The 55,553-nt window shown below is 32.9% G+C and carries 67 protein-coding genes and 2 tRNA genes (2 of these 69 cut by a window edge); 32 read left to right on the top strand and 37 right to left on the bottom strand.

Annotated features, from left to right (window positions below):
* The 4 genes in view from AC3OCB_RS08195 to glyA are tightly spaced (at most 26 nt apart) and all read left to right on the top strand, a layout consistent with a single transcriptional unit that may run on beyond the window.
* Positions 1-755 carry the 3' portion of a thiolase family protein gene (locus AC3OCB_RS08195; protein ID WP_498341879.1) on the top strand. It extends 337 nt beyond the left edge of the window, so the window shows 755 of its 1,092 coding nt (coding positions 338-1,092); its start codon lies beyond the left edge, outside the window; it ends in the stop codon at positions 753-755.
* Positions 756-760: 5 nt separating this feature from the next.
* Positions 761-1,180, top strand: a complete 420-nt coding sequence (locus AC3OCB_RS08190; protein WP_498341877.1) for a Zn-ribbon domain-containing OB-fold protein — start codon at positions 761-763, stop codon at positions 1,178-1,180.
* Positions 1,152-2,387, top strand: coding sequence for a hydroxymethylglutaryl-CoA reductase (NADPH) (gene hmgA / locus AC3OCB_RS08185; protein WP_498341876.1), 1,236 nt, complete (start codon positions 1,152-1,154; stop codon positions 2,385-2,387). The genes AC3OCB_RS08190 and hmgA overlap by 29 nt, the downstream gene beginning before the upstream one ends.
* Before the next feature lie 26 nt (positions 2,388-2,413).
* Entirely contained in the window at positions 2,414-3,718 is a 1,305-nt protein-coding gene (glyA, locus tag AC3OCB_RS08180; RefSeq protein WP_498341875.1) for a serine hydroxymethyltransferase, read from the top strand.
* Here the strand turns inward: glyA and AC3OCB_RS08175 are convergent.
* Genes AC3OCB_RS08175 through AC3OCB_RS08160 form a run of 4 tightly spaced genes read right to left on the bottom strand, consistent with a single transcriptional unit; the run spans position 3,711 to position 7,187 of the window.
* Positions 3,711-4,118: a universal stress protein gene (locus AC3OCB_RS08175; RefSeq protein ID WP_498341874.1), complete on the bottom strand. Its 408-nt coding sequence runs from the start codon at positions 4,116-4,118 to the stop codon at positions 3,711-3,713. The genes glyA and AC3OCB_RS08175 overlap by 8 nt on opposite strands.
* Positions 4,115-5,146 carry a phosphorylating glyceraldehyde-3-phosphate dehydrogenase gene (locus tag AC3OCB_RS08170; protein ID WP_498341873.1) on the bottom strand — a complete coding sequence of 344 codons (1,032 nt, stop codon included), beginning with the start codon at positions 5,144-5,146 and terminating at the stop codon, positions 4,115-4,117. Before AC3OCB_RS08170 ends, AC3OCB_RS08175 begins: the two co-directional genes overlap by 4 nt.
* Entirely contained in the window at positions 5,133-6,380 is a 1,248-nt protein-coding gene (locus tag AC3OCB_RS08165) for a phosphoglycerate kinase (protein ID WP_498341872.1), read from the bottom strand. The genes AC3OCB_RS08170 and AC3OCB_RS08165 overlap by 14 nt, the downstream gene beginning before the upstream one ends.
* A 51-nt stretch (positions 6,381-6,431) precedes the next feature.
* Entirely contained in the window at positions 6,432-7,187 is a 756-nt protein-coding gene (locus tag AC3OCB_RS08160; RefSeq protein ID WP_498341871.1) for a hypothetical protein, read from the bottom strand.
* A gap of 67 nt (positions 7,188-7,254) precedes the next feature.
* On the opposite strand from AC3OCB_RS08160, the gene AC3OCB_RS08155 reads away from it, so the two are divergent.
* Positions 7,255-7,327 (top strand) — tRNA-Gln (locus AC3OCB_RS08155).
* A gap of 71 nt (positions 7,328-7,398) precedes the next feature.
* Here the strand turns inward: AC3OCB_RS08155 and AC3OCB_RS08150 are convergent.
* From AC3OCB_RS08150 to AC3OCB_RS08065, 18 genes are all read right to left on the bottom strand, one after another.
* Complete coding sequence (locus AC3OCB_RS08150; protein ID WP_498341870.1) at positions 7,399-7,752, bottom strand: hypothetical protein; 354 nt, start codon at positions 7,750-7,752, stop codon at positions 7,399-7,401.
* Between the two features lie 34 nt (positions 7,753-7,786).
* Positions 7,787-7,876 (bottom strand) — tRNA-Arg (locus tag AC3OCB_RS08145).
* Between the two features lie 36 nt (positions 7,877-7,912).
* Positions 7,913-8,551: a DUF434 domain-containing protein gene (locus AC3OCB_RS08140; protein ID WP_498341869.1), complete on the bottom strand. Its 639-nt coding sequence runs from the start codon at positions 8,549-8,551 to the stop codon at positions 7,913-7,915.
* Positions 8,499-11,213, bottom strand: coding sequence for an alanine--tRNA ligase (alaS, locus tag AC3OCB_RS08135; protein WP_498341867.1), 2,715 nt, complete (start codon positions 11,211-11,213; stop codon positions 8,499-8,501). Before alaS ends, AC3OCB_RS08140 begins: the two co-directional genes overlap by 53 nt.
* Positions 11,214-11,263: 50 nt before the next feature.
* Positions 11,264-11,581 carry a 50S ribosomal protein P1 gene (gene rpl12p / locus AC3OCB_RS08130; protein ID WP_498341865.1) on the bottom strand — a complete coding sequence of 106 codons (318 nt, stop codon included), beginning with the start codon at positions 11,579-11,581 and terminating at the stop codon, positions 11,264-11,266.
* Positions 11,582-11,619: 38 nt separating this feature from the next.
* A complete protein-coding gene (locus AC3OCB_RS08125; protein ID WP_498341864.1) occupies positions 11,620-12,636 on the bottom strand; it encodes a 50S ribosomal protein L10 in 1,017 nt (338 codons plus the stop codon).
* A complete protein-coding gene (locus tag AC3OCB_RS08120) occupies positions 12,633-13,301 on the bottom strand; it encodes a 50S ribosomal protein L1 (RefSeq protein WP_498341863.1) in 669 nt (222 codons plus the stop codon). Before AC3OCB_RS08120 ends, AC3OCB_RS08125 begins: the two co-directional genes overlap by 4 nt.
* Positions 13,298-13,810, bottom strand: a complete 513-nt coding sequence (locus AC3OCB_RS08115) for a 50S ribosomal protein L11 (RefSeq protein ID WP_498341862.1) — start codon at positions 13,808-13,810, stop codon at positions 13,298-13,300. The genes AC3OCB_RS08120 and AC3OCB_RS08115 overlap by 4 nt, the downstream gene beginning before the upstream one ends.
* 11 nt (positions 13,811-13,821) lie before the next feature.
* Positions 13,822-14,280 (bottom strand): transcription elongation factor Spt5, encoded by a 459-nt coding sequence (locus AC3OCB_RS08110; protein WP_498341860.1) that lies wholly within the window; start codon positions 14,278-14,280, stop codon positions 13,822-13,824.
* Between the two features lie 10 nt (positions 14,281-14,290).
* Positions 14,291-14,470, bottom strand: coding sequence for a SecE/sec61-gamma family protein translocase subunit (locus AC3OCB_RS08105; RefSeq protein ID WP_498341859.1), 180 nt, complete (start codon positions 14,468-14,470; stop codon positions 14,291-14,293).
* Positions 14,471-14,758: 288 nt separating this feature from the next.
* The gene (ftsY, locus tag AC3OCB_RS08100; RefSeq protein WP_498341979.1) at positions 14,759-15,907 is read right to left on the bottom strand and encodes a signal recognition particle-docking protein FtsY; all 1,149 of its coding nucleotides are present in this window, start codon (positions 15,905-15,907) and stop codon (positions 14,759-14,761) included.
* Complete coding sequence (gene pfdA, locus AC3OCB_RS08095; RefSeq protein ID WP_498341858.1) at positions 15,904-16,359, bottom strand: prefoldin subunit alpha; 456 nt, start codon at positions 16,357-16,359, stop codon at positions 15,904-15,906. The genes ftsY and pfdA overlap by 4 nt, the downstream gene beginning before the upstream one ends.
* Before the next feature lie 6 nt (positions 16,360-16,365).
* On the bottom strand, positions 16,366-16,626 hold the full coding sequence (rpl18a, locus tag AC3OCB_RS08090) for a 50S ribosomal protein L18Ae (RefSeq protein WP_498341857.1): 261 nt from the start codon (positions 16,624-16,626) through the stop codon (positions 16,366-16,368).
* A gap of 1 nt (position 16,627) precedes the next feature.
* Positions 16,628-17,299 carry a translation initiation factor IF-6 gene (locus AC3OCB_RS08085; RefSeq protein ID WP_498341856.1) on the bottom strand — a complete coding sequence of 224 codons (672 nt, stop codon included), beginning with the start codon at positions 17,297-17,299 and terminating at the stop codon, positions 16,628-16,630.
* Complete coding sequence (locus AC3OCB_RS08080) at positions 17,296-17,562, bottom strand: 50S ribosomal protein L31e (RefSeq protein WP_498341855.1); 267 nt, start codon at positions 17,560-17,562, stop codon at positions 17,296-17,298. The genes AC3OCB_RS08085 and AC3OCB_RS08080 overlap by 4 nt, the downstream gene beginning before the upstream one ends.
* Positions 17,563-17,566: 4 nt before the next feature.
* Positions 17,567-17,722, bottom strand: a complete 156-nt coding sequence (locus tag AC3OCB_RS08075) for a 50S ribosomal protein L39e (RefSeq protein WP_498341854.1) — start codon at positions 17,720-17,722, stop codon at positions 17,567-17,569.
* The gene (locus AC3OCB_RS08070; protein ID WP_498341852.1) at positions 17,719-18,066 is read right to left on the bottom strand and encodes a DNA-binding protein; all 348 of its coding nucleotides are present in this window, start codon (positions 18,064-18,066) and stop codon (positions 17,719-17,721) included. The genes AC3OCB_RS08075 and AC3OCB_RS08070 overlap by 4 nt, the downstream gene beginning before the upstream one ends.
* Before the next feature lie 5 nt (positions 18,067-18,071).
* Positions 18,072-18,533: a 30S ribosomal protein S19e gene (locus AC3OCB_RS08065; RefSeq protein WP_498341851.1), complete on the bottom strand. Its 462-nt coding sequence runs from the start codon at positions 18,531-18,533 to the stop codon at positions 18,072-18,074.
* Between the two features lie 71 nt (positions 18,534-18,604).
* Between AC3OCB_RS08065 and AC3OCB_RS08060 the strand changes: the two genes are divergently transcribed.
* Positions 18,605-19,774 (top strand): nicotinate phosphoribosyltransferase, encoded by a 1,170-nt coding sequence (locus tag AC3OCB_RS08060; RefSeq protein WP_498341850.1) that lies wholly within the window; start codon positions 18,605-18,607, stop codon positions 19,772-19,774.
* Here the strand turns inward: AC3OCB_RS08060 and AC3OCB_RS08055 are convergent.
* Both AC3OCB_RS08055 and AC3OCB_RS08050 read right to left on the bottom strand, forming a co-directional pair.
* The gene (locus AC3OCB_RS08055; protein WP_498341849.1) at positions 19,761-20,798 is read right to left on the bottom strand and encodes an AbrB/MazE/SpoVT family DNA-binding domain-containing protein; all 1,038 of its coding nucleotides are present in this window, start codon (positions 20,796-20,798) and stop codon (positions 19,761-19,763) included. The two genes, AC3OCB_RS08060 and AC3OCB_RS08055, sit on opposite strands and share 14 nt — an antisense overlap.
* A 62-nt stretch (positions 20,799-20,860) precedes the next feature.
* Entirely contained in the window at positions 20,861-21,862 is a 1,002-nt protein-coding gene (locus AC3OCB_RS08050) for a DUF711 family protein (RefSeq protein ID WP_498341848.1), read from the bottom strand.
* 55 nt (positions 21,863-21,917) lie between these two features.
* Here AC3OCB_RS08050 and AC3OCB_RS08045 point away from each other — a divergent pair, with 55 nt between their 5' ends.
* The 5 genes from AC3OCB_RS08045 (at position 21,918) to AC3OCB_RS08025 (ending at position 24,336) form a co-directional block, all read left to right on the top strand.
* Positions 21,918-22,313 carry a DsrE family protein gene (locus AC3OCB_RS08045; RefSeq protein ID WP_498341847.1) on the top strand — a complete coding sequence of 132 codons (396 nt, stop codon included), beginning with the start codon at positions 21,918-21,920 and terminating at the stop codon, positions 22,311-22,313.
* Positions 22,310-22,531, top strand: a complete 222-nt coding sequence (locus AC3OCB_RS08040; protein ID WP_498341846.1) for a sulfurtransferase TusA family protein — start codon at positions 22,310-22,312, stop codon at positions 22,529-22,531. Before AC3OCB_RS08045 ends, AC3OCB_RS08040 begins: the two co-directional genes overlap by 4 nt.
* A 100-nt stretch (positions 22,532-22,631) precedes the next feature.
* Entirely contained in the window at positions 22,632-23,474 is an 843-nt protein-coding gene (locus tag AC3OCB_RS08035; protein ID WP_498341977.1) for a cysteine synthase family protein, read from the top strand.
* Positions 23,475-23,512: 38 nt separating this feature from the next.
* Positions 23,513-23,671: a hypothetical protein gene (locus AC3OCB_RS08030; protein ID WP_498341845.1), complete on the top strand. Its 159-nt coding sequence runs from the start codon at positions 23,513-23,515 to the stop codon at positions 23,669-23,671.
* Positions 23,668-24,336 carry a hypothetical protein gene (locus tag AC3OCB_RS08025; RefSeq protein WP_498341844.1) on the top strand — a complete coding sequence of 223 codons (669 nt, stop codon included), beginning with the start codon at positions 23,668-23,670 and terminating at the stop codon, positions 24,334-24,336. Before AC3OCB_RS08030 ends, AC3OCB_RS08025 begins: the two co-directional genes overlap by 4 nt.
* On the opposite strand, the gene AC3OCB_RS08020 is transcribed toward AC3OCB_RS08025, so the two are convergent.
* Positions 24,308-24,508, bottom strand: coding sequence for a hypothetical protein (locus AC3OCB_RS08020; RefSeq protein WP_498341985.1), 201 nt, complete (start codon positions 24,506-24,508; stop codon positions 24,308-24,310). The genes AC3OCB_RS08025 and AC3OCB_RS08020 overlap by 29 nt on opposite strands.
* Before the next feature lie 37 nt (positions 24,509-24,545).
* Here AC3OCB_RS08020 and moaA point away from each other — a divergent pair, with 37 nt between their 5' ends.
* The 4 genes from moaA to AC3OCB_RS08000 all read left to right on the top strand — a co-directional run bounded on the left by moaA (position 24,546) and on the right by AC3OCB_RS08000 (position 28,341).
* The gene (moaA, locus tag AC3OCB_RS08015; RefSeq protein ID WP_498341843.1) at positions 24,546-25,487 is read left to right on the top strand and encodes a GTP 3',8-cyclase MoaA; all 942 of its coding nucleotides are present in this window, start codon (positions 24,546-24,548) and stop codon (positions 25,485-25,487) included.
* Positions 25,474-26,556 (top strand): M24 family metallopeptidase, encoded by a 1,083-nt coding sequence (locus tag AC3OCB_RS08010; protein WP_498341842.1) that lies wholly within the window; start codon positions 25,474-25,476, stop codon positions 26,554-26,556. The genes moaA and AC3OCB_RS08010 overlap by 14 nt, the downstream gene beginning before the upstream one ends.
* 235 nt (positions 26,557-26,791) lie before the next feature.
* Positions 26,792-27,415 (top strand): GTP cyclohydrolase I, encoded by a 624-nt coding sequence (gene folE / locus AC3OCB_RS08005; RefSeq protein WP_498341841.1) that lies wholly within the window; start codon positions 26,792-26,794, stop codon positions 27,413-27,415.
* A gap of 23 nt (positions 27,416-27,438) precedes the next feature.
* Positions 27,439-28,341: a MarR family transcriptional regulator gene (locus AC3OCB_RS08000; RefSeq protein WP_498341840.1), complete on the top strand. Its 903-nt coding sequence runs from the start codon at positions 27,439-27,441 to the stop codon at positions 28,339-28,341.
* On the opposite strand, the gene glnA is transcribed toward AC3OCB_RS08000, so the two are convergent.
* The 3 genes from glnA to AC3OCB_RS07985 form a co-directional block, all read right to left on the bottom strand.
* Positions 28,330-29,751, bottom strand: coding sequence for a type I glutamate--ammonia ligase (gene glnA / locus AC3OCB_RS07995; RefSeq protein WP_498341839.1), 1,422 nt, complete (start codon positions 29,749-29,751; stop codon positions 28,330-28,332). The genes AC3OCB_RS08000 and glnA overlap by 12 nt on opposite strands.
* Before the next feature lie 171 nt (positions 29,752-29,922).
* Positions 29,923-30,324: a thioredoxin gene (trxA, locus tag AC3OCB_RS07990; RefSeq protein ID WP_498341838.1), complete on the bottom strand. Its 402-nt coding sequence runs from the start codon at positions 30,322-30,324 to the stop codon at positions 29,923-29,925.
* A complete protein-coding gene (locus tag AC3OCB_RS07985; RefSeq protein WP_498341836.1) occupies positions 30,317-31,681 on the bottom strand; it encodes a class I adenylate-forming enzyme family protein in 1,365 nt (454 codons plus the stop codon). The genes trxA and AC3OCB_RS07985 overlap by 8 nt, the downstream gene beginning before the upstream one ends.
* Before the next feature lie 28 nt (positions 31,682-31,709).
* Here AC3OCB_RS07985 and AC3OCB_RS07980 point away from each other — a divergent pair, with 28 nt between their 5' ends.
* From AC3OCB_RS07980 to AC3OCB_RS07965, 4 genes are read left to right on the top strand one after another with little or no spacing between them, the layout of a single operon-like run.
* The gene (locus AC3OCB_RS07980; protein ID WP_498341835.1) at positions 31,710-32,582 is read left to right on the top strand and encodes a beta-ribofuranosylaminobenzene 5'-phosphate synthase family protein; all 873 of its coding nucleotides are present in this window, start codon (positions 31,710-31,712) and stop codon (positions 32,580-32,582) included.
* Positions 32,567-33,616, top strand: coding sequence for a methyltransferase domain-containing protein (locus tag AC3OCB_RS07975; RefSeq protein ID WP_498341834.1), 1,050 nt, complete (start codon positions 32,567-32,569; stop codon positions 33,614-33,616). The genes AC3OCB_RS07980 and AC3OCB_RS07975 overlap by 16 nt, the downstream gene beginning before the upstream one ends.
* Positions 33,616-34,128, top strand: a complete 513-nt coding sequence (locus AC3OCB_RS07970; protein WP_498341833.1) for a gamma carbonic anhydrase family protein — start codon at positions 33,616-33,618, stop codon at positions 34,126-34,128. The genes AC3OCB_RS07975 and AC3OCB_RS07970 overlap by 1 nt, the downstream gene beginning before the upstream one ends.
* Positions 34,121-35,092, top strand: a complete 972-nt coding sequence (locus tag AC3OCB_RS07965; protein ID WP_498341832.1) for a radical SAM/SPASM domain-containing protein — start codon at positions 34,121-34,123, stop codon at positions 35,090-35,092. Before AC3OCB_RS07970 ends, AC3OCB_RS07965 begins: the two co-directional genes overlap by 8 nt.
* Here AC3OCB_RS07965 and xerA read toward each other — a convergent pair.
* Together xerA and AC3OCB_RS07955 are read right to left on the bottom strand one after the other, a co-directional pair.
* On the bottom strand, positions 35,089-35,943 hold the full coding sequence (gene xerA / locus AC3OCB_RS07960; RefSeq protein ID WP_498341831.1) for a site-specific tyrosine recombinase/integron integrase: 855 nt from the start codon (positions 35,941-35,943) through the stop codon (positions 35,089-35,091). The genes AC3OCB_RS07965 and xerA overlap by 4 nt on opposite strands.
* Before the next feature lie 193 nt (positions 35,944-36,136).
* The gene (locus AC3OCB_RS07955; RefSeq protein ID WP_498341830.1) at positions 36,137-37,006 is read right to left on the bottom strand and encodes a hypothetical protein; all 870 of its coding nucleotides are present in this window, start codon (positions 37,004-37,006) and stop codon (positions 36,137-36,139) included.
* A gap of 41 nt (positions 37,007-37,047) precedes the next feature.
* Here AC3OCB_RS07955 and AC3OCB_RS07950 point away from each other — a divergent pair, with 41 nt between their 5' ends.
* On the top strand, positions 37,048-37,695 hold the full coding sequence (locus AC3OCB_RS07950; protein ID WP_498341828.1) for a hypothetical protein: 648 nt from the start codon (positions 37,048-37,050) through the stop codon (positions 37,693-37,695).
* Here the strand turns inward: AC3OCB_RS07950 and AC3OCB_RS07945 are convergent.
* Positions 37,676-37,828 (bottom strand): hypothetical protein, encoded by a 153-nt coding sequence (locus tag AC3OCB_RS07945; protein ID WP_498341827.1) that lies wholly within the window; start codon positions 37,826-37,828, stop codon positions 37,676-37,678. The genes AC3OCB_RS07950 and AC3OCB_RS07945 overlap by 20 nt on opposite strands.
* Before the next feature lie 119 nt (positions 37,829-37,947).
* On the opposite strand from AC3OCB_RS07945, the gene AC3OCB_RS07940 reads away from it, so the two are divergent.
* The 5 genes from AC3OCB_RS07940 to upsB all read left to right on the top strand — a co-directional run bounded on the left by AC3OCB_RS07940 (position 37,948) and on the right by upsB (position 43,808).
* Complete coding sequence (locus AC3OCB_RS07940) at positions 37,948-39,954, top strand: hypothetical protein (protein WP_498341826.1); 2,007 nt, start codon at positions 37,948-37,950, stop codon at positions 39,952-39,954.
* A 93-nt stretch (positions 39,955-40,047) separates the two neighbouring features.
* Positions 40,048-41,469, top strand: coding sequence for a type II/IV secretion system ATPase subunit (locus AC3OCB_RS07935; RefSeq protein WP_498341825.1), 1,422 nt, complete (start codon positions 40,048-40,050; stop codon positions 41,467-41,469).
* The gene (upsF, locus tag AC3OCB_RS07930; protein ID WP_498341824.1) at positions 41,453-42,934 is read left to right on the top strand and encodes a membrane pilin protein UpsF; all 1,482 of its coding nucleotides are present in this window, start codon (positions 41,453-41,455) and stop codon (positions 42,932-42,934) included. The genes AC3OCB_RS07935 and upsF overlap by 17 nt, the downstream gene beginning before the upstream one ends.
* A gap of 20 nt (positions 42,935-42,954) precedes the next feature.
* Entirely contained in the window at positions 42,955-43,407 is a 453-nt protein-coding gene (gene upsA, locus AC3OCB_RS07925) for a pilin subunit UpsA (protein WP_498341823.1), read from the top strand.
* A 5-nt stretch (positions 43,408-43,412) separates the two neighbouring features.
* A complete protein-coding gene (gene upsB / locus AC3OCB_RS07920; RefSeq protein ID WP_498341822.1) occupies positions 43,413-43,808 on the top strand; it encodes a pilin subunit UpsB in 396 nt (131 codons plus the stop codon).
* An 11-nt stretch (positions 43,809-43,819) separates the two neighbouring features.
* On the opposite strand, the gene AC3OCB_RS07915 is transcribed toward upsB, so the two are convergent.
* Positions 43,820-44,083, bottom strand: a complete 264-nt coding sequence (locus AC3OCB_RS07915) for an SSO5209 family protein (protein ID WP_498341821.1) — start codon at positions 44,081-44,083, stop codon at positions 43,820-43,822.
* A gap of 55 nt (positions 44,084-44,138) precedes the next feature.
* Between AC3OCB_RS07915 and AC3OCB_RS07910 the strand changes: the two genes are divergently transcribed.
* Genes AC3OCB_RS07910 through AC3OCB_RS07895 form a run of 4 tightly spaced genes read left to right on the top strand, consistent with a single transcriptional unit; the run spans position 44,139 to position 49,388 of the window.
* Complete coding sequence (locus AC3OCB_RS07910) at positions 44,139-44,831, top strand: endonuclease III domain-containing protein (protein WP_498341820.1); 693 nt, start codon at positions 44,139-44,141, stop codon at positions 44,829-44,831.
* Positions 44,782-45,351: a ParB N-terminal domain-containing protein gene (locus tag AC3OCB_RS07905; protein ID WP_498341818.1), complete on the top strand. Its 570-nt coding sequence runs from the start codon at positions 44,782-44,784 to the stop codon at positions 45,349-45,351. The genes AC3OCB_RS07910 and AC3OCB_RS07905 overlap by 50 nt, the downstream gene beginning before the upstream one ends.
* Complete coding sequence (locus tag AC3OCB_RS07900; protein WP_498341817.1) at positions 45,341-46,726, top strand: glycosyltransferase family 2 protein; 1,386 nt, start codon at positions 45,341-45,343, stop codon at positions 46,724-46,726. Before AC3OCB_RS07905 ends, AC3OCB_RS07900 begins: the two co-directional genes overlap by 11 nt.
* Before the next feature lie 40 nt (positions 46,727-46,766).
* Positions 46,767-49,388, top strand: coding sequence for an ATP-dependent helicase (locus AC3OCB_RS07895; protein ID WP_498341816.1), 2,622 nt, complete (start codon positions 46,767-46,769; stop codon positions 49,386-49,388).
* Between the two features lie 245 nt (positions 49,389-49,633).
* On the opposite strand, the gene AC3OCB_RS07890 is transcribed toward AC3OCB_RS07895, so the two are convergent.
* Together AC3OCB_RS07890 and AC3OCB_RS07885 are read right to left on the bottom strand one after the other, a co-directional pair.
* On the bottom strand, positions 49,634-50,536 hold the full coding sequence (locus AC3OCB_RS07890) for a CBS domain-containing protein (RefSeq protein WP_498341815.1): 903 nt from the start codon (positions 50,534-50,536) through the stop codon (positions 49,634-49,636).
* A 38-nt stretch (positions 50,537-50,574) separates the two neighbouring features.
* On the bottom strand, positions 50,575-51,258 hold the full coding sequence (locus AC3OCB_RS07885) for a DUF2192 domain-containing protein (RefSeq protein ID WP_498341813.1): 684 nt from the start codon (positions 51,256-51,258) through the stop codon (positions 50,575-50,577).
* Positions 51,259-51,312: 54 nt separating this feature from the next.
* Between AC3OCB_RS07885 and AC3OCB_RS07880 the strand changes: the two genes are divergently transcribed.
* Positions 51,313-51,702 carry a hypothetical protein gene (locus tag AC3OCB_RS07880; RefSeq protein ID WP_498341812.1) on the top strand — a complete coding sequence of 130 codons (390 nt, stop codon included), beginning with the start codon at positions 51,313-51,315 and terminating at the stop codon, positions 51,700-51,702.
* Here the strand turns inward: AC3OCB_RS07880 and AC3OCB_RS07875 are convergent.
* Positions 51,689-52,009: a helix-turn-helix domain-containing protein gene (locus AC3OCB_RS07875; protein WP_498341811.1), complete on the bottom strand. Its 321-nt coding sequence runs from the start codon at positions 52,007-52,009 to the stop codon at positions 51,689-51,691. The two genes, AC3OCB_RS07880 and AC3OCB_RS07875, sit on opposite strands and share 14 nt — an antisense overlap.
* A gap of 52 nt (positions 52,010-52,061) precedes the next feature.
* On the opposite strand from AC3OCB_RS07875, the gene AC3OCB_RS07870 reads away from it, so the two are divergent.
* Positions 52,062-52,934, top strand: a complete 873-nt coding sequence (locus AC3OCB_RS07870; protein ID WP_498341810.1) for an MDR/zinc-dependent alcohol dehydrogenase-like family protein — start codon at positions 52,062-52,064, stop codon at positions 52,932-52,934.
* On the opposite strand, the gene AC3OCB_RS07865 is transcribed toward AC3OCB_RS07870, so the two are convergent.
* On the bottom strand, positions 52,917-54,119 hold the full coding sequence (locus AC3OCB_RS07865) for an aminotransferase-like domain-containing protein (RefSeq protein WP_498341809.1): 1,203 nt from the start codon (positions 54,117-54,119) through the stop codon (positions 52,917-52,919). The two genes, AC3OCB_RS07870 and AC3OCB_RS07865, sit on opposite strands and share 18 nt — an antisense overlap.
* 44 nt (positions 54,120-54,163) lie before the next feature.
* On the opposite strand from AC3OCB_RS07865, the gene AC3OCB_RS07860 reads away from it, so the two are divergent.
* Positions 54,164-54,958, top strand: coding sequence for a nicotinamide mononucleotide deamidase-related protein (locus AC3OCB_RS07860; RefSeq protein ID WP_498341808.1), 795 nt, complete (start codon positions 54,164-54,166; stop codon positions 54,956-54,958).
* On the opposite strand, the gene AC3OCB_RS07855 is transcribed toward AC3OCB_RS07860, so the two are convergent.
* On the bottom strand, positions 54,939-55,553 hold the 3' portion of the coding sequence (locus AC3OCB_RS07855; protein WP_498341807.1) for an alpha/beta fold hydrolase. The gene runs 144 nt beyond the window's last position; only the last 615 of its 759 coding nucleotides appear in the window; its start codon lies beyond the right edge, outside the window; the stop codon is at positions 54,939-54,941. The two genes, AC3OCB_RS07860 and AC3OCB_RS07855, sit on opposite strands and share 20 nt — an antisense overlap.

Below are 55,553 nucleotides of genomic sequence, written 5' to 3'. Positions count from 1 at the left end.
ATCTTAACTCTAAACAAATTAATGACTTCACTGCATCTAATTTGCTTCATGACTATGAGTACCATTTGGGTTTAACATTACATTCACATGCCGCAATACTTGCAAAGATGTATATGAAGCAGTATAACGTTCCTTACGAATATTTTGCCAATTGGCCTATTAAAATGCACGAATATGCAGTAGAAAATCCAAATGCATATTTAAGGTTTAAAGCTGATTTAAAAACAGTTGTTTCTTCTCAATTAGTAGCGGAACCATTAAGATTATTTGATGTTGCAGCAAGAGGGGATGGTGCATCTATTGTTCTACTTACTGAAGATAGCTTGGCAAAGAAATACACAGATACCCCAGTTACCTTAGATAAAATATCTGGATCTTCTTTTGGCTACTCCTATGAATTGTCTTTACCATCAATAAGATTGGCAATGAAGGAGTTGGATCACAAAATTGATGAGAAAAATATAGTGGAGATACATGATTCCTATAGCATAATTGCGGCTTTAGAATTAGAAGAATTAGGCTTGGGAGAGAGAGGAAAATCGTTAGAACAACTAGATTCTTTTCAAATAAACTATAGTGGTGGTTTAAAAGCGAGAGGATATGTAGGCGGTGCAACTGCAATATATCAGCTTTCTGAAATTGTAATGCAATTAAGAGGAGAATTCAAAGGTAAAAGGGCTGTAGGTGAAAAAGGTATAGTTGTTTCCACAGATGATTTAGCAAATTCATCTTATGTGATTAGTTTAATGAGGTGAATGAAATGAGAATAAGTCCTCCTAGGAATTGGAGATTGAAAGAAGAGCTATATAATATAACTTTGGGCAAATGCCAAGAATGTGGTAATATAATCTATCCCTATCAGTCAATATGTAGCTCTTGTGGCTCAAGTAGAGTTGAGAAGATAGTTTCGAGGGGACACGGTAAACTACTAGCGTATACAATATCATATCAAGCCAGGGAAGGATATGAAAAAGCTATGCCAATGCCTATAGGATTAATTGAACTTGACGAGGGTATAAAGATTTTAGCACCATTAACTGATGCTGAAAATATTAAAGAAGGTGATGAGGTAGAAGCTGTACTAAGAAGAATTACTGCAGATTCCACTAATGGTTTAATACAATACGGTATTAAGTTTAGAGTGATAGATAATGCAAAATACGATAGACGAGATAGTTGAGAAGGTTATTAAAGGTGAAATAGATCTCCATGAAATAGATAATTTTTTAGAAGCTAATGCTGCTATGGTGGCTAGAAGACTAGCCTTAGAAAAGATTACTAACTCTAAACTTCCTTCTATAGGTTCTACAATTATAGATTATGAAGAGATAAAAAACAAGAATGCTGAGAACGTTATTGGAGGAATTCAAGTTCCACTAGGTATTATTGGTCCTCTTAAAATAAATGGGGATTATGCTAAAGGCGATTTTTACGTACCATTAGCTACTACTGAAGGAGCCCTAATAGCTAGTGTAAACAGAGGCGCAAAAGCTATAACTAAGAGTGGAGGCGCAAAAGTAAAGATTATTTTTGATGGGATGGCTAGAGCTCCGGTATTCAAATTAAGTAGTATTGAAGATGTAGCAGAGTTCCTTCAATGGATTAAAAATAATTTTCAACGCATTAAAGAGGTAACTGAATCAACAACTTCTCATGGTAGGTTGATGAATGTCGAGCCATATGTTTTAGGCAATAATGTATGGTTGAGGTTTGTGTATGAAACTGGAGACGCCATGGGTATGAATATGGCTACAATAGCTACTGAAAAGGCATGTGAGCTCATTGAAAAAGAATTCGGAAAAGCTGAGTGTGTAGCAGTGAGCGGGAATATGTGTAGTGATAAAAAACAGTCTCAAGTAAACTCTTTACATGGAAGAGGTAAAACTGTTGTAGCAGAAGTACTTATACCACAAGATATAGTTAAGTCCGTATTAAAGTCAGATGTAAATTTAATTCATGAGGTTAACTTGAGGAAGAACTGGCTAGGTGGAGCTAGAGCAGGTACAATATTTCAGTTTAATGCACATTTTGCAAATGTTGTTGCTGCAATATTTATTGCTACTGGGCAAGATGTAGCTCAAGTCGTAGAAAGTAGCTCTGGGTACACATGGACGGAAGTGAGGGACAATAGCTTATACCTTTCGGTTACGTTAACATCGCTTGAAGTAGGAACAGTAGGTGGAGGAACAAGACTTCCTACTCAAAAGGAAGCTCTTTCTATAATGGGGGTTGCTGGACCTGGAAATCCACCCGGAAGTAATGCGAAAAAGTTTGCAGAAATTATAGCAGCAACTGTGCTTTCAGGTGAGCTAAACCTACTGGCGGCTTTAGCGAATAAGGAACTTGGCAAAGCCCATATGAGATTAGGAAGAGGAGTCAAAGTTTAAAAGCTATGGGGTTTTATCTTAATCACATGGCTCAGATTCCTAAAGAGCTTGAACAAATAATAGAGCTTACAAGGCAACAAAATAAGTGGAGAAGAACAGAAGTAATTAATTTAATTGCATCTGAAAATGTAATGAGCCCATTAGCAGAATCAGTTTATATGAGCGACTTTATGTCTAGATACGCGGAAGGTAAACCATTCAAAAGATTTTATCAAGGTACAAAATATGTAGATGAAGTAGAGACATTGGCTATGAAGTTAATGAATGAGATTACAAACACAAAGTTCTGTGATTTAAGGCCTATAGCTGGGACTATTGCAAATGCAGCTGTCTTTAGAGTTTTAGCAAACCCGGGGGAAAAAGCTCTCATCGCGCCAGTGCAAGCTGGAGCACATGTAAGTCATACGAAATTTGGTACTTTAGGTGCACTTGGCATTGAGCATATAGAGTTACCATACGACGCTGATAAAATGAATGTAGATGTTGATAAGGCAATAAAAATGATAGAGGAAATAAAACCTAAATTTATTGTGCTTGGTGGAAGTTTATATTTATTCCCTCATCCCGTAAAAGAATTAGCCCCTCATGCTCATGCTGTTGGGGCTAAGGTAGTTTATGATGCAGCCCACGTTTATGGTTTGATAGCTGGTAAGGCTTGGCATAATCCATTAGAAGAAGGAGCGGACATAATGACTTCCTCTACTCATAAAACTTTCCCAGGACCACAGGGTGGTGCCGTATTTTCGAACGAAGATGAAGTATTTAAAAAAGTCTGGGATACTATATTTCCGTGGTTTGTAAGCAATCATCATTTACATAGACTGCCTGCTACTGGAGTTACTGCTTTAGAGATGAAATATTTTGGTGAAGACTATGCCAAACAGATAACTAAAAATGCTAAGGCTTTAGCTGAAGCATTAGTAAGTGAAGGATTCAAAGTTATTGGAGAACATTTAGGTTATACTCAAAGTCATCAAGTAGTTCTTGATGTAAGAAACTTAGGTGGTGGTGCCAAGATTGCCAAGTTATTTGAAGATGCTAATATAATAACTAATAAGAATTTATTACCTTATGATCCTCCAGAGGCGGTAAAAGACCCAAGTGGAATAAGACTAGGCGTACAAGAAATGACAAGATTTGGCATGAAAGAAGGAGAGATGAAAGAAGTTGCTAAGCTTATGAGAGAAGTAGCAATAGATAATAAAGATCCCGCAGAAGTTAAGAAAAAAGTCATAGAATTTAGAAAGAACTTCCTAGAGGTTAAGTATACTTTTGAAGGAGTAGACCTCTCTAAATACTCTAATGGAAAAGTACTACCATTACTTATCTAACAAGTATTACTGTTGTTGGAGCATTAGCAGATACTGAAAGTGCCACTGATCCAATGTTTATATCGCTTGTAATTGATAAACCTCTAGCGCCTAAAATTACTGCGTCATAAGCATTTTCTGAAAGGAACTTTAATATTTCATTACTAACACTGCTTTCTTTATTTGAATATCTAAGGATCTTCAGCTCATAATCAACTCTTCCTTTGACTCTTTTTTCTACGAGATTTTTAATTTCATTTTCATTACAATCTTCACAAACATGAAGTATTGATATTTGTGATCCATATCTCATTGCAAAATCTATTGCTAATTCTAATGCTCTAAAACTATTTTCCGATCCATCAATTGGTACTAGTATTTTTCTCAACCAATAGCTTACAGTATACGTTGGCTCTGTCAAATCAAATACCCCCTCATTATTCCAAGTGTTTCATTTGTAATTTTTATTGAGTCTTCCTTACTCATAAGTTGTAATGATGCTCTTATCGCGTCAATATTTTCTGGTACGACTATAGACTCTTGATGTACACCATACATTAGAAACACCTCATTACCATTTGTGTATATCGAATCTTCAAAAACTACTACTTCTGGTATATCATATCTATTTCTTCCCATATCTCTTGAGACTTCCACGATTTCTGCGGTCGACGTCACTGAGGTACGAGAAGAGTTAACTAGAACAATTCTAGGTGTATTTAGCAGAGTATCTATGATAACATCTTTTGTGATTTTATCTTTGACTGTTAACACCATAGTGTGTAAGTGCATTAATGTTGTTGGGGCTATTACTGCCATAGTTACTATATCAATTCCTTTTATTACAGTAAGAACATCTTTGGCATGATGACTGGGCACGCTTGCAGGATCTGGAACTATTGAGTTTATAGGGCCTTTCTTTACCTCTTTTGGATCTGCAGCCCTTCTTACTATTGTGGCTCTTACTTTTTCTACCTTACTAATTTTATTCATAGTACAAATCATTCTCAACATTCCGGTAGTGTTGCAAGATACTACTCTTATGTATTTTTTACCTTTTGCTTCATCATAGTTGCATAGAGCCGAAAATGATATTTCTCCTATATCCGCTTTTTCTCCTCCCTGAAATAATGCATTTTTGTTTAGACTTTGATATAATGGCTTATATGTAGCACCAATACCGTTTGGTGTAGTATCCACTACTATATCGGCTTCTTTTACCATATCTTCTACTGTTCCAGCGACTTTAATCCCTACTTTCTGAAACTTCTCAACACTGTCTTTCAAAGTGTAAACGTTAATCCCTCTTCTACTTGCAATTATAGCTTCATAATTTGGTGAAGTCTTTGCTACTCCTATCAGCTCCATATCTGGTTGTAATCTTATCGCATCTGCTACTCTTTTTCCTATCGTCCCATAACCATTTAATGCAACTTTAACTTTTTCCACTATTCATCACCCATGACATATGTAAAGCTTCCAACGCTGGTAATCTATCGCCAGCCAAAAATAAAAGTAATGCCCCACCACCTGTTGAAATATGAACCTTACTAGGATTGATTTCTATTTCTTTCTCCACCATGCTTATCATATGCCCTCCACCAATTATCACGAAGCCATTGCTTTCGAAGGCTGCTTTTAATAATGTTTTTGTCCCTTTTCTAAATCTCTCATCTTCAATTATACCCATAGGTCCTCTTAGGGTAATTACTTTAGCTTCTTTTATGAATGAAGAATATATCTCAGTGGTTGTATTTCCAATATCTTTTATTACCCCACTCACATTATTTTCGGGCTCATCTGCTAGTTCTCCATTTTGTTTTTCAACTGTAAAATCTACTGGTATTTCTACTGGTGCGCCAGATAGTAAGATTTTCCTAGCTCTAGGAACTAGGCTTAACAATCCTTTGCTTTCTAGCACCTGCATGTTAATTTTTCCAAGGTTAATCCCTTTAGCCACAGCAAACAATTCTGCTACTAATCCTCCAGTTAGTATTCTATCAGCAACTCTGTTTTTTGATAAATGTTCAATAATTTTTAGAGTATCGTTTACTTTACTTCCTCCAAGGACAAAAATTTTAGGGGATTCTTCTTTGTTAAAAATCTTTGATAAAGCTGAAACCTCTCTTTCCATTATTTTACCTGCTGCTGATGGCCTAGCTAGTGGAAAACCTACTAGACTTGGTTGACTTCTATGTGCTGTGGCAAAAGCATCATTGACATAAAAATCTACTAGCGGTGCTAGTTTTTTAACCAGAAATGTTCTTGTTTGTTGTTGTGGTGGAGCTTCGATAAGTTCTTCTGAAACTATTCTAACATTTTCTAGAAGAATTGCTTCTCCTTTTCCTAGAGTTTGTATTTTTTCCCTAGCATAGGGTCCTATAACATCATCTACAAATTGTATTTCTTTACCAACGTATTTAGAAAGGATTTTCGAATGTTCTTCCAATGATATGAAATCATCGTCACCCGGTCTTCCTTGATGAGAAATTATTACAACTGAGTTCCCTCGATCTAGCAATTCTCTTACAGTTTCTGCGTGAGCTTTAATCCTAGAATCATCTAATAACCTTCCAGTTTTTCTATCTACTGGAGAATTTATATCAATTCTTAATAAAACTCTTTTATTGTTAATGTCGAAATCTTCTATTACGGGAATATTAAGATCGGAGACTTTTATCATAATCTCGAAATAAAGATTTGAATAAGAGTATATAAATAAGTAAGCTCGAATTTAGCAAATAATATTTGAGGCTATGATATTTCCCCATAATAAAGGTATTAAATATTTGGTTCTAAATTTTGGAACGGTCACTTGAATTTCAACATTCCTTGGAGACGTAGTTCTCAAAGTTACGTTTGGTTCTTCAATAGAGAAATAAGAAAAGGTCTCTTTTAGTATATCTGTGTCTGTATTCTTGTTTACTCTACATTGATAGATTGATTCAAAGCTTCCGTTATTGAGACTTATAGAGGCAGAAGAACACGAGGTATTTAGTGTTCTTTCAGCCATTTTTACAAATAAATCTTTCATTGTATACGGGATCTCATATCCGTACACCCCTTTGGGTGGTAAAAGCATTTTAACTTGCTCTTCTTCGCTTTTTTGAGGCTTCTTTAAAAGTAAATCTGTTGAAAAGAAAAGAAATGTGACATTACAAACTCTTAATCTACTTAATCTTAGTTCACCTAGCGTAAGGTAATTTGAGATAGAACTTCTAAACGCATTTGAAAAATCTAATTCGGTAATATGATCCTGTAAGCTTATCATCCCCTTGGTAGAGAATAAACCTTTAATTTTTTCATCCTCTACGTAATAAAGAAGATTAAGATTCCAATTTTTTATTTTTAATTTTCTCATTGTCTTTTCTACCATTGATTTAATTAAAGAAGCATTAGGATTACGCCTAATGATCAACCATTCTCCGAAATCATCACTGACGCTGAAGGAATTATTATCATCTTTTCTCTTAAAAAACTTCATTATCAAAACAATCTAACCTCTTATATTTTTTTGATGAGTAAGATTTAAAGGTTCATAATAATAATTTATTGTTAGCCGGGTCGTCTAGCGGTCAAGGATCGAGGGCTTTGGCCCCTCGGACCAGGGTTCGAGTCCCTGCCCGGCTACCTTTTTCCCTCTAATAAAATGTATATAAAACCACGTTTCCTTGTCGAATAAATAGAACATTTATATATACTCATATATAAGTATGAAGTTTTACATCGCTTCTAGGTTTTAATGCTTCCACTATTAAAACGTTGTTATTACTTATTCTTCTTATTAGATCATGTATTAGAACTTTAATTTTACGTATTCGTGCTTCTTTGAGCTCTAATAATACATTTTTTAATTCATCTAATGTCTCCGCTCTTACGACGTAATAAATTTCATCATCTTCTCGTATAGCTCTTATTTCTTTTTCTATTTCCGAGCCTATTTTAATCAAGACTTCATCATCTTTATCTTTTATTAATTGTAAAATTTTATTTGCTGCATCTATTACTCTATCTTCATTTAAATCATGTATTATATCAAATATCTCGTTTAACACAATAAGATATCGATTTGAAATCTTAAATATATAGCGGACCCGCCGGGATTCGAACCCGGGACCACCGGCTGTCTCTCTACCGGCCTAGGAGGCCGGCGCTCTGTCCTGGCTGAGCTACGGGTCCATACTAGCATACAAATCTTATTTCTAGTTTTTATGTTTAACTAGGGGGCATTTTATTAATTTTTATGTTACTAATTTCAATTATATCTCTTAAGATATCATATATTTTTTCAGCTTTACTTAGGATAACAAAGTCATTGCTTGCTATCACTTCTCTTTCAGCTAGTAACATCTTATCTGTTTTGCTCACTAATTTTACTTTTATCCCCTTTTCTCTCAATTTTTTAGCTAGTTCTCCACTTTTGCTTATTTGAGAATCAAGGAAAATGACGAAATCTTTACCTACATAATTTAAATACTCGGCAATTAGAATTAGTGCATCAAAAATTTCTGGGTCATTTTTTCTTTTTCCCAGTCCTAAATCCCTATAGAATCCATCGTCACAAAGAAAAATTTCATCTTCATAAATTAAGGAAAGTAGTGTAATCCCTATGTTATATCCATCAACTAAAATTCTCTTGGAATTAGAATCTATTTTATTTTTTACTTGTCTTATTTCTTCATCAGAATGTGTACATCTATAAAGAAGCAATCTCTCTTTTTTGTTAAGGTTATATTTAGCTGTCACTAGATCTAATGAGGGCTTTCTGTTATAACCTCTGTTAAGTAGATATTTATAGTCCTCATAAGCCATTAACAACCGTTGATTTAATGATATCGACAATTTTATCCTCACTTATACCTATAGTCATGCTTCCAAATGTGCCTTTACCTCCTCCTTTACCTCCTTCTTTTCTGAGATTTTCTATTATCTTATTCACACTAAGATCCTTAGATGTTGCTATTTCTACTACATGCACATCCTTTTTCTTTATAATATTTATAACAATGGTTTTTTCTTTTAGTGTAAGTTTTTTCATTAGTTCCTTACTCAGTTCTTCATCAACAATACTTGTAGTAAATAGAGTTATTCCGTTTATGGTTTCTTTTTTACTTATTTCTTCTATTTTTTCTTCAATAAATTTCCTATAATAAGCTAATAGTTCATCCTTTTTCTTATCCTCTTCAATAAATCTTCTTAACCTTACCTCTATTTGCTCCGGAGAAGTAGATAATTGTGCTGAAATATCTTTAAGTTTCTCTTCTTCTTGTCTAGCATATTGAGCAACTACATCACCTGCTACATACTCAAGTCTTATTACACCATCTTGTATCTTCTCTACGTTAATTATTTTTAACGCTCCTATTTCTGAAGTATTTGTTAAGTGTGTTCCACCACACCCTTCAATATCCCAGTCTTTTATTTCGATTAATCTAACATCCGCTCCTTCTGGTACACCACCGGCATATATTGATACTCCAAACTTACTTTCTGCTTCTGTTCTGTTTATTATAAGTGGTCTAACAGGTCTTCTATCATTTATTACGTAATTAGCTAAGTCTTCTATTTTCTTAATCTCTTCGTCAGTTAGAGTTTTATAATGTGTTATATCTAATCTCCCTTTTTGCGGTGTTTTTTCTGCGCCTGCTTGCCATACATGGTCTCCCAAGACTTTCTTAGCTGCGGAAAGAATTACGTGAGTTACGGTATGATGTTTCATTATTCTATATCTTCTTTGCCAATCTATTTCTCCATTTACTTCGTCTCCTTCTTTTAACAATGGTTCTCTATCTAGAATATGCACAACAACTTCTTTTGTTTTTTGCGTGTCTAACACTTGATAAATATTTCCTTTAGAGTCTCTAATTGTTCCAGTATCCCCAATTTGTCCTCCTCCTTCTGGGTAAAATGTCGTTTGATCTAGTATTAGGTAGTTTTTGTATACAGCTATTACTTTTGCTATAAAACTGCGTCTATATTGATCTTCATAATATAGCTTTTTAGTAGGTGGCAGTTTAGAGGCCATTTCTATTATATCACTTGGCAACTTTTCTTTCTTATTTTCTTTTATTGGTGAACTTTGATGTCTTTTTGCTACTAGTGCATAAAAATTATAGGGCACGGAAGCCACTATATTAGGGTTTTTCTTTCTTATTTCTTCTATTAATAAATCAGGAGGAACTCCATTAGAATCATAAAGTTTAACTAGATCCTCTTCAGTTATTTCCTTCTTTTTAGCTAAAGATGTAGCTATGGATGATATTTTTGATAAGGTATCATTAAATCTTTCTTGTTCAACGTTTACTACATCAAGTATGTAATCTTTGTTCCTTAATAACTGTGGAAAATCTTCTTTCCAATAATTGATTTGGTCAAGTACTAATTCATATAATTTTATATCACTGCCTAATAGTTTAAGAACTCTAAGTGCTCTTCTGATAAGTAATCTACCTAGATATCCTTCACCAGAATTTGATGGTACTAGACCGTCAGCAAGCATTAATGCAATTGTTTTTGTGTGATCTAAGACTTGGAAAACTCTAGCTGCTCTAGTTAACTCTTGTTCTACATAGTTAAGGCTAAGTCTCATTTTTTTAGCAACTTCCTCCCTGTGTCTCCTTATAGTGTCAGGTTTATCCGGATCTATTCTACCTGCTAGTATAGCAGCAGTTTTAAGCATTTCATCATCTACTTGTGGTACTCCTATCTTGTTAAAGAATGTGTAAACTAAGTTTCCATAGATGGCGTGAAATGATGTAGGCGTTTTTTGGGTAAACCATGCTATTCTTTCAACACCATATCCAGTATCTACTATTTTTAGTTTTAAAGGCACATAGTTTCCATTTTTTATCTCATATTGCATAAATACTAGAGTAGCTAACTCTAATCCTCCTACCGTTACTTCAAAGGATGGTCCTGCATTTCCTCCTCCTTCCCACCAAGATTCCTTATAGTTTAATTGATCCTCAGGGATTCCTATTTCTTGTGTGAAGAATTCTTTTGATAATTCTACAGTTTCATCTTTCCAGTAAATGTATTTATCAGGGTAATTAAATGCATGATGAGCTGCCATTTCAAACGAAGTTAAATGTCTTCCGAACGTTATTCCTACATTATCTACATCTTCTAGTCTAATACAAGGTTGTGAGATTGCTAGAGGGTTAGCAGGTGGTGGTACTATACCATTCGTTACAAATGGTTGAAAATCCACTATGCTGGCGATTGTTAAGTATAAATCTTCTCTCCATCTTGCTAAAACTGGTTTGGGTGGAATTATCGTGTGGCCTTTTCTTTCAAAGAATTTAAGGAATTTTTGTCTGGCTTCTCTAACTGTAAGTGGTGGACTTTTTATGTTAAGATCAAAGAAGTAATAGTCTGTACAAGGTATATCAGCACAAACAGTCCTTTCTTTATCTTTGGTCCAAAATGGAGTTTTACATACCTCACATATTTTTCTATTATAATTATTATCCAAAAAGAATTTCAGTCTGTACTCATTTTCATTTAATTGAGTCATAATCTAAATAGATAAGAAGAAGATTAAAAGAGTTTATGTTAAAAAAGTTTTTATCCGAATAGTGAAGCGAGTCCTCCACCGATTTCTTCTTCGCTTGGTCCTTTCTTTTCTTCCTCTTCCTTCTTCTCTTCTTTCTTTTCTCCTTGTTGTGCTGGTGCTTGTGCTGGTGCCGCAGCTACTGCTACTGGCATTGCTGTCGCATTCTTTAATACTTCGTCGATGTTTACTTCTTTTAAGGCAGCAACTACAGCTTTCAGCCTAACCTCGTCTACTGATATTCCCGCTGCTGTTAGTACATTTTTTAGATTATCTTCATTTATTTCTTTTTTAGCGGAATGTAGTAATAAACTTGCGTAGATGTATTCCATATTTATCACACATTAACAGTTATAACTAATATATAAACTCATCCTCCAAATAATGAGGAGAGTCCTCCACCGATTTCTTCTTCGCTTGGTCCTTTCTTTTCTTCCTCTTCCTTCTTCTCTTCTTTCTTTTCTCCCGTTTTTTCTTGAGTTGTTGATTGAGCCTGTGGCATCTGAATTCCTAAATCTACTTTCCCGCTTAAGGCGGCAGCCAAAGCATATGCCTTGGATAATGCTCTTGAGAATACCGCTTGTGCTGTATCTGGTGTTATGAAGCCAATTTCTGATGCTAAAGCTAACGCGCTTCTTGCAGCCTTTTCTGCAGTTACCTTCAACACTTCTGGTTCTGGGTATGCAATTTCGACTGCTACTCCAAATGCTGATTGATATGCTCTTGCTATATCATTTTTGTAATCATCAAGATTAATCTGTAATTGTTCACCAGGTATCACTATTCCATTATCATACGCCATTTTTATATTAAGTTTAATATTAACTGGCATTATTCCGAGTTTTTGCAAAATTGGAATTGCATCATCTGGTATAGGATCACCTGGTTTTGCAATAGTGGTATCTTGTGCTACATAGATTTTGCCTTCTTGCACTCTAGTTTTTACCTTAAGTTTTCCAAAGACGCTTAACATTGGTCCAGCCGGTATCCCTGTATCGCCAGCTGGTATTACAACTTCCTCGTCAGCTTTATCTCCAGGTAAAGCATACCTCTTTAATTTAAATTTAGATAAGAATAATTGTATCTCAAACGGATTTTTATTGGTGAAAATATAAGCATTGGGTCCAGTGAGGTAAGGTTCAAATTTTGATATATCAAGCCCAGATTCTTTTACAGCTATTTCAAATAGTGTGTTTTTAGTTACTTTTATTTCTGCGGAACTTCTTAGTTTTTTTCTTATATCATGTAGCTTATCAGCTGGGAAACTTTCTATGTTAGCTATAATAATTGTGTGATATTCTCTTAATTTTTTCTTTAGATCCTCTACTTCTTCAATTTTCCATTTTGCTATTTTTCTTTCTTGGGTAACAACTGCCATTTTTATCACTTCTTTAAGTTTACTTTAACTACTTTACCCATAGTAGTTTTTACATATATAGCTCTTAAGTTTGCTTCAACTTTTGCTTTATTCTCGACTGTATTTAGTACTGCATTAGCGTTTTCTGCTAAGTCTTCTGGTTTCATGTTTTCGGTTCCTATGAATACTTGAATGTGAGGCTGGTCTTTTGTCTTTACAATGGTTGACCTCTTAAATCTCAATACATATTCTGTTATATCTGCTGCTGTAGGTAATGGTGTTGGAAATTTTCCTCTAGGACCTAGTGCAGGTCCTAATATTCTTCCAGCTAATGCCATTGAATCTTGAGATACCAAGAACCAATCGTTTTGTCTTGCTAATTTCTTGATCTGTCTTTTTTGTCCTTGAAGTTTTTGTAATTCTTCTTTAGTTATGACTACATTAGGTTCAGCTTTTTTAGCAGATTCTATCTGTTGAAATGCTGGTATAACTAAGACTTTTCGTGGTTTAGCAGGTTCTTTTGGTAATGGAACTATTTCTCTTAGTTTGAGTTCTCCTTTTTTCATATCAATTCCTTTAAAAGTAAGTATAATTTCTACGCTTTGTGTAAAGTTTCTTTTCGGGTTATTTTCTGGGCTAAGCGCTACCCTAATTGCTTCTGTTAAACTTTCTTTATCGGCTAACATAATTTTCACCCTTCTACTTCATTCCATTTTTGTTCATAATTAACTAATAAGCTATCATATTTTCCTTCGTCTACTTCTTTTACTAAATCTTTGGGACTCTTCTTTTCAATAGTTAGTCCAATTGAGTACGCAGTGCCTAAGATTGATTTTACTGCAGCTTTTAATGTTTTAGCTGTCATTTGTGGCTTTTTCATAATCGCAACTTGTATCACATCTTCAAATTTTATGTTTCCAACTTTCTTATGTGCTGGATCTCCAGAAGGTTCATTTGTGTTTGCGAATTTCAACAATAAAGAAGTTGTAGTGGGAATTCCGACTTTTATTTCATATTTCTTTGTATCGGTATCTACTTCGAGTGTCACTGGTACTGACATTCCTTTAAATTGAGAAGTAGCATCATTCATTTTCTTTACAACTTCTCCAACATTTAAGCCTAATTGAGATAAAGTAGGAGCTAATGGTGGCCCTGGCTTTACATTTCCTCCTTCTACAACTATTTTAATTGACTTTGTAGGCATTTATTTTTCACCTATTTTTTAACTGGTTTGACTTGATCTACTGGAACTGTAACTTGTAAAGGGAAAGAGGATTCCAAAATATTTAAAACTACTTCACTCTTTCCTAGATCAATTCTAACTACTTGAGCTTGCATTCCTCTGAATGGTCCAGAGGTAACTTCCACTATATCACCTGGTTTATAGCTAGGTGCAATTGTGGTTTTAGAGATGAACTTAATGACATCTTCTTTTTGAACTAATCCATGTGTAAAACCTCTAACATGCCTTATTCCAGTTGCAACAAGTTTTACTACGTGAGGTCCAGAAGCCTCCATTATAATATATCCTTTGACGTTGGGTGGAACTATAATAGAATATATCTCTTTTATATTGTTCAGTTTTATTCTTTCTTCTAACATAAGAGCTACATTTACTTCTTGGCCTCCAGTTACTTTAACAGCGTAGTAGTTACTGAATTTAGGCTTTTCCATTTTCATTACCCTAATGTAACAATAAAGCAACAGTTAATTGAATAATATAAGCTATTATCCCTATCACGCCCATAACAAGTAGTGTGAGCTTAATACTCTGATACAAAGTGCTTTTTTCCGGTTTTTTCGCAACTGAAATAATTCTTCTCCAATCTTCTCTTAAGTTTCTCAATCTTTGTGGAGTACTCATACAGTATAATAAAAATAGCGTAAAGTTATTAACTTTAACTACTAAAAAGCATTTCCCAGACACGTTATCCCTAGCTATTCTTAGGCATTTTGAATTCGGTTGTCTAGGTTAACCCCAGATATGGTATCGTTAGTTTCAACCTCATGGAGCTCAGTCGAGGCTAATGTCATGAGCCTCTTATTTGTGTGTTTTAGCTGTTAACCCCTTCCTAAGCACATTGTGAATCATTGGAGAATTCCACTTAACTTTAAGGATAATCATAACCTTGGAAGAATATATGGCTTTACGCTATGAAGGGAACAGCCTCTTCACAAACCATTCTGCATCAAACGGTACAAGATTATCGTATTCTTGGCCCATTCCTAAATATATTACTGGTTTATTAAGCTCATAAGCTAATGATAGAATTACGCCACCTTTAGCATCAGCATCTACCTTTGTTAAAATCACAGCGTCATATCCTACATTATCTTCAAAATATTTTGCTTGTTGCAACGCATCGTTACCTGCAAGAGAGTCTAAAACTAGGATTCGTAAATCCGGTTTAGCTATCTTTACTATTCTTTTTAATTCAGCAACTAAATCTTGGTCTACGTGCATTCTTCCAGCAGTATCTATAAGTACTACATCGATGTTTCTGTTTTTTGCTGCGTTAATCGCATCAAATGCTACAGCTGCTGGGTCTCCTCCATATTTTCCTCTTACCAGAGGGACTTCTAATTTGTTTGCATGATACGCTAGTTGTTCTTGTGCAGCAGCTCTAAAAGTATCAGAAGCTGAAATTATACAACTAAGGTTATTTTTCTTTAGCATATATGCTACTTTTGCTATAGTTGTTGTTTTTCCTACTCCATTAACTCCAAAAAATACTATTACATATGGTTTTTTATTTTTCCTTTTTATCTCTTCTATGAGATCTATTTTCTGATTTTTTGTAAGTATCTCTTCTATTGATTTTTTTATAGACTCTAACACTAGTTTCTCTAGGTCTTCGCTTCTCTCTACTTTCTTTCCTACTAGGTTATTTTTTAGGTCATCTAATATTTTTTCAGTAACTTCGTATGATACATCAGCTTCTAATAACTGATATCTCAATTCCTCGAGTATATCAGTAATGTCTTTTTCCTTTATTGTCTTGAATCTTATCGCATCAAAAAATGAAAACCTAGATTTTTTGCCTTCTTTTTGTTGTACTTCTTCCTTAAGTTCTAATTTTTCTTGGGGGTGCTGTTCTTCAGCTTTTTGATCCGTTATAGTTTGAGGAGAAGGCTGAGTAGATTGCTGTGATAATTCTTTTTCCCCCTCAGTTTTAACTTGTGTAGTGGTTTGAGGTGAAGAAGTTTGTTGCTCTTCAGAATTTTTCTGAGTCTCTTCTTTTCCACTTATTTTATCTAATAAATTAGAAAATGCTTTCTTTAGCTTATCAAAACAAATTATCCACCTTTAGGCTGAGAACCTTGTGCTTGTAATTGTTGTTGTGCTTGGTTTAAGAGCTCTGCAATCTCATTATATGCCTCTAGGGATTTAGTCAATTCTTTCTGAACATTATTAAGAATACTGCTAAATTCCGCTTTCTTATCATTAAGAACTTTTTCAGCAAATGAAGGATCCACTTCTGCGTAATATTCTAAGCCTAAGTGAACTAACACTTTTGCTTTTTCTATGCCTTGAAGTTTGAAAATAATATTGCCTTTTTTATCTCCTACCATGAGTAATTCTTGTGAATTCTGAAGTTCTTTAAGAGCTTGAATAGAGGAATCTACAGACATAACATTATCTTGAAGTTCTGTATATGTCTTCTGTAGGTAGTCAATATATTTTTTTAGCGCATCTGCTTGCGCTAAAAGATCTTCAATCGATACTACTACCTTTTGATTTTCATTACTCATAGTGTCTCACATTACTATTTTTTCGAGCTTTGCTAAATCTCTTACTGTCTTGTCTTGGGCTTGTTCTGGCGATATTTCCTTAATCTCCTCAATTTTTATATTATATCTTCTTATCTTATTTTTACTACCTAAATAAGAATAGAGATATTCTATTGCTTGTTTTTCATTGACTGCTCTTACATATTTTATTACCTTTTGCTTTATGGGATAGTGTGATGCATTGAATGTAGCTACTGCTCTTACAAGGTAAGTTTTTACTTCACTCATCTCAATCACTAAATGCTCTTTGTATTCTTAAAATCTCTGGTCCTGTTGTTGATGCACCTACTAGAACTCCATTGTCATTTGCCACTAGTCCGCTATGAACAAAAGCACTACCAAAATTTACTGTCCCAGCATCTATTTTCACTCTAAATAAATTACTTAGTCTTTGTATTTCTTCTTCTGTAGTATCTATATGTATTAAACCAGCTTTATTGGTTATAACGCCTACAGACCCAACAGTAATGATATTAGCTATTGTTCCTTTTTCTATATTATCTATTCCTAATGCTTCTTTAATTTTTTTGAACTCAACGTTAGTAAGTTCTGGATAGACTAGTGCTCCGTATGAGTTAGCCAATATTATGTTTCCTAAAGCCGTTGGTTTTATATCTAGTACTTCCATTCTTACATCTTTAGCTATTTCTTTTATTTTCTTTATTTCATCTTCTTCTGTATTTTTAGGCAGTAATATTACTTCGTTATTACCTGAAACCAGTATACCTATAAGGAAACTCTTAGCTACAGTAACTTGGATTATTTCTGTTTTCAAAATCTCTTGAATCTTATTAATTGTGTCATTATCTATATTTTTAGGTACAATAGTATATTTGTCATTTGTAAAAAGATAAATTCCTATATTATCCGTCCCAAAAACAGTTAACTTATCTATGATCATTCACTCTTTAATGCAAGTCTAACTAAATATGTTTTTTCTCCTACCTTTTTGACAGCCACTCTTACTTTTCTTACTATTTTATCTCTGCCATTATATGTTATACTTTTTGCTAATATAGGATCAAGTATAACTTTTTCTGCTCCAAAATGTCTCTTTACTACATCTTTTATTAGCTTAATAGCTCTTTTAGTTCTAGTAGTTTTTCTACCCATTATTACTCTCTTGAAATTTATTACCATTTCGAAATTATCCTTCTCTTTCATAAGCTTACACCTCTAGGTCGTTTCTTCTCCAATCTCTCCTGTGGAAGTTATATCTAAATTTACCGTTAGTTTTAATTATTACCCACGCTGGTACTGGCGAATTACTTTTTAGAGCTTTTGCCATCCTTAATTTTCTTCCTAAAGGTTTATTTTTACTCATTTCCATCCCCTTTCCTTAATTGTAATCTTATAATCTTTTCTCGTTTGATTTGTTAATTGTTCAAGGATTGTTTTTAGTTCCTCATCTGTTAAAGGTGCTTGAATTCTGCCAGATTGTGCTAATGCTATAAGTTGGTTTTCTATAGCTTCTGCTAGCTCTGGTTTTACAAGTTTCACATTAGCTAATCTTTGTCTAGCTTCTGGTGTCAGAATTACTCTGAGTATGGATTCTTTCTGAGCTTCTATCTCTGCTTTCCTTTGTTGTTCTTCAAGAGCTCTTCTTTGTTGTTCTAAAGCTTTTTTCCTAAGTAATTGATCTAATTCGGCATCATACTCGTCACTCATTTAACTCACCCTATATATTTTTTCAATTCTGGTTTTTTCTCCGCCAACTCTTTAAACATTTCGTATGATAATTTATCTAAAAGTGATCTTCCATTTTGGGACAATACTCTACCTTTTCTTGTCCTTACAACTAGTCCAGCTTTCTCTAACTGTTGTAATATAAGTCTATTAGCATGGCCAGGTGCTTTTACCGTTCTTGGTGGTTTAGCCCCCCTTCTTTTAAGTCCACTATACAACTTTCTTGTTTCTCCAGTTCCTAGAGGAGCCAAGAAGTAAAGCTTTCTCAATAATGAGGCTGCTCTTACATACCACCAAATTTCTGGATTATCTGGAACTCTCTCATTAAAACTTGCTGTTTTGGTTATATAAGACCATTCTGGTGGCTGTATTTCTTTTACATTTTCTTTTAAGTACTGTGCTACTCTAGGTATGAAAACGTCTGCTGGAACCATCTTTGGGGTTATCATAAATTTTCACCTATTACATCATCTATCTAAGGTTTAAAATTTAACTTGTCTTTCTAATTATTGGGGCAGGTATGAAATTTTACATTGCGTCAGAAAATGATATTTTATCGGGCAAGGTAACAGACATATATTTCGAAAGAGCAGAACAAACTTTGAGACATTTAGGACTTACTAACGTTAAAGTAAGAATGGAAGTACATTCATATGGTTTACCAGAAGGTTATAAATGGGCAATATTTGCTGGATTAGAAGAAGTTCTTAAGTTGCTCGAGGGGAAGCCTGTAGATGTGTATGCTTTACCGGAAGGCACATTATTTAAAGAAATAGAACCCGTGATGATAATAGAAGGAAATTACTTGGATTTTGGGGTGTATGAAACTGCCTTCCTCGGAATACTAAGGCATTATTCTAGCATAGCGACAAAGGCAGCTAGAATAAAATCTTTGGCCATGGATAAGTCTGTTTTATTTTTTGGTTTAAGAGCTCTACATCCAGCTATTGGTCCTATGGCAGATAGAGCTGCATATATAGGGGGATGTGATGGTATCTCTGGGGCTTTTGATAGAGAAATTTTTGGGATAGAGCCATCCGGAACAATGCCACATGCATTAATGCTCGTAGTAGGTGATAATGTAAAAGCATGGAAAGCATTTGATGAAGCAATGCCATTAAACGTCCCTAGAATAATATTGTCAGATACGTTTGAGGATGAAAGAACTGAAGCGTTAAAGGCTGCTGAGGCATTGAAGGAAAGGATATACGGTATCAGATTAGATACTCCTTCAAGCAGAAGAGGCAATTTTAGGAAGATTATTCAAGAAGTTAGATGGACATTAAATATACATGGTCATAATAATGTAAAAATTATAGTGAGTGGGGGCCTTGATGAAGACGATATAATAAATCTAAGAGATATTGTGGATGGCTTTGGAGTTGGAACTAGTATAGCTTTTCCACCTAGCGTTGATTTTAGTGCTGATATTGTAGAAAAATATATGGATGGAAAATGGATCCCATTCACTAAAAGAGGTAAGTGGCCCGGTGCTAAACAAGTTTATAGATGTGGAAATTCTCCAGATTCAGACATAATCACTTTGTTTGATGAGAAGCCCCCCGCAAATGATTGTAAGCCTCTACTCGTCAAATACATAGAAAACGGGAGAATAATAAGGGATTTGCCGTCGGTAAAAGAAATAAGAAATTATGTTATAGACCAATTAAAGAAAATTACTCCACAGTGATCTCTTTTGTATTTTCTAGGCTTCTATTGAATGCTATTTCTACTATAGGTTCCATTCTCCTTATAGCATTATATAATCTCAAATTTACACTTCTTACTATAATACCAAATTTATAGTTATCTATTGAATCTTTTTCTGTGGCTTCAGCGATTAATATTCTTCTTAAAGTTCTTAATTCTTCCATGGCCTCATTTATTATCTTTATATCTTCTTTGTTAAGTACTTTTATTGTATGGTCGATTATTACAGTAGACTGCTCTATCAAATCATTAAAACGATTCCAATATGTTTTTAATTCTTCTAGATCTTGTGGAGGTAATGCAAGTAAATCATTTGAGGCCTCACTAATTTCGTCTGCTGCTTCCTCTATTGCTTTTATTAATATCCTATTACCTATCAGTTGAATTCTTTTGACTCCTATCATATATGCTAAGCTTCTATTTGATTGCGAGAGAATTAATTGCCTTAAAGCTAAGTAATACAGCCTATCTATTTCCCTTTCTAATTCAACTGTTTCTTGTAAAAATGTTCTGCTACCTTCCTTTATTCCTAAACTAAGATAATGCAGCATTTGCTTTAGGTTATTTACTAGTCTGTTAAGTAAGCTATTCATAGTGTATTTGGTAGGATCCAAAAATGATTGGATTTGAATACTGTCCACATTCTGTGCTGTTATTTCAAATCCTATAAGACTCCTTACTGAGTCTTTTATCTTCCTAAGCAGATCTTCACTAAACATTTTCTCCTTGCTTTCAATTTCTATTTTATCAAATCCTAATATATAAAGACCATAAACTATCCTAGTAATTATTTCTGGCATTACTAGGTTTGAAATAACCACTTTTATTTCTCTTGGTGAACCTTGCAATTTCATATTAGGAGGATATATTTTAAGGCTTCCATCTTCATCTGTTTCAAGGTACACACTCTCCCCAGCGTTTAGACCTACTTCTTTTACCCATTCTGCTGGTAGTGAAACCATTAAGGTTGATTTTCCAAATTTTTGAACTCTACGTACCTCCATTTTTATCACTATGCTATGTGTTATATACATTTCAAAGTTTATAAAAGTAGTTTAAATGTGTATCAGACAATTTTAATCTCGGGGATTTTGCCATAACCATTAATAAATATATATTCTGAACCAGTAGACGGAATAATTCGTATACCATATGGTCTTCTTTTATTAAACTGTATAGCTATACTATCTAGCAATATTTTAGAATATAGATCCCTATCTCTAGATATTGCAACCATATCTAGTCCAGCTACACATGCAAAAGTTAATTGCTGTAAATGTGGTAGCTTAAGGCTTCCTTCTTCTACCCTTTTTATGAGTAATGAGTCTTCTGCTATCGGTAACATAGTTTCTGAAAAACCTATTGGAGTAATTTTTTGTTTCCACGCTTCACTGAAAATTTCTTTATTCAACTCTAGCACAGTGTATGTATTCCCCGGAGAGAATAATTTACCGCTCTTTTTTTCTATTATTTCAGCGACACTTTCATTCATCCAAGGTGATAAGGAAATATCTATTCCTAAGTATCTTAAATTTAGTAATTTAGAGAATTTTACCCCTAGTTGGTTTGCTTCGGCAAAACTTTTGCTAACTTTCCCTTCTAAATAATCATTTGTATACAAAAGAGATATTGCAAAAGAGTCGAATACCGTATTTGCCGAGCCTACTGGAAAATATGGTGTCAATAAGAAATCATCATATATCAAAATTGCTACTCTAGTGGAAAGTTCTGGATCTAGTGAATATATAAAATCTGATAGATTTTTTACATCTTCAGTCCTCTTTAGCAGAATAGATGCATATATATTATTATTAGTCTTTAATATATCTGGGATTTCTCTAATTCTTTGATCATTAGATTTAACGTGGATTAATGAAAAGATGATATCATTGTTTTTAGGTATTAAATCACTCAATTTATCAAATGATACATTAGCAGGAGTAGGAGGAAAAGCTATTCTTTTTGTCCATATTTTTTCATCTTTTATACTTTCAAGTTCATTTACATATTTTTCTATCTTGTCTTTCTCTAGATCTGTTACAAAAATAGTTAGTGCTCTTATTTTCATGTATTCGATTAGTATTGACAAATATTTTATTTTTACTTTCTCAATACTATCTTATATGCAAAAGCTTGTCATACTCGTTTCTAATAATAGTCTCGATGTAATGTATCATGCTCTTACTTTAGGACTTTCAGCTAGAGCACTAGGTTGGACTGTTAAGGTCTTTGTTATATCACAAGCTGTAGGGCTTTTTATTAGAGGAAGTAAAAAGAAATTTTCGATGCCATTTTTTGCAAGGCTTTTCTTAAATTGGCAAATGAAAAGATTAAAGATTACAGACGCAGATAAGATGCTTGCTGAGGCCCTCAAAGAAAACGTGGAATTTTATGTAGATGAAGCAGGGCTAAAAATAATTGGGGCTAGTAAGGAGGATTTAATTGATGGTGTAAAACTGTCGGGAAGTATAACTTTTCTTACTGAAGCTAGAGAAGCAGATGTGGTGATTTCTTTATGATTATCGATTCAGACGAAGTATGTCCAGTAGTTCTAGTTCAAGTACTGAGAGCATTTAGGGATTCTAAAGAAGGAGAAGAAATAATTGTAAAAACTAAATGGGAGGCCGCAGTTCAAGAACTTAAGAAATGGTGTGATGAGACCGGGAATGAGTATTTAGGTTGGGGAAAAGAAGGGAATAAATTTGTTATAAAAATGAGAGTTTCAAAGAAAAAATAATGCTTTTAAGTTATTATATAGTTAAAATAAATTGGCGGTCAATATTGTGTCATCAAAGGAACTCCACGTTTTTGATAATCCAATTCAACTGATAGAAGGAATGTGGCCTACTCCACTGCTTAAGTTGAGTATTGGAGAGAATATTTGGGCAAAACTAGAGTTCTATAATCCATTTAGTCATAGCATAAAAGATAGAACTGCACTATTTTTATTCAAGGAAGCAATAAAGAGAAATGTAAAATCGCTAGTAGAAGCGACATCTGGAAATACTGGAGTAGCGTTATCCGCATTATCAGCTATATTCAAGATAAACTTTACAGTATTTATCCCATCCACAGCGCCGTCTTCCTTTAAGGTTCTATCAAAGCTTTTAGGAGCTAATGTAATAACTGGAGGGTCATCAACGACTGAACTTTTACCATTAGTTAAGAAACTGAGCGAATTTAATGGATATACACATTTAGATCAATTTAATAATGAAATTAATGTTCTTGCGCACTATGAGACTACTGCAAGAGAAATTGATGAACAGACAAAGTCAGTGGGAATAAGGGTTAAGAGAATTATAGCAACTATGGGAACTGCTGGGCATATAGTTGGCATAGCTAAATATTTTAAAGAGAAATATAATGACGAAATCGAAATTATAGGAGTGGAACCAGCAAAAGGAGAAAGAATACCTGGAATTAAGAGGGTGACTGATGATGAGAATAATAAATTTCTTAAAATGGCTAAAATAGACAAAATAGTAGAAGTTAAGCTTCAAGAAGCTATATCTGGTGTTGTAGAGGTAGCAAGGAATGATGGTATATTGATAGGCCTAACCGCTGGTGCAACTGTTGCTGCCTATAAGAAAATATTTCATGAGAGTAAAGAAGCTACGATATTAATATTTCCAGATGATGCATTTAAATACGTGGATGAACTAGGTGCTTATATATAATTAATTTTTTAAGTCATTTCTATGCTAAGTTATATTCCGTGACTACCGAAGTAATAGTCATTTTTAATAAAAATGGAGATATACTAGATTTTTCTCCTAGATCAATAGATTTTAATAAACTACTAGATTTAAAGAATGAGGAAGTATATGACGATGGTGAATTAATAAGGGTTAGAGGAAAAATAGAGAATAAATGAAGTTAGAAGATTTCTTTAGGGGTTTTTATGTTCAAACTCGCGTAATTAATGTCGATGGTAGAAACATAGTCGCAAAATGTTATAGCTCCTCTACATCTTTTAAATGGTATCTTATCTCTCCAGCTTTTAGACGTTATCCATACACTTCTGATCCTTTAGAGAGAATGAATAGAGAAATAAATTTTCTAACATATAATTGGGATAGTAATGTAAAAGTTCCTAAAGTAATAGACTTTGATTTTGATACTCTTTGCATTTATAGAGAGTTCGTAGACGGTGAAGAATTATCCTCTATATTACATTTTAGGGAACTTGGGAAGGCATTAAAATATATACATGAAAAAGGATTCGTTTTAGGGGATACGAAAACAGAGAATTTTCTATTTAATTCAGATATAAATGTGATTGATGCTGAACAGTCAATAGAAACTAAAAATATTTCATATTTTGCATGGGACTTGTTAGTTTTAACATTTTCTATGGCATACAGATTTCTTAAAGATCCACAAACTTTTTATTCAAATTTGCTTTCACTCCTAGATGGTTATTCTGCAACAAAAGAAATAATAAAAGAATTAACAAATGTTACAAACATTCCTCTACTTACCCTTATTCCTTTTACGCATTATAATTATTTTAAAAAAGCTGTTGAGAAATTTTTATAACGATCGATTCATTCTCTTTCTTTATAGTTATTAATTCATCATTAATCCTAGTTCCACAAGCAGGGCATCTATAGAAATATCTTACGACTTTAGTTCCATCAGCATTATTTTCGGCCTCAGCTATAAAGTCCATTCTGATATTGCATTTAGGACATAATAATTCGCTTTTCATATTCAAGTTTATTAGAACGAAAAACATTATAAATATAATGATTGATAGGTTTGGAAGACCCATAGAGGATTTAAGAATTACTCTCACTCACACATGTAACTTTTCATGTTTCTTTTGTCATATGGAAGGAGAAGATAGCTTACAAGGGCTTCTGACGCCAGAAGAAATAGCTTTAGTTTCTAAGGTAAGTATGGTATATGGAGTTAGGTCAGTTAAACTTACCGGTGGAGAGCCTACACTTAGGAGAGATCTAATTCAGATAATAAGGCTACTAAAGGAAACAGGCATAAAAGAAATATCTATGACAACAAATGGTGTATTGTTGGCAAATTTAGCCTATAAACTTAAGGAAGCCGGTTTAGATAGAGTTAACGTTAGCCTTCATTCATTAGATAGAGGGATATTCAAAGAGATAACAAACGTAGACGCGTTAGATAAAGTTATTGAAGGAATAAAAGTAGCTATAGAGGCTGGTTTGAAACCCCTAAAGCTTAACTTTGTGGTAACCAAGAAAAATTTATCTCAATTAGACAAGATAATAGATTTTGCTATGGATATAGGTGTTGATGAACTACATCTAATTGAACTTCATCCGGTAGGATTAGGAAAAGACGCCTTTTATTATCATGAAGATCTTAAGAACATAGAAGAAATCATATCAAAAAAAGCTAATAAAGTTGAAATTAGAAATAAACATTTTAGACCAAGATATTACGTAGATAATTTAGTAATAGAAGTAGTAAAACCATACGCCAACCCAATGTTCTGTTCAGGCTGTAATAGAATAAGACTAACAGTAGATGGTAAGTTAAAGACTTGTCTTTATAGGCAAGATAAGGAGATAGAGATTATAGACATTTTAAGGGGTAATTATACTGAAGGAGAGAAAGTAGAGCTATTACGTCAAGCATTTGAAATAGGAATAGCTATAAGAGAGCCTAACTTCAAATTCAGAGTGAAAGAATATGCGTCTAAATAAGCTACAAAAAATACTTGAGGAAAAAAACCTCAAATGTGGTATTATAACGAATACAGCAAGTATATTTTACTTTACTGGTTATGATTATATAACTACAGATATAGGGAATAGTGTAGCATTAGTGTATTGTGATAGTAATCCAGTAATTATAGTACCACTACTTGAACTATATAGAGCAGAACAAAAAGTTAAAGATATAGATGTTATAGCCTATAGTACTACTTTTTCCGGTGACAAGATATATAGAGGTAGTTTAGTTAACGCAATTCTAAATTACGTTAAAGATAATAAGGTAGGGATAGATGTTCAAAGCACTGCGACTACATTTTATAGCCAACTTATGAATAGATTAGAAATAATAGACATCTCAAAGGATATTTCTCTTACTAGAGCTATAAAAGAACCAGAAGAGTTGGAACTAATAAAGAAAGCTGGAGAAATTACTACTGCATCAATGAAAATCGCTCAAGAAAAAATTATAAGTTCTGAAATATCAGAAAAGCAATTAGCAGGAATAATTGATATGACAATGAGGACTGAAGGCGCAGAGGATTATGCATTTTCTAGTATTGTAGCATTTGCTGAAAATTCGGCTTTCCCTCATCATATTCCTACTGATAAGACAGTAAGAAATGGACAGAACGGAGTAATAGATATTGGAGCCAGATATGAAAAATATTGTTTTGATAGTACGAGAACATTCATAAAGGGTAACAATGACGAAATAAAGAAGATATATGAGATTGTGTTGCAAGCACAATTAGAAGCGATAGATAAAGTTAGAGAAGGCGAAAAAGCATCTGAAATAGACTTAGCAGCTAGAAATGTGATAGAAAAAGCAGGCTACGGGAAGTATTTCATTCATTCCACTGGCCATGGAGTAGGAATTGAAGTCCATGAGTATCCTGCTGTTTCTCCGATATCTGATGCAGAATTAAAAGAAAATATGGTAATAACTGTTGAGCCTGGAATATATCTAAAAGATAAATTCGGTGTAAGAATTGAAGACACATTGATTGTAACTAAGAAGAAACCTATAGTTCTTGAGACCACATTTAAATATATTTAATAATAACCAAAATTATAATCTTTTAGTTTTTAAATAATTTTATAATAAAAGTAATAAATTAGTGCTTTATAGGAAAGGACTTAGTCTGTTTTATTGCCTACTGTATCTAAAGAATCTACAAGATAAGAAAATGAACTTCCACTACATAAACAGTCCAATTTAAATTTGATCCCTAACCTATTACTATTTTTCTTAACTAAAGTTTTTATTCGATGACCTTTAATTATTCTTTGTTATGGAAGAGACCTTAAACCAAGAAAAAACAATTGAAGAAATTGCAAAGCGAGTCAAAGAGATATTAGAGTTACTTGGAGAAGATCCAGAAAGAGAAGGACTTAGAGAGACTCCAATAAGAGTGGCAAAAGCTCTTTTAGAAATGACTAGTGGACTCAGAACTCATCAGCCTCAAATTAAAATATTTAATTTAGCAGAAGATGGAATAACAGAAGATGAAGATCAAGTCATATTAGTTAGAAATATTGGATTTTCATCTTTATGTGAGCATCACCTATTACCGATCATTGGAAAAATACATGTTGCATATATTGTTGGTGAAGAAAGGAAAGTGGCAGGCTTTAGTAAGATAATTAGGATAGCTAATTACTATTCGGCAAGGCCTCAAATCCAAGAGAGGTTAGTACAACAAATTGCTGATGCAATAATGAACAGTGATATTCATCCTAAAGGCGTAATGGTGATCGGGGATGCTATTCATATGTGCTCTTATGTCAGAGGAGTAAAAGATAGAGAAGCAAGTTTGCTCTCAATAGCTACAAGAGGCTCCTTTAAGACCAGTGCGTCTTTGAGAAACTATGTATTTAGATTACTCGAAATATCAAAGAAGTCAAGTTTATTATAAGTTGGAACAAATTTTTTAATTGAATGAGTGACTCAAAAGCTAAAATTATTGAAATACTAAGGAAGATAGGAGAGATTCCTCAGACAGATTTAGTTAAGCTTAGTGGATTATCAAAGAGCAGGCTATCTGAGATTTTATCTGAATTAGAAAAACAAGGTCTTATAGAGAGAAAAAGAAGCTTAGGAAAATCACTGAGTGTTCGACTAAGTAACAGATTCATAAGATTAGGTATAATAAGAGCAGCTGAGTACCCATTTATTATTCCTTTCGTTAACAGTCTTAAGGAAAAAGGATATTATGTTGATATTATAATTTATGAAAACGGACTAAAGCTAACGAGAGATTTAGTTGAAGGTAAAATAAATTTAGGTTTCTCTCCGGTGGTAACTCAACTAATTTTTAAGAAGATTTTTGACAATTTTGATATAATTGCAGGAGGAGCAAAAGGTGGAGGAGGAATCATAGGTGAATCTTTATGCAATACTGTAGGTTCTACATCGATGTCTAGCATGGAAATTTGGTCGTTATTGTTTAATCCCGATTTAGATCTGAAAAATTACGAGTCGCCTGATTCTATGGTTAGTGATCTAAGAAAGCATAAAATTGGTGCAATTGCTATATGGGAGCCATATTTTACGTTACTTTCTAACAATGGTTACCAAGTTTTACACAAATTTGAAGCTTTGCATTGTTGTACGTTAGCTGTGAGGAATGAACTAGATAGTGAATTTATTAAAAGAATATATGAAGATTCTTTTTCAGTTTTTCTGTCACAAAAAGATAGATGGATAAATGATTATGCAAATTTACTTAATTCTGATTATTTAGTACTAAAAGAAAGTGTAAAAAATTATGTTTTTGATTCTTATTTAGATTTGAGTGAAGTAAGAAGAAACTTAAGAAAGATAGGTGTTTTAGGCATCTAGATAGTAGTACACTTCCATTGGGTGTGGATATTGTTGTAAAGTTCTTGATTCATCTCTCTTTAAGTCAATGTATGCGTTTATTATTGAAGAGTTAAACACTGGTTTAAGGAATTCATTATCGCTCTCTAGTTCATCTAATGCCTCTTCAAGTGATCTTGGTAACTCTTTTATCTTTAATTGCTCTTTTCTTTCTTTGCTCATATGGTATATATTCTCGTCAACAGGATCACCAGGATCAATCTTCTTCTTTATTCCATCTAATCCAGCCATTAATAGGGCTGCGAATACTAAGTATGGGTTAGAGGAAGGATCTGGCGGTCTATATTCTAATCTTTTTGCTTTCTCCATTCCTTTATAATATGATGGAATTCTTATCGCTGCGCTTCTATTCCCTTTGCTCCATACTAGATAGATTGGGGCTTCAAAGCCTGGTATTAATCTTCTATAGCTATTTACTGTTGGTGAAGCTATTGCGGAGATGGCTCTACCGTGCTCCAGTATACCCCCTACTATATATCTCCCTATCTGACTTAATTCTGCATACTCGTCATTTGGATCATACATTAGGTTTTTACCATCTTTTGACCATAAGCTAAAATGAGTATGCATTCCAGTTCCGTTGTCCCCAAACATTGGTTTTGGCATAAATGTAGCTACCATACCATGCTTCGCTGCTACATTCTTTAAAACGTATTTTAGTGTTTGTACTTTATCTGCAGTTTCAGCTAACGTAGAAAATCTAAAGTCTATTTCACCTTGTCCTGCAGTGGCTACTTCGTGGTGAGAAGCTTCAATGTCGAAATCAAAATAGTCAGTCAAAATATTAATGGCTTCTAATCTAATATCCATTAATTGATCTATTGGTGGAGCAGGGTAATATCCTTCTTTATATCTTATTATGAAGTATCCATTTTTAGACCAAGGGGCTTCTCTGGCATGAATCTTATAGCCTGTTCCACTTTGTGGTGTAGCAACATCTAGTTCAACTTTATCAAAAATGAAAAATTCCAACTCTGGACCGAAGTAACTCACATAGCCTTCTTCTGATTGTTTTCTCTCAGCTTCTTCTGCTATAAATCTAGGATCCCTTTCAAATCTTCCTTTTCCTCCTCCCCAATGTACTTGAGTTATTACTCTAGCCACTCCTTCGTTCCATGGTACTAGTGCCATGGTATTTGGTATTGGGGTTAATACCATGTCACTTTCGTAAATTGATGTAAATCCTTTTATACTACTTCCATCTAACTTACCAAACCCTGATTTAAATGATTCCTCTGTAAACTCACTAGCAGGAATTGTGATATGTTGTAATCTTCCAGGTAGGTCTGTAAACTGAAGATCTACCCACTTTATATTATTGTCTTTTAAGAATTTTAGGGCTTCTTCGGGCGTTTTAGGTAGTTTTGGCATGAGATGGATTTACTTTAATTGTTTAAAAAGATTATTAGCCTTAAGTATAAAAAGTGTTCAGAAGTTTATATAGGATTCTCAATTATAGATTAGGTAAATGTTAAAAATAGTTTAAAAATATCCTATAAAAAATCTAATGCTCTACATAGGGCAGAAAAGGCTAACTGAATTTTAACTTTCTAAATACTTTTTAATATATTCTTCTAATGAACCTTCATCTATTGCGCCTACTATCTGATCAACTACATTTCCGTTAACAAATATTAGCGTAGTTGGTATATTCATTACTCCATATCTATCAGCAGTCTTTGGATTTTCATCCACGTTAAGCCTTCCAAACACAATTTTATCTTTATATTTTTCAGCCATTTTGTTAAATATTGGCTCATAAATGTGACAAGGGGAGCACCATGGTGCCCAGCAATCCACAAACACAATTTTATTTTTCTTTATGATATCATCTATATTACTATCGGTTATAGTTATTGTAACTTCTTCTTTTCTCAGTATTTTCTCTGCTTTGTCTTCAAGTCTTTTTGCTATTTCTCTAACTAATGTATCTATTTCACTCAATTTTATCTACCACATATACTTTTTTCAATCTCTTATAAAACGCTACTCTTGAATTGACATAATTTAATAACTCATCTTCTATTCCTTGTCTCTTCTGCTTAACTACAACCTTGGCTACTGGTTGTTGTCCTAATTGGCCTGCGTCTTCACCTACTACTTTTACATCTATAACATCTGGATGAGTTCTTAATAATTCTTCTAAGTCTCTAGGAAATATAGGATACCCCTTATATTTCAACATTCTTTTCTTTACTCCTCTAAAGTACAAGAGGCCTTTTTCATCCATACTCATCAAATCACCAGTCTTTAACCACCCATCTGAGAAAACTTTCCTTGTTTCTTCTTTGTCTTTATATCCTAGCATTAGCCATGGTGCTCTGACCCATAATTCGCCTGTCTCACCAACTTTAGCCTCTTCCCCATTGTCTTTAACTAATTTTACTTCAACTTCTGCTAACGGTTTACCAACGCTTATTACATCTGCATATTCTGGTGGTTGAAAAGTTAATACAAATCCTTCAGTAAAACCGTATTGTTGAACAATTTTCTTTCCATATTTGCTATAGAACATATTTACTGTACTAGGAAATAGAGGGGCTGCAGTACTGACGCATAATTCCAAGCTGCTTAGATTTCCATCAACTGTATTTAATGCATCATATATCATTGGTACCGTAGAGAGATAGTTTATAGAATATCTCTCTATTACGTTGGCTACGGATTTTGCATCAAATTTTTTGACAATATACATAGAACCTCCAGCTTCTAATGTTACTCCTAATACACTATTTCCTAATACATGAGCTACTGGCACTGTAAGAATACTTCTAACATCTTTTAGCTTTGTTGCTTTATAGAGCGAGAGTGAATTGAGCTCCATTCTCTTTGCACTATGTAATACTTGCATTGTTCTTCCAGCTATTCCAGCATAGTAGTAAATTAGTCCTACTTCATCTTCTGTATACTCATAAGGATTAGAGCTTACATTTTTCCTTGGTATATTTACGACTGTATTGTATTCTTTTAATATTGTTTTTTCTCTTTCATATATTTCTTCATCTGTGAATATGATATCTGGATTTGAATCCTCTAAAATGAACTTTAAGTCTTCTGCAGAAGTAAGTGGATCAATAGCTACTATTTTTCCTCCAGCCCATAAGATAGCTAAATAGGCTAAAATTGACTCAATTGAGTTAGACATTATATGAGCTACTGTACTCCCAGAAGATATATTAGAAGCAATTTTGCTAATTTCTTCTGCAGCCTGTTCATAAGTTAATGTTTTATTCTCACTTATTAAAAATGGCTTAGATGGGGTCTTTTTACTCCATTCGTAAACAAGCTTTGCTAAACTCATATACTCTTGTTTATACTAGGTGTTTTATATGATAAAAATTTTTGGTCTTTCAAGAATTCATATTACACTTATCGATTTAGAGGGCAAATATGGTAGAATCGATGGAGGTGTCGGTGTAGCATTAAAATATCCAAGAATAGTTGTTAGCACGGGCAATTGTAAAAGAATTGACCTTAAGCTTCCGTTTGATATTCCAAGTTTTTGTGTAGAGGAGGATTTTGAAGAGCACATTGGATTAGGACATACAACACAATATCTTCTCTCGATAGCAAAGCTAGGAGCAGAATATAATTTGAGGAACATAGACGTCATTGAATTGGCAAAAATGGTGAAACGTGGAGGTACGTCAGGCATTGGTGTATATGCTTTTAAACATGGTGGTTTTATACTTGATGGAGGGCATTCTACGAAGGTTAAAAAAGAGGCTACTCCGTCAGATTTCTCTTCTTTTCCGCCTCCTCCTCTAATTGCAAGACATAATTTTCCTTGGTACATTTATGTTAATGTACCATCAAAAGGTCGTAAAATATTTGGAAAAGAAGAGCTAGAAGCATTTAAGAATGCTAAATTAGAAGGAATAGATACATTAAGTAGGGTCATTTTGATGAAACTTGTTCCTTCGGTGATAGAAAATGATCTAGAAGAAGCGTTAGAAGCTATTTGGCTTATCCAAGGTCTAGGGTTTAAAAAAGTAGAAGTAAATTTTCAATCCGAAGAAGTGAAAGATCTAATGAAAAAACTTTATTCTAAAGGTTTTCCAGCTGGAATTTCTTCTTTTGGCCCGGCAATTTATACCTTTGTAAGAACTAAAAGAGAAGGAGAAGAGCTTGTTAGCTCATTTGGGGGATTTATAACTGAGCCAAACAACGAAGGTGCTAGAGTTCAATGGCTGAAAGATTAAATTACGATAATTTCCTACTTGATGATTTAAGAAAAGTATATGGTAGTTATTTAAACGATTTCCTAAACTCATTACTCTTACCTAACAGCAGGCTTTATGTTAGAGTTAATACTTTGAAGACTAGTGTCGAGAATATATTAAAAACCTTAGAGTTTCTTCAACAAGATAATGACTTTAATGAGGCACTCTATGTTAGGTTAAAAGGTCCAAACAAAATAGGAGAGCATGATACAAAAGTTATAGTTGATAAGAGAACAGCTGAAAGTGTGATTATGGGAGCTGATGTGTATAAGCCTGGCGTCAAGAAGATCATAGGGAATGGAAAAGAAGTAAATGTTGTTAGCGAGAACAATGTTGTAGTTGGAGAGGGGGAATTGGTAAATAAAGGGAGTCTTATAGTTAAAGTAACAAACCCTCTTTATCAATCTCCTAAGTTTGCCGATTTACCTCAAGTACGGGAAGGCGAAATCTTATTACAAGGCAAAGCATCTATGTATGTTGCACATCTGTTAGATCCTAGACCTAATGAGCTGATACTTGACATGACTGCTTATCCAGGGGGTAAATTAACTCATGTATATCAACTTGAGCCAAGGAGTAGGATTATAGGTTTTGATCATACTAAAAAGAAAGTTCAAGAATTAAAAGAGAAGGTAGAGAAAATGGGAATGAAAATCGATCTTTATACAGCTGATTCTAGGTACCTTAATGAGGATTTTGGCATAAAGGACGTGGATAAAGTTATCATAGATCCTCCATGTTCTAATCTAGGTGTAAGGCCTAAAGTTTATGATAAGAAAACTCAAAAGGATGTAATAGTTTATCATAATTACCAAAAGCAGTTTCTTAATTCAGCTTATAAGATTCTAAAAAAGAACGGAGTTGTAATTTATTCAACATGTACTGTTACAACTTGGGAGAACGAAAAAGTTATTGAAGATGAAAGATTTGAAATTGAGGAGATTATTAGGTTTCATCCTAACGTTCATGATATGACAGGTTTTTTTATTGCTAAGTTAATTAAGAGAAAATAATGCCAACAGAAGAATATTTAGGTAAAAAACCAAGATTGTCTGAAAAGGCATATATTCATCCTACTGCTTACGTTATAGGCGATGTAAGTATAGGAGAATTATCTAGTCTTTGGCATTATGTAGTTGTTAGGGGAGATAATGATACAATAGAAATTGGAAAAGAGTCTAATATCCAAGAGAACTCAACTGTACATACCGATCCAGGGTATAAAGTCATAATAGGTGATAGAGTAACTATTGGACATAACGCAATTATTCATGGTGCTAAAATTTCCTCAAATGTGATTATAGGAATGGGTGCCATTCTTCTAAATGGATCTGAAATAGGAGAATATTCTATAATAGGTGCTGGAGCTGTAGTAACTCAAGGTACCAAAATTCCTCCCTATAGTGTTGCTGTTGGGGTTCCTGCTAAAGTGATAAAGAAAGTTACTGAAGAGGAGATAAAGTTAATTTCGGAGAATGCAGAAGAGTATTTAAAACATGTTAGGAGGTTTATGAAAATTGAATAGAGACCTAAAAGCTTTTAGATGGTTTGTAAAAACGCAGATCTTGAAAGATCCATTTAACCCTGGTTACGCTACATTTAAGGTAACGTCTAGATGTAATCTTCATTGTACTTTTTGTTTACCAGAATATTATTCGGGCAAATTGGGAGAGGCTAGTACAGAGACCGTGAAAAAAATTATTGATAATTTAAGAGACTCCTCTATAGTTGTACTTTCGTTTGAAGGGGGAGAACCAACATTACGTAATGATATATTAGAACTTTTAAAATATGCTCACGACGGCTCATTCTATGTCATGTTAACAACAAACGGATATAGGTTGAATGATGAAAATTTTCTTTCCAAATTGTCGGATAGTATAGATTTTTTGCACTATTCAATAGATGAGTATCATTGGAATGCAAAGGCTATAGATACCCTATGTAAATTTAGGCAATATGGTCTTAAGGTTAATGTGCAGACTGTTGTTACCAGACATAATCTTAATAAACTAGAAGAAAAAGTCAGAAAGGTGTATGAATGTAGATATAAGATTGTTATATTGCCTGCAATAGATTATCCAGAATCCAAGATAAAGCTAGCACCAGATCCTTACGAGCTTTATGGAGTTCTTTCAGAATTAAAGAAAAAATATGGACCAACTATTAACAATTCATGGGGATTTATTAACGCTCTAATTGGAAAGACCCAAATAAAAAGAGTCGTAAGCTATGCAATTACAATTTATCCTAATGGAGATCTTCCTTATCCAGATGATATAAACGGAAAAATTGTTGGTAATCTATCATATGAGAAATTAGATGATATTCTGAAAAAACCTGTTGTTAAAGAGCTACAAAGGTATATGTTGAATAATCAAGCTAAATTTGAATATTTGCACTTGCAAACTGCTTCGTTTAATAGTGTAAAAGATTTGGCTGAATACGTATATGAAATGGTAAAGTGGAGATTTAGGGGAGAAACCTAACCAAAAATTTTTTTATAAATTTCTTGTAAATCTTCTGTTACAAGATGAGTATATATCTGAGTGGTTCGTATATCTTTGTGTCCTAGTATTTTTTGGACTACTGGTAATGGCATTCCTTTTCTTATTGCTTGGGTTGCAAAAGTGTGTCTTAATATATGTGGCCTTAAATCGATTCCTAGCTTTTTTCCTAGTCTCTTTAGTTTTCTATAAAGAGCATCATAAGTTATGTTAAAGAGTTTTTGATCATTACTCATATTCTTTATATATTTTTCAAGCATTTTTCTAGTTTCCTCTGTGAAGAACACTATTCTTTCTTCTCCATTTTTCGTATTTCTTACTATTATGAATCTTTTTTCAATGTTGATATCTGATTTTCTTATTGATAAAAGCTCTTTTGCACGCAGACCAGTATCTAATAATAGCTGAATAAGTAATTTATCCTTTGTTCTTTTCAATGAGTTCTTTATTTTTTCTATGTCTCCTTCACTTAGTGCTCTTATCTCTCTTCTTCTAGTTCTCGGTATAGTGGGTTTAATATCTATGCCTAACCATTTTAGAAATCTAACAACTGCTATTATGTAATGTCTTGCTGTAGTAGCTTTTTCTCTTCTTTTTTCTAAATCTGATATTACTTTAGCCTTAGTATTTCTATTTAATATATCTATAACCCACTTATTTAGATCACTAGTCGTGATTTGTCTAGGGTCTTTTTTTACAAAATCAAGGAAATCTTTTATGGCTATTGTATACAGTTTTATAGTATTTTCAGATGCGCCAGCAACTGTTAATGCCGATATAAAGTCGTCTAAAGGGTCAACTACAATATCTGGTTTTCCTAACTGCAATTTCACATTATTTATCTTCATTGCAGACTGCTTTTTAAGTAAATAGAGTGTTACTCCTTAATTTTCTATGATAAATATAGAAGAAATATTCAATAGCAAAACTACTTATACCCCACTTCAATTATTACTTATTATGGGTATCCAGGGACCTACAAAAGGAATGATGAGGTCCCCTGACCCCCAAGGGTCCTTGGATACCCTATAGATAATATAATACACCCATTTTACCATTTCTCATCAAATAATATCTTTCTATGAATCTTTTCATTATTTTTCTTATTTTAGAAATCTTTACAGTTTCTATTTTTCCTCTCCATAGTTTATTCGATCTTATATGAATTCCTTCTTTTCCAGTGTCAATAATTGTTATGAATATTGGTGTGAAAGGATCTGTTTTTTTGTTTTTAATATAATTAGCCGCGTAAATTCCCGTTCTCATTGCAAGCTCTCCCAATTTAGGAAAACCATCTATGAGATCTCCTAATATGAATGAATTTTGATATTTTAAATTCTGATCAACTTTGTAAAATTCAAAAGGATAAGACGGTTTGCACGAAGGAATAATATCTTCAGGTTTTTCAGTATATTTTATTCCATATTTATACATATATTTCATTAATATATTACTTATATTTTCTCCTAGATAACTAAGGAAATTACCATGATATTCAACTTCTTTACCTACTTTGTTAAAGTAAAAAGCCAGTTGAATAGCAAGATAATCATAAAGAGGATCTTCCGAGCTAATACTTATTTTACTTTTTTCTTTAATTTTAATTATAGTATTAATTATTTCAGTTTTATTGCATCCAGTAGCAATTATTAAATTTTCAGGATTATACTCAGTTTTATCAGTTTTAACCCATTTAGATTTAAGATCAAAATCAAGTACTTTTTCCTTTCTAACAAAAGGCAATCTCTTAGAATATCGTAAATTATCTCCAAAAACCAAGTTTCTTGTAGAAGCTGTATAGAAAATAAATTCAGGTTTATCCGATATTAAAGTGGATTTAAGTAAATGATAAGCATTTAACCCTGCATAGCCAGAGCCTACAATTAATGTATCCATAGACAAGATAGATTAATTTGGTTAAAAATAAACAGTTTACTGTGAAGATTAGTTTAGCATATTCGAGGGAAGAAGAACTAAAGCCATTAGTTCCTCTGCTTGAAGGTAAAATAAATAATAGAGGGTATGAGATTGAACCTATAAAAATTAAACAAGATGAAGTAAAATTTAATGTTGAAAAATATGATCTGTTATACTTCCCATTGCCTGTTTTATCTACGATAAAGGATGTGAAAATATTATCAAATGGCAGTTATTCAGTAGAGAAACTATTTATAAAGAAAATAAAAGATGAAAAAATTATAAAATTATATCTAAATGGAACCAATTCCACAGAGTTTTATCTAGTAAAGATGTTCGTAAACGGAAATATTGTTCCTTCCTTAAACGATTTCAATGCCGTAATTGATTTTAATGAAGGAGAAATTGACTTGTTTAGTGAGTGGGAGAATGCTTGTGGTAAGCTTCCTATAATTATTTCTATTATTGGAAGCAAAAAACTAACAGAAGACGATCTTTTAAAAATTAAACTCATAGTAAGAGATTCTGCATCATTCTTAGTAAATTCTGGGGAGATTTCCAGTATTTCTAAAGAGCTAGGACTAAAAGGAAGAGAATCCTTAGAATGCTTCTTCAAGTTGTGTAAACAAAAAGGACTGTGCGGAGAAGTTAAATTTTCTTTGCTCTAATTTTTCTTGCAATCTTTATCATCTTTATAAACACTGGTATTGCAACTATGAGCTCTATTGGATATGGAATGTTCATGATAAACAAAACGAATGACAATATGAATAGTGATATTTGTGCATATAATCCTATCATATAATTTTGTTATATCGAATCAATTTAATGTAAGTCAACATAATTCGCGATATTACGCTTGCTTAATTATCTTTAGTATTTTCAGCCAAGTCCGAGTTTTTCAAAAAAATAGAGACTTTATGATACCTAAAATAATTCAAGCTTATGAGCAAAAGCTCCCTTCCGAGTTAAATTATTGGTTTGTAAATGAAAATGGAAAAATTAAAGTGCTTTCTGATGCTATAAAAAGCCCGGAAATCTATATAGATAAAGAAGTAAAAATAGAAGGAGAATGGATTTACAAGAGAGATCATTACGTAGTGAAAAGAGATGAAGAGAAAGAAGATGTTATCTATTCAAATGCTAATGCAATTGATTTTCTCTACATCGATAATGAAGTCCGTCCGGTAGAGAGAAAAGGCAAAAATGTAATCTTTAACGGGGAGAAGTATTCACTCTTCTATCGTAAATTTGGGTTTTCCGTATTGGAAAATAAGAACAAAGTATTAGTTTTCAATAACAACAAAGAGATTGAATTAGATAAGCCTGTTGGTTATAGAATAACTCCGCTGTATGCTAACTTGGTTTATGAAAGTTATTCTATCACTGTCGATACAAACGGGAATAAATTCTTGTATAACAGACCAGACTTTTATCTAGGGACTTCAAGCAAAGGGAAAATATTCCAAACCTTATCCGGGAAAATAGTAACAGAAGGAGAGTATGATTTGCTTGGAGTCTGCACTTCTGAAACTTACTATTTGGGCGAGGCCTCTATTGGTTTAGTATTAATATGCGACAAAAAAGTAAAGTATTATTATAGAGGAGGATGGGCGTATTTATCTAATACATCAAATTTATTAGCAAACTTCGCAAATTATAATTATATTATAATAACCGATATGCATACTAGTATATATGATGGTAATTTAAAGAAATTATTTGATTTAAATAATATACACTCAATTATAGCAGATAGGAAATATATATATATAATATCCAGTTCTAAGAAATTGTATATAATAGAACCATCCAGTGACTATTTTCCATTAGAGATATCACATGATTCTCATGGGGTTATTGTTGCTGTGAATAAGGAATTTTATGCTTCACTTAAACTGGGCAAAGGGCTGATTAAAGTTAGTGAGGCCAGTAATGGTGAGAAAGTAATAATAAGAGTAGAAGCAAGCCGTCTTTCTGTAACCACTCAAAGCAAAATAGAGGTTAGCAATGAATTATTTGTATATAATAAAGATATCGTTATACAGCCCTTAGAGTCTGAGTTAAGTCTATTGGAAGGGTATATATTTCTCACGAAGAACGGGAGAGTTAAGAACGTGAATGAGTTTTACAATGCTATACTAAAAAGTAGGATCAAATACAAAATTCCTAGTAAATTGGGTAGCATAATAAAATTAAAAATCCTTGGAAAGGAATATTCGTTTTCCGTCACTAATTCCGAGGGGGAACTTTCAATTAATATTCCTATAGTAAAATTCAATTCAAATGAAGAAGTACTTTTTCTCTCATTAGAGCGTAATGGATTCGTAGAGACTTCGAAAGAATATGTAATTAAGGTAAAAGAAGTAAAAGAAAGTAGAAATTATCGAACGGTTCAGCAAATAGAAAATGCATCAAGAAGAATAATTACTAAAAGTGAGGATGAGTCCTTTGAATGGGTGAGAGTGGAGGAATATCAAGACATTTATGATAATGTGATAATAGCTAAAGAAGGAGATATTGTTACTATAGAAGAAGAAAGATTTAAAACTAAATCTGGGTCTCAAAAGATAATTATACAAAAAGATAATTATGTAAGGGAATATTTCGTATATGGATTACCTAACCCTATAAAGAGTGTTATAGCCTTTCTTCAAAATAATAAGTTAATTATTAATATTGACCTTCGATACAATCTACCAATTACAGTGATTTATGGGACACAAATAGAAACAAGTTTGAAAGGCGAATTTATATTCGACCTTGACCCTGCTTATTCGACGGTTATTGTGAAGGCTTATTACTCGGAGAATATAAAATGGGAATTCAATTATAAAATTGTGGAATTAATTAAAAGTGCTCTTAGTAATGCGGAAAAAATTTCTACTAATATAAAGGAACAGCTAAATAATTATGGAATCTTATAATTCATCTTTCTTATATCTGTTTGCCTGTTAAAGATAATAATCTAAAATAGTTTCATTTCACTGTGACTCGGCTTTTATTATAAAAAGTATGATATGAACGTTCTAAAAGAATATTATGTAGGCCCTGTAAAGATAACAATTACGAAAGATGAGAATAACATTTGTAGATATGTTGTTGAAGAACCTAAGCTATCTTCTTATGAGGAGAATGTAAAAGAGGAGATAACTTCCCAAATTCTGTATATAACATCTAACAATATTGAAGATTATATCATAAAAATTTTGAAGGATAGGGGGTTCAAGGACGAATCTATTGAAAAGCTTCTATATCATATAAAGAAGCATGTACTTTATGATATTATAACACCGCTAATTCTAGATCAAGATATCGAAGAAATCGAATGTAGGGGATTCGGTAACCCGATTACCGTAGTTCATAGATCATTTAGTGAGTGTATAAGACTTTACACCAATATAATCCTAGAAAGCGACGATCAAACAATAAGGATTATTGAAAAACTTGCGACGAAAGCAAACAAAAGTATTAATATAGCGAAACCTTATCTGGAATTCTCTCTTCCAGAGGGACATAGAGTAGCGGCAACTATAAATAATGAGATTTCGTTGCCAGGATCTACTTTTGATATCAGAAAGTTTCCTGCTAAGCCATTAAGTATAACGTCTATGATTTTAAATGGTATGTTGAATGAACTAGTTGCTGCATATTTGTGGTTCTTGATGGAGTATAAACCATTCGTTATGTTATTAGGGCCAACCGGATCGGGGAAAACATCATTGCTTACGGCTATTCTTAACATGATTAATCCAAATTATAAAATTTTGACAATAGAAGACACTCCTGAGATAAACATAGTTAGTGGAAATTGGGTAAGGTTCATAAGCAGATCCACTTTAGGAGGAAATTACGATGTAACGCTTAATGATTTGGCAAAGCTCTCTTTAAGATATAGACCAGATTATCTTGTTATTGGGGAGGTAAGAGGGAAAGAAATAGAAGCCCTAATTCATGCATCAGCCTCTGGTCATGGTTCATTAACTACTTTTCATGGTTCCAGGCCAATAGATGCCGTAACTAGAATAACTGACCTCCTTTCGTCTGATTTATCTAAATTATTTCTTCAGACAATATGGGTATTTATAATAATAGGGAATAGAAAAGAAGGAAAGAAGAATGTTAGATCTATTCTATCTGTATATGAAACTGTAATTGATAAGCGTGAAATAAAATTCAAAAAAGTTATTCAGTGGGATTTCAATAAAAATACATTTGTCCCAACAGATATCTCTTCATTGTTAAAAAGATCATATAGACTTAAATGGATATCAAAAACCTACGGTCTTTCGATAAACGAGGTAAAAAATGAAATTCAAAAGAGAGCAAATTACTTGAGTAAACTAATTAATGAAAAGGTAATAGATTTTTTAGATGTTTCTTCTGAAATTAGAAAGTTTTATGGTGGTGAAATTAGCTATGAAAGTGAGGCCATATCTTAATTTAAAAAAACTTAGTAAGTTAGTGCCTTGTAATCTATTTAACGATAGGATTAAAAAATATATTGAATATTATGGTGATGACATATTTATTATATGCAAGAAATATTATAAGATTTTAAAGATATTTATACCTTTAACTATAATTATAGCAATACTTGGAGTTCTAAAGTTCAAGTTCCTATTGCTCTCTGTTGTTCCATTAGCACTAATAGCTTATTTATATCCTCTTTTATATGCTTGGTCAAGAACCGAGGAACATAAAAAGGTGGTAAATTCCGAGGCTCCATTTATTGCTCTAGTAGCTTATATAGATTCTCTTGTAGATAAAGGGTTAAATTATACTTTTAAAGAGTTATCAGAGATACAAGAATTAAAAGTTCCTAAAGTTGAACAGAACTTTCTGCTTAAAATGACTAACTATATGAATATGCCCTTTTCAAAAGCCATAGAAAAAAGAGCGTTAGTCCATAATGGGGATCTATTAGGTAAATTATACAACAATTATCTTTCTGCGCTTAGTTTAGGAATCACTGTTAGGGATAGATTAAAAGATGCTCTAAAGGATCTATTAAATGATCTGAAGGATTCCTACAAAAGTTACGTAGAAAAATCTACTGAATTAACTGAACTAGAATTTTCATTGTTTTTATTACTCCCGATAGTGCTCATAGGTTTCTCGTTTACTTTTAAAGTATCTTTAACTGAACTATTCCTTCCTTTATTGTTTGTTCCTCCAATAATTTTTCTTGTTTCATCTATCCAACCCAATGTAGAATATAACATAAAATACGGTAAATATCTTTACACCTTGGTTATGATTCCGGTTCTCCTACTTATTCCAAACATTAATTTGGAATATAAGATCTTAGGCTCTATTTCAGTACTTTTAGTGTTGAGTTACTACATATATTCACAGATAACATTAGCTAATGAGCTTGAGAAATCGTTGCCTATTCTTCTCAAAGAAGTTTCTGAATATCTCAAAATAGGCTACACAATACAAAATGCAATACCAAAAGTAAAATTAAATTCTAGGAGAGTTAACATAATCTTAGAAAACTTTCTTAGAAAACCAGACTCGGTTAGTTCTCCTTCAAAGTTATTCAATGTTACATTTAAGCTTCTGTTCATTATTGCTAAGACAGGTTCATCGTCTATTTCTTTAGAGGAATTAGCTAATTCTATTAGTGAGATAATTTACAATAAAAACAATTTGATAAAGCAGCTAAAATTATTTGATATTATGGCTATTCTTACGCCAATTATGTTATGGTTAACTTTTGGTATGTTAGGGAAGATATCTATCACGACGATCCCTAGTGTTAGCATTATTTCAGCTTATAGTGTAGCTTCTGTTTTAATATTCTCCAAGATATCAAGGTTTACATTACTTTACTTTCCATCAATGTTATTAATGGCTATTATCTTAGCAATACTTTCAGTATTGCCTCCCGTCTTTTTATGAATATAAAATAATGAAGTGGGATGAAAAAACTACAAAATAAAACAAAAGGTATCTCATCGATTTTAGGTACTGTAATTGTTTTAGCTATAACAATAGCCTTAGGTGGTTTACTATATGCATATTCTAATGGTATGTTTAGCAACTTAACGCAAAATGCAAATGTAAATGCACAAGCTCAAATAATAGTAAATCCTTCTACTAATCAATCATATCTACAGTATAGCTTAACAAACAATGGTAATTTGCAAGTGAGTATAACTTCAATAGATATTGGAAATCATACTATTGAGAACTTAAATATAACGTTAAACCCAGGTGAGTCCTATCAAAATGTTACAACATTATCAAGCACTGCAAATTCTAATGTAAAATTTCAAGCAGGTAGTTATTATACCGTTATTTTCATCGGCCATACTGCTACTGGTAAACCATTCTCAATAGCCTTAAATGTCTTGGCCTCTGAGACTGCGTGATCAAGATGAAAGGTATATCATCAATTTTTTCTTCCCTTATTGTTACACTTGTAACCCTATCCTTAGCAGTTCCTTTATTTCTCTATTTTAATTCCATATACAATACAAATTCAAATACTGTAGGACAGAACTTCAATAAATTGAATAACGCCTTGTCTACCCAATTTAGTGTGATAAAACTAGGTAATAAACCGAGTCAAATATATGTTTATAATTATGGGAGTTCAGTCATAAATATTAGTCTATTAATGATAAATAATTCTAGTTATCATATAAATGTTATATTAAAACCTAATGAAATAATTTCACTTAGTGATATGGTAACTAAAATATCTAATGTTTCTCTAGAGAATGCCACAATAATTATTGAGGCTAATGGAAATTATTACTATGTTAATTAAATATTATACACTTAAGTTATTTCTAAGTCTTTTTTTACAGTTATCTCAATCTCAAGGTCTTTTTGTAATGCTTCAAGTATTTCTTCTCCTTTTTCTGTAAGCTTATACACCTTGTGTGATCCTTTAGAATAGATAATCTCGATGAGTTTTAGTTCCTCAAGAATATGAAATAATGCCAAAACTTCATATCTAGGTAACCCAGTATAAATAACTGCTTCCCCGGGGTTTATGTGACCTTTTTTTATTGCTTCAAGGACAAGTTTAATCTCATACATCAAATTTAACTTTTTATTTCAAACATTTTTAAGGCAAACACCCTTCATATACCTTGTGTGTTCAGCAAAAGAGATCCTTTCACTGCTGTCTAAGACTTATTCCATAAATCCTAAGGATTATGTTGCCTATGATGTATGTTTAAACACAAAAGATGCATTCAAGACAATTATAGCAACCATTCTTTCCCAGAATTCAACTGATAAAGCAACATATATAGCATACAATAATTTAGAGAAGAAGATAGGAATTACACCCAACAATATTATAAAAATAGATTACAATGAGTTAAGAGAATATATAAAAAACGTTGGTCTATCCAACTCGAAAGCTAAGTATATAAAAAACGTGGCTACTTTTTTCCTAAGGCATAATCAAGATGACTTACATAAACTTTCTTGTGAAGAATTGAGAAAAGAATTGACTTCTATAGAAGGTGTAGGAGAAAAGACGGCTGACGTTGTTTTGGTTAATTGTTTTAAGTGTAAAGTGTTTCCTATTGACACTCACATAAAAAGGGTAGTCACTAGATTAGGAATAGTAGGTGAAAAGCCTAAATATAATGAGATAGCAAGTTTCTTTATTTCAAGTCTTAACGAAGAAGAACTTCTTTCAACTCATCAATTACTTATTGCACATGGAAGAGTTATTTGCACCGCAAGAAAACCTTTATGTAATAAATGTGTGTTAAATTTCTGTTGTGAATATTTCAGTAGAATGGGCAAAGATAACAGAGTTAATCCCTCATGAAGATATACTGTTGAGTTTAGTACATCGGAATATAGAAAATATAAAAAAGTATAAAAAGATAATACCTATTATAGTTGATGAAGAGTCTAATATAATACTAGACGGACATCATAGGTTTTATTCCCTTTTATTTCTTGGCATTTCTAAAGTACCTGTATTTTATGTAAAGTATATGAGTGAAAATATTAGAGTAAATTTTTGGTATAGACAAATTAGGCCTAGGCTGAATCTTTATGCTCAAGATGACGGTGATTATTGTGTAATCGAAAATAAAAACAAAATTTTATGTGAGTCCTCACTTTACAAACTTTACTGGAAGCAGCATATGCTGGAACAGAATTTGATTAAAAGCGGCTTTGTTGTGTTTAAGAACTCATCTACAGGGCTAAAAATACCTCCTCTGCCAAAAGAATATATAATTAGTATTGCATTGAAAGGATTGAGATTTCCTCCCAAGTCAACTAGGCACGAGTATAAATTTTATATACCCAAAGAAGAGATTTTGCTTAATGATTACTGATTTAGTAATTCAATTCTTAATATTTCTTTACCCGTCATTATTTGTTCTATATCAATTATTCCTTTATAAACTAGCTTCTGGAAACAAACCAGTTACAGTCCACTCTCATTTGAATGAGTACCCATTCCTCTCCATTTTAGTCCCTACAAAAGGGGAAAATATATCAGTCATTCAAGAACTTATAGACAATATCTCGCAATTACAATGGGATAAGAGAAAGATGGAAGTGATCATTATTTCTGACGATAGTGAGCAATATTTTAATGAACTAAAGTCAAAACTAAAGATCCCAGAAACATTAAATGTAAAGCTATACCGAAGGGAGAAGAAGCAAGGCTATAAAAGCGGTGCACTACTTTATGGTTATGAGAAAAGTAAAGGTGACATAATACTTACTATGGATGTAGATTCTAGATTACCTAAAGATGCCTTAATTAAAGCATACTATAAGATGACAACAAGTAATTGTGATGCAGTAGCCTTACAGTGGGTTGGCTATTCTAAAAATACTTATTCTAAATTGGCAAAAGGGATTATGGCATCTACGTGGTTTGCAAGTAAGGCGTTATTTGACGGTAAAGAAAAAGCTAATTTAAGCGTATTTCCAGTTGGAAGTGGAACACTTTTCAAAAGAGAAGCTTTACAAACTGTAGGGGGATGGGACTACAAGCTAGTTCAAGATGACCTAGAAATAGGCACTAGACTTGTAAATAAAGGCAAGAAGATTTGCTCTTCTGGCGTTCCAATAGAAATAGAAGTACCTGATAACTTCTTTTCTTTCTATGTACAACAAACTAGATGGGCAATGGGCACTGGTGAAGTGCTTAGGCATAGAATTAAATACATACTCACATCTAAGACAAGTTTACTCAAAAAGATTGATATGTTTATTCATTTACTGCAATATACACCTATTATGTTTACGTTTTTAGGCTCGTTACTTCTAGTAGTCTTAATACCATTTACACGTCATGATGTCTTAAGTTCTCCTCTGTTTCTTTTATGGGCAATTATTTTAGGTGTATATGCTTATGTAATATATAGTGTTTCGCTAAAACTAGGATTTACGAGAAAAGATGCTTTGTTTTCACTGGGAAGGATATCTGCATTTACTGTTGCGATTTCTCCATTCGTTTTCTATTCGTTTTTAAAAGGCTTAGTTAGTACAAAAAAGACATATGTAGTTACACCTAAGGCGGGAAGTAAAGTGAATATTCAATATAAGATTGTAATAACTATTGGAGTTCTTGGTATCATTTATTTTCTCTCAGCCATAATATATTTACTTAGTCATTATTATGTGACATCGATATGGTTACTTTATTATTCAGCTGGCTTTTTGTATACCTTATTAGGTTTTAACAGAGAATTATGAACAATCATTTTAATACCCCTAACTTTTTATTTTACATCTTGTGGAAACTAATTATATAAACTACCTATCGGATGAAGAAATTTTTAATATGCTTACTCCTCAAGTATCTAATTGGTTTAAAGAAAAATACAGATCATTTACTCCTCCACAGAAAGGAGCAATCCCACTAATAAAATCTAATAAGAATGTCTTAGTTTCTAGTCCAACAGGTAGCGGAAAAACCCTTGCTGCTTTCTTAGGAATTTTAGACACTTTAATAGAACTCGGCTACAAGAACCAACTAGAGGAAAAAATCTATGCTATTTACATCTCTCCTTTGAGAGCACTAAATAATGATATGAAGAGAAACTTATTTGAGCCATTACAAGAACTTAAAGAAAGAAATCCAGATCTTCCGGAAATAAGGATAGCAGTTAGAACAAGCGATACTTCATCTTATGAAAAGCAGAAAATGTTACGTAATCCCCCACATATACTCATAACCACACCAGAATCATTTGGGATTTCATTGGTATCTCCAAAGTTCAGAGAAAAAATTGCTGAGGCAAAATGGTTAATAATAGATGAAATTCATGAGTTAGCTAATAGTAAAAGAGGAGCATACTTGGTTGGTATGCTTGAGCTTTTCCAAGCTTTGATAGCTAAAAATGAAATAGTGAGAATAGGATTAAGTGCTACAGTATCTCCCTTAGAGGAGGTTGCTAAATTTCTAGTTGGTAAAGATAGAGATTTTCATATAGTAGATGCTAGATTTGTAAAACCAGCTGATATTAAGGTAGTTTCTCCAGTTAAAGATCTTGTTCACGCCTCAGAAGAAGAAGTAAGTAAAGGTATCTATGACTTTCTTGTTAAAGAGATAAAGACGCACAAGACTACTTTAATCTTTACAAATACGAGAAGTGCAGCTGAAAGAGTTTCTTACAAATTAAGAAAAATATTTGAATCGGAAAAGATATATGATAGTGATGTTGTAGCTGCACATCATAGTAGTCTAAGCCGTGATGTAAGATTAGAGGTAGAGGAAAAATTAAAAAGAGGAGAACTAAAGGTAGTCGTATCATCAACTAGTTTAGAATTAGGAATAGACATAGGTTACATAGACTTGGTTGTTTTACTTAGCAGTCCTAAAAGTGTAAGCAGGCTTTTACAAAGAATTGGAAGAGCAGGTCATAGTATAAGAAGCACTAGTAAAGGGAGAATAATAGTAGTAGACAGAGATGATTTAGTAGAATGCACTGTTTTAGCTAAGTTAGCTAGGGAACGAAAGATAGATAAAATACATATCCCTATGAACCCGCTAGATGTTCTTTCTCAGTTAATTGTAGCAGCGTCTTTAATTTCACCAATAAAGAAAGATAACCTTTTTAATATAATAACAAAGGCTCATAACTATAAAGATCTTACGATGAATGAGTTTGAAAGTGTTCTCAATTATTTACAAGGAGCCTTTGAACTTGAATCTAAGAACGTTTATGCTAAAATTAGAATGGAAGACGATATTATAAAACCAAAGAGAGGGGCAAGGATGATCTTCTTTTTGAACAGTGGTACAATCCCTGACGAAGCAGATATAGGTGTAAAGACTGAAAATGGAAAGTATGTAGGCAATCTGGAAGAAGAATTTGCAGAAATATTAATGCCAGGGGATATTTTTGTACTTTCTGGGAAAACGTATGAATTTGTCAGAAGTGAGGGTAATGTGATTATTGTAAAAAATGCTGAAGGACAAAGACCTACAGTACCCAGTTGGTTCTCAGAGATGCTTCCACTAGCCTATGATTCAGCGTTAGAAGTTTCTAGATTTAGGGGATTTGTAAGTGAGTTAATAGAAAAAGGAGTAGATAAGAAAGAAGCAATCGAGATCATTTCAAAAGAGTTTGAGCTAAGTAAACATGCTGCATGGTCGATCTATGAGTATGTTTTAGAAGAGTATCTTTTTACGGGTGGTCTTGTTCCTAGCAATAATCTTATTTTAATAGAGACTTACGATGATGAAGAAAATAGAAGAAATTTCATATTCCATGCTCTATTTGGTAGGAGAGCATTGGACGCATTATCAAGAGCGGTTGCTTACGTCGTGAGTGAAGATTTACACACAGATGTAAGAATATCGGTCACTGACAACGGTTTCATAATTACTTTACCATCTTTAATAGACTATGATATTTCCCAAGTCTTTGGTAAGTTAGACCCTGATAAGATGTATGAACTGTTGTCCAAAGTTATATTGAGAACAGAAATGATAAAGAAAAGATTTAGGCACTGTGCAGAAAGATCTTTTATGCTATTAAGACGTTATAAAGGAAAACAGACCAACATAGATAGAAGACAACTCAATTCAGAGGTTTTATTAGGTGTAGTTAGAGAATATGAAGGATTTCCAGTACTAAAAGAAACAATAAGGGAGATTTTAGAAGACTACATGGATATATCAAAGGCTATCGAGATAGTTAAGAAAGTTAGAAGTGGAGAGATAAATGTGAAAGTGATAGGCCCTTTTAGTATTCCTAGCCCATTTGCTCACAATATTATACTTAAGGAGCATTCAGATATTGTGTTAGCAGAACAAAAAAGAGACATGCTAAAGAAGTTGCATGAGAAGGTTGTGGAATTCTTGAGGGATAAGGGTGTTGACATTGATCTCAAATACACTGAAATCTAAATACTTAAAGGCCTTAACACAATTCTTGCTGACTATTATCCAAGGAAAATTCCATAGGCTCATATTTATTTGATCTAATATACTCGGCTCGCAACTATTTTTATGAGTGTGAATCAAAGCCTTAATATTTCCAATGTATTTATAAAACTCTTGTGCGTCAACTTCGAAACTATTGTTATGGTTAGAAATATTGTGTAGTAAAACCACTCTATTATCATTTAATAATATACCAATTTTCTCTTTGGTCAAGGTGTTACTAACTCCTCCAACCCAGCTATACTTTTAAGTATATCAGTTCTAGTAACTATCCCTACAACTTTTTGATCTTGGTTATATACGAGAAGTCTACCGACATTATATATTAGCATCTTCTTTATTGCAGCCAATATATCATCTTCTTCTTTTATGCTTATCACATTAGTTTTCATGTATTCGTTCACTTTTGCGTCGAATTTTCCCTCAAAGAATGCCTTAATAATATCTGCTGTAGTTAAAATACCTAACGTTTTTCCATCACTGTCTATAACTGGAGCTCCTCTTATTCCTTCTTTATAGAATATCTGAGATGCTTCTTTTAAGCTCATATCTGGCTTTAGAGCAATTAACCTCTTTGAAATAAGATTCTTTATTTGAACTTTAGGGACGCTTATCATTCTCGTTACGTCCCCTATCAACTCTTTTCTTGAATCATCTATATGTATTATTACTCCTTCAATAACTAACCTAGTATAAGGGATTGGCCCTATTTTAATAGTATCGCCTACTTTTAATTTCCTTAAATCACCAGATACTCTTAGTAAAATTTTATTCCCTGCTGGATTTGTTATGTCCAAAAGTTCTATATTATTTATCTTTATGTCAGTTTCTAATCCGTCTTTGTATAAGCTTAACTGATCTAAGATAGGAGTAATTATAGGGTTTTTGATTGATTCATAAGTCTTAAGTGTAGGAACATAACCACCATTAGGCCCAGGTTTTGACTCTATTAAACCGAGAACTTTTAAGCTTAAGATTATGTTTCTTACCGTTCCCTCATCTTTTCCTATTATATCTGCAACTTCCTTACTTTTTATCATTCTTTTATATCTATTATATAAGTCAACTAAAGCTAGAAGTATTTCCCTTTGCGTTGATGATAGATTCTGCATCAATAATTATAATATAAGTTAAGGTTTAAAAATATTCTCTAAGTAAATATTCTTTTTAGAATTTTTTGATTTATATTAAATACTTCAGTGGCTATTAGGCTTATATATTCTTGCTTCGGAGGAGGATAAGATATTCCAATGTTAATGGCTATAACTTTTTTCATAGCTTCAAGTGACATTTTATCTTTTATACTTCTTTCAGCAATACCTTCTGCTATTTTAAATGCTGTATAGAACCTAGAAAAACTTGTCGCTGTATGTTTTAATTCATCCGACTCAGTGTTATTCAGATTTCTTAATGCTTTAAATAAGAGATCTTCTGGTTTAAACGAGAAAATAGTTTCTGTAAAGATAACTCTTAATGTTTTTGCTACATTACCTTTATCCTTATCAAGTTTTTCATATGCTTCTAAAGGTTTGTTTTCCAATATTAAATTGAGAGCCTCATCATAAGTTACTTCAAAACTAAATAGTTTATCGAACAAGCTTCTATAGTCTTCAAAAAGTCCTAATCCGTCTTTCCCTACTACATATAAACTAATTAGCTCTTTTTCATAAAGGTCTTCGGCTTTAAAGCCTCTAATAGGTTTAATACCTTTTTCCTCATAAGACTGCCTAAGTAATTCAATAACATCGCCTCTTGCTAAACTTTGGTCTTCTAAAATTTTGCTCCATAAATCTGTGAGTACCTTGACGCGTTCCTTATATATCTCTTTAACCATATCGATTCTATTAGCACTCTCCCTTAAAAAAGTATTAAGTAGAAAACTTAAACTATGAGTATAACAGAAGAAACTCTTAAGCCTAATATAATTCTAATATCAGCTTCTGACTTGGAAAATGAGATAAAACAAATTGAAGAAAAAATTAATCAAGTAAATGAGAATAATTTACAGGAATTAGAGAAAATTAGATCAGAAATAGATAAATTACATACATTAACGAGCTGGCTGACTATTGCTAAATCTCAAGGTGTATGGAAGTCGAAGACGTGTAGACATGTAATTAATGATGCTTGTTCTGCTTGGAGCATAAGTGAACCAGAAAAGCTAGGTATTCCTCAAGACTCAATTTTCGTTACGGAAAACGGTTCAAAAAAGATAATTGTTGCTAAATTCCCAGAACTATGTATTACATGTCCACTTTACGAGCCTAAAAAGTTTTAACCAGTAACTTTTTAATATTTTTAATTTTTTCATTTTCAAATCCACAATTGTTTATAAATTCTTCTAAGCTTTCGATAATGTCTTCAGCTATTATTTCGTATATTCTTTCTCTTTCCTCTTCATCGGCTATTTCTAAAACTTTTTCTATAGTTTCATCACTAGGATGTGTTATTCCATTTATGAATTTAGTTATTGCAGAAGGAGAAATCCCAAGTTCATCGGCTAGTTCTTTTTTACTTCTCTTTTCCAAAAGAATGTCAATAATTCTTTCTCTTGCATCTTTACTGAGATTGTGTATAATTCTCATAACTCAATCCTGTTCCTTAAATTTAATAATTGCTTACCATAATTACTAATGAATGAATGCAATAGTATTTGACCTAGGTATTACAATGGAAGATATCGTAGAAAGACCAGTTCTTAATGATCACTTACAAGTAGTGCCAATAAAAGCGTTGATATCTGGATTAGAAAATTCTATCTATGTTGGATTGCTATGGGTAAGACCAGAGACAATATTAGGCAGTACTGGTCTAGTCAAGGTTAATGCTATAGGATTAGACGTTGAGCCACAGTTAGAAGGTAAGCTTGGTATTGTTTTGCCCTATTCAAAGAAATATGGTGGAGTTGGAACAGAAATAGACGGAATACTAGCAGAAAAATCAGTGATTCCTCAAGACGCTTTTGTACCCATTCCCTCTAATTATGATGATAGGCTCTTGCTTTATCCTTTCGTTAGTATTGGCTTACAATTGAGGAGAACATTACAAGGTTTAAACGTTCTAATTATAGGCGATGGATTAACTGGTTTAATTTCCGCTAATATGATAGTTGGTTACGCTAATAAAGTAGGCATTTTGAGAGACGAACTTAGTTACAAAATTAAGATGTATGGTATTGAGGAGATAAAAGAGTTTAATTCCTCATGGGATGTCATCCTTATAACTACGATGAGAAGTTGGGCTAGAGTTTTAGCATCAAATTTATCGTCAGATACTATGGTTGTCTTGCCAAAGTTTATGAACTCTTGGCCAGTAGTTCTCCCCAATAATAATGTGAAATTTATTGAGCCAACAAAAGTCAATGGTGTATTTGAGTATATAGAGAATGAAATTAGTGATAAATTTTTTAAAGAAATAATAGGGCTTTCAAACGATTTATTATCTTCAATTCCTTCTTCTAAGCCTGGAATAATAGTAGATGTAACAAAAAGTTTATTTCACAAAATCTGATATAGTTTGACCCAATATTTTTATTCCCTCTTCTAATTCTGCTTTAGTAGGATAACTGAAGTTTAACCTCATTGTATTTCTTCCGCTGTAATCGTAATAGAAACTTGACCCTGGCACGTAAGCGACTCCTCTTTTCATACTTTCTTCTAGCATTTTTAATGTATCAATCTTCTCTGGGAGCCATGTAAATACAAACATCCCTCCTACTGGTTTTGACCATTTGGCTTCTTTGGGGAAGTATTTTTCTATTGCTTGTAACATTATATCTTTCTTTTCTTTGTAAACCTTTCTAATTAAAGGCAATTGATTTTGTATAACTCCTCTTCTTATTGCTTCCATGGCAATCATTTGTGTAAGTGTTGGAGTATGTAGATCTACATTTTGTTTATATAATTCTATCTCATGAATTATTTCTTCATGTGCTACTACCCATCCTAACCTAAGTCCCGGTGCTAATATTTTACTAAATGTCGAAGTATAGATCACTCTTCCGGATCTATCTAATGCCGCTAAAGGTGGTGGAGCTTCTCCGTCAAATACTAAAAAGCCATAAGCATCATCCTCAAATATCAGAAAGTCAAATTTTTCTGCTATCTCAAGTAGCCTTTTCCTATCTTCTAAACTCATTGTTGTCCCACCTGGGTTTTGTGCTGTAGGAATTACGTACATTAGCTTTGGCTTTTTACCGTTATTTACACTATCTTTAACCTTTCTTTCTAACTCGTCTAAGTCTGGTCCTTTTTCAGTTAAATGAACACCTATGTAATTTGGTTTCCTTGTCCTAAGGATATTAAGTGCAGCCAGATATGTGGGCATTTCTACAATTACTGTGTCCCCTGGATCAACTAGCAGATTAAATATCATGAATAGTGCTTCTTGGCTACCTACGGTCACAAATATGTTATCTTCTTTTATTCCCGAAATTCCTCTATACATCGAGAGATTCACTAATTCTTTTCTAAAGTCGCTTATCCCAGCAGTAGTAGAATACTGCAGAGCTTTGTCTGCGTTTTGCGTCAAAACATCATCAACTATTTTCTTTATCTCCTCTTTTGGAAAAGTCTGTGGATCTGGTAATCCACCAGCCAGGCTTATAACATTCTTACCTTCAGTTAGCTTTAATAAATCTCTTATCTCAGAAGACCTTAAACTGGCTGTGTCCTTTGAGAGAAATTTCTCAAACATTATTTCACAACTAATTATATAGGCTAAAGTTTTTATCTATTTTTGTGGAAAACTGGTACGCTGAAATTATAACAATAGGCAATGAAATATTAAGTGGAAGAACTATTAACACAAATGCCTCTCATATTGCAAGAAGGCTTACATCTCTAGGATATAACATAAGGAGAATAACAGTAGTTATGGACGAGATAGAAGAAATTGCTTCAGCATTTAAAGAGGCTTTGAGTAGAAAACCAAGGCTAATTGTATCAACTGGCGGTTTAGGTCCTACTTATGATGATAAGACAAATGAAGGCTTAGCTAAGGCATTAAATACAGAATTAGAATTAAACACTATTGCATATAATATGTTATTAGAAAAGTATTCAAAATTAAATATAGAAATGACTGAAGAAAGAAAGAAGATGGCAATGATGCCAAAAGGTGCAATAGCTGTTGAAAATAATGTTGGAGTAGCTCCCGGGATTTTAGTCGAATATGAAGGGGTTATAATTCTAGCTACTCCGGGTGTACCTAAAGAAATGGAGGATATATTAGAGACTTTTATAAAGAAATATTTGAAAGTGAAACCTAATGTAAAATATGTAGAGACAAGTTTTATTTTAGAGGGTGTTATGGAATCAACTATAGCACCTTATGTAAAACAACTAGTGAAAAAATATGATTTATATATAAAAACTCATCCTAAAGGACAAGAACTAGTAAAGCCAGTACTGGAAATTCAAGTTGCAGGAAGTTCGACAAATGAGAGTGAGATAAAAGAAAAGGTGCAAAAAGCAGTAGAAGAGCTTAAACAAATTGGAAAACAACTAGGTGGAACTATCCTACAAATTCAATGATAAGTTTTGTTATGTCCTCTGGGTCTTCAAAATTAAGGAAATGACCATATCCTTTAAGTATCTGAGTTTTTGCATTTTTAATCTTATTTTGAAGAGTAGATAAATTAGAAGAAAGTTTGTCCTCATCTCCATAAATTATCAGAGTTTCATTATCAATTTTTTCCAGATCTTTTGAATAATCTTTAGCGCTTAGTAGACCTTCAACTGCATATTTATAACCTATTGGTGTATTCTCCTTATATACTTGTAACAGATCTGACCAAGCTCTTTCAAGAAGTTTCGACGAAAATTCTCCTTGCTTTCTTCTGAATTCGGCTAAAGCTTGCATTCCTAAGTTCATGGCAATGGATAGATACCTTTCATATGGTTCTGGATTGGGAGCCTTGTATAGTGCTCCAATTAAAACAAGCTTATCTACTTGATTATGAAGTGCATAATCAATTGCTATTAAAGTCCCGATTGAATGTCCTACAATTATCGGGTCCTCTACATTCAGCTCTTCTAACAGCAATTTTAAGTCCTCTGAGTGATCCTCTATTTCATATGGTCCAGAGGCAACTGATGACCTTCCATGTCCTCTCAAATCATACTCAAT

The sequence above is a fragment of the Sulfurisphaera sp. genome (genome assembly GCF_059755235.1).
Note: the sequence above shows the minus strand (reverse complement) of the source record. Positions and strands in the feature narration are given on the sequence as shown.

Bases quoted from the DNA above. Each gene is read 5' to 3' on its own strand.
- AC3OCB_RS08190 (WP_498341877.1), top strand. From the start codon at position 761: ATGAGAATAAGTCCTCCTAGGAATTGGAGATTGAAAGAAGAGCTATAT.
- hmgA (WP_498341876.1), top strand. From the start codon at position 1,152: ATGCAAAATACGATAGACGAGATAGTTGAGAAGGTTATTAAAGGTGAA.
- glyA (WP_498341875.1), top strand. From the start codon at position 2,414: ATGGCTCAGATTCCTAAAGAGCTTGAACAAATAATAGAGCTTACAAGG.
- AC3OCB_RS08165 (WP_498341872.1), bottom strand. From the start codon at position 6,380: ATGATAAAAGTCTCCGATCTTAATATTCCCGTAATAGAAGATTTCGAC.
- alaS (WP_498341867.1), bottom strand. From the start codon at position 11,213: ATGACTCAATTAAATGAAAATGAGTACAGACTGAAATTCTTTTTGGAT.
- rpl12p (WP_498341865.1), bottom strand. From the start codon at position 11,581: ATGGAATACATCTACGCAAGTTTATTACTACATTCCGCTAAAAAAGAA.
- AC3OCB_RS08115 (WP_498341862.1), bottom strand. From the start codon at position 13,810: ATGCCTACAAAGTCAATTAAAATAGTTGTAGAAGGAGGAAATGTAAAG.
- AC3OCB_RS08110 (WP_498341860.1), bottom strand. From the start codon at position 14,280: ATGGAAAAGCCTAAATTCAGTAACTACTACGCTGTTAAAGTAACTGGA.
- AC3OCB_RS08105 (WP_498341859.1), bottom strand. From the start codon at position 14,470: ATGAGTACTCCACAAAGATTGAGAAACTTAAGAGAAGATTGGAGAAGA.
- pfdA (WP_498341858.1), bottom strand. From the start codon at position 16,359: ATGAGTAATGAAAATCAAAAGGTAGTAGTATCGATTGAAGATCTTTTA.
- rpl18a (WP_498341857.1), bottom strand. From the start codon at position 16,626: ATGAGTGAAGTAAAAACTTACCTTGTAAGAGCAGTAGCTACATTCAAT.
- AC3OCB_RS08085 (WP_498341856.1), bottom strand. From the start codon at position 17,299: ATGATCATAGATAAGTTAACTGTTTTTGGGACGGATAATATAGGAATT.
- AC3OCB_RS08080 (WP_498341855.1), bottom strand. From the start codon at position 17,562: ATGAAAGAGAAGGATAATTTCGAAATGGTAATAAATTTCAAGAGAGTA.
- AC3OCB_RS08075 (WP_498341854.1), bottom strand. From the start codon at position 17,722: ATGAGTAAAAATAAACCTTTAGGAAGAAAATTAAGGATGGCAAAAGCT.
- AC3OCB_RS08070 (WP_498341852.1), bottom strand. From the start codon at position 18,066: ATGAGTGACGAGTATGATGCCGAATTAGATCAATTACTTAGGAAAAAA.
- AC3OCB_RS08065 (WP_498341851.1), bottom strand. From the start codon at position 18,533: ATGATAACCCCAAAGATGGTTCCAGCAGACGTTTTCATACCTAGAGTA.
- AC3OCB_RS08060 (WP_498341850.1), top strand. From the start codon at position 18,605: ATGAAATTTTACATTGCGTCAGAAAATGATATTTTATCGGGCAAGGTA.
- AC3OCB_RS08055 (WP_498341849.1), bottom strand. From the start codon at position 20,798: ATGGAGGTACGTAGAGTTCAAAAATTTGGAAAATCAACCTTAATGGTT.
- AC3OCB_RS08050 (WP_498341848.1), bottom strand. From the start codon at position 21,862: ATGAAAATAAGAGCACTAACTATTTTTGTAACAGATCTAGAGAAAGAC.
- AC3OCB_RS08045 (WP_498341847.1), top strand. From the start codon at position 21,918: ATGCAAAAGCTTGTCATACTCGTTTCTAATAATAGTCTCGATGTAATG.
- AC3OCB_RS08040 (WP_498341846.1), top strand. From the start codon at position 22,310: ATGATTATCGATTCAGACGAAGTATGTCCAGTAGTTCTAGTTCAAGTA.
- AC3OCB_RS08035 (WP_498341977.1), top strand. From the start codon at position 22,632: ATGTGGCCTACTCCACTGCTTAAGTTGAGTATTGGAGAGAATATTTGG.
- AC3OCB_RS08025 (WP_498341844.1), top strand. From the start codon at position 23,668: ATGAAGTTAGAAGATTTCTTTAGGGGTTTTTATGTTCAAACTCGCGTA.
- AC3OCB_RS08020 (WP_498341985.1), bottom strand. From the start codon at position 24,508: ATGAAAAGCGAATTATTATGTCCTAAATGCAATATCAGAATGGACTTT.
- moaA (WP_498341843.1), top strand. From the start codon at position 24,546: ATGATTGATAGGTTTGGAAGACCCATAGAGGATTTAAGAATTACTCTC.
- AC3OCB_RS08010 (WP_498341842.1), top strand. From the start codon at position 25,474: ATGCGTCTAAATAAGCTACAAAAAATACTTGAGGAAAAAAACCTCAAA.
- folE (WP_498341841.1), top strand. From the start codon at position 26,792: ATGGAAGAGACCTTAAACCAAGAAAAAACAATTGAAGAAATTGCAAAG.
- AC3OCB_RS08000 (WP_498341840.1), top strand. From the start codon at position 27,439: ATGAGTGACTCAAAAGCTAAAATTATTGAAATACTAAGGAAGATAGGA.
- glnA (WP_498341839.1), bottom strand. From the start codon at position 29,751: ATGCCAAAACTACCTAAAACGCCCGAAGAAGCCCTAAAATTCTTAAAA.
- AC3OCB_RS07985 (WP_498341836.1), bottom strand. From the start codon at position 31,681: ATGAGTTTAGCAAAGCTTGTTTACGAATGGAGTAAAAAGACCCCATCT.
- AC3OCB_RS07980 (WP_498341835.1), top strand. From the start codon at position 31,710: ATGATAAAAATTTTTGGTCTTTCAAGAATTCATATTACACTTATCGAT.
- AC3OCB_RS07975 (WP_498341834.1), top strand. From the start codon at position 32,567: ATGGCTGAAAGATTAAATTACGATAATTTCCTACTTGATGATTTAAGA.
- AC3OCB_RS07970 (WP_498341833.1), top strand. From the start codon at position 33,616: ATGCCAACAGAAGAATATTTAGGTAAAAAACCAAGATTGTCTGAAAAG.
- AC3OCB_RS07955 (WP_498341830.1), bottom strand. From the start codon at position 37,006: ATGGATACATTAATTGTAGGCTCTGGCTATGCAGGGTTAAATGCTTAT.
- AC3OCB_RS07945 (WP_498341827.1), bottom strand. From the start codon at position 37,828: ATGATAGGATTATATGCACAAATATCACTATTCATATTGTCATTCGTT.
- AC3OCB_RS07940 (WP_498341826.1), top strand. From the start codon at position 37,948: ATGATACCTAAAATAATTCAAGCTTATGAGCAAAAGCTCCCTTCCGAG.
- AC3OCB_RS07935 (WP_498341825.1), top strand. From the start codon at position 40,048: ATGAACGTTCTAAAAGAATATTATGTAGGCCCTGTAAAGATAACAATT.
- upsA (WP_498341823.1), top strand. From the start codon at position 42,955: ATGAAAAAACTACAAAATAAAACAAAAGGTATCTCATCGATTTTAGGT.
- upsB (WP_498341822.1), top strand. From the start codon at position 43,413: ATGAAAGGTATATCATCAATTTTTTCTTCCCTTATTGTTACACTTGTA.
- AC3OCB_RS07915 (WP_498341821.1), bottom strand. From the start codon at position 44,083: ATGTATGAGATTAAACTTGTCCTTGAAGCAATAAAAAAAGGTCACATA.
- AC3OCB_RS07900 (WP_498341817.1), top strand. From the start codon at position 45,341: ATGATTACTGATTTAGTAATTCAATTCTTAATATTTCTTTACCCGTCA.
- AC3OCB_RS07890 (WP_498341815.1), bottom strand. From the start codon at position 50,536: ATGCAGAATCTATCATCAACGCAAAGGGAAATACTTCTAGCTTTAGTT.
- AC3OCB_RS07885 (WP_498341813.1), bottom strand. From the start codon at position 51,258: ATGGTTAAAGAGATATATAAGGAACGCGTCAAGGTACTCACAGATTTA.
- AC3OCB_RS07880 (WP_498341812.1), top strand. From the start codon at position 51,313: ATGAGTATAACAGAAGAAACTCTTAAGCCTAATATAATTCTAATATCA.
- AC3OCB_RS07875 (WP_498341811.1), bottom strand. From the start codon at position 52,009: ATGAGAATTATACACAATCTCAGTAAAGATGCAAGAGAAAGAATTATT.
- AC3OCB_RS07870 (WP_498341810.1), top strand. From the start codon at position 52,062: ATGAATGCAATAGTATTTGACCTAGGTATTACAATGGAAGATATCGTA.
- AC3OCB_RS07865 (WP_498341809.1), bottom strand. From the start codon at position 54,119: ATGTTTGAGAAATTTCTCTCAAAGGACACAGCCAGTTTAAGGTCTTCT.